49 protein-coding genes are annotated in these 57,671 nt (G+C 61.0%); 29 read left to right on the forward strand and 20 right to left on the reverse strand.

Annotated features, from left to right (window positions below; all coding sequences use genetic code 11):
* Positions 1–47: 47 nt before the first annotated feature.
* The 6 genes from OC71_RS01575 to OC71_RS01600 form a co-directional block, all read right to left on the reverse strand.
* Positions 48–818 carry an electron transfer flavoprotein subunit beta gene (locus OC71_RS01575; protein WP_041063331.1) on the reverse strand — a complete coding sequence of 257 codons (771 nt, stop codon included), beginning with the start codon at positions 816–818 and terminating at the stop codon, positions 48–50.
* Between the two features lie 15 nt (positions 819–833).
* Complete coding sequence (locus OC71_RS01580) at positions 834–2,054, reverse strand: electron transfer flavoprotein subunit alpha/FixB family protein (RefSeq protein ID WP_041063334.1); 1,221 nt, start codon at positions 2,052–2,054, stop codon at positions 834–836.
* On the reverse strand, positions 2,054–4,003 hold the full coding sequence (dgcB, locus tag OC71_RS01585; protein ID WP_041063336.1) for a dimethylglycine demethylation protein DgcB: 1,950 nt from the start codon (positions 4,001–4,003) through the stop codon (positions 2,054–2,056). Before dgcB ends, OC71_RS01580 begins: the two co-directional genes overlap by 1 nt.
* Positions 4,004–4,164: 161 nt before the next feature.
* The gene (gene dgcA / locus OC71_RS01590; RefSeq protein WP_041063338.1) at positions 4,165–6,225 is read right to left on the reverse strand and encodes a dimethylglycine demethylation protein DgcA; all 2,061 of its coding nucleotides are present in this window, start codon (positions 6,223–6,225) and stop codon (positions 4,165–4,167) included.
* 15 nt (positions 6,226–6,240) lie between these two features.
* The gene (locus OC71_RS01595) at positions 6,241–6,771 is read right to left on the reverse strand and encodes a DUF5943 domain-containing protein (protein ID WP_041063340.1); all 531 of its coding nucleotides are present in this window, start codon (positions 6,769–6,771) and stop codon (positions 6,241–6,243) included.
* A 78-nt stretch (positions 6,772–6,849) separates the two neighbouring features.
* Entirely contained in the window at positions 6,850–7,827 is a 978-nt protein-coding gene (locus tag OC71_RS01600; protein WP_007962626.1) for a dipeptidase, read from the reverse strand.
* A 234-nt stretch (positions 7,828–8,061) separates the two neighbouring features.
* On the opposite strand from OC71_RS01600, the gene OC71_RS01605 reads away from it, so the two are divergent.
* The 4 genes from OC71_RS01605 to OC71_RS01620 all read left to right on the forward strand — a co-directional run bounded on the left by OC71_RS01605 (position 8,062) and on the right by OC71_RS01620 (position 9,683).
* Positions 8,062–8,463 (forward strand): lysozyme inhibitor LprI family protein, encoded by a 402-nt coding sequence (locus OC71_RS01605; protein WP_041063344.1) that lies wholly within the window; start codon positions 8,062–8,064, stop codon positions 8,461–8,463.
* 213 nt (positions 8,464–8,676) lie between these two features.
* Entirely contained in the window at positions 8,677–8,931 is a 255-nt protein-coding gene (locus OC71_RS01610) for a type II toxin-antitoxin system RelE/ParE family toxin (RefSeq protein ID WP_041063346.1), read from the forward strand.
* Positions 8,915–9,238, forward strand: coding sequence for a helix-turn-helix domain-containing protein (locus OC71_RS01615; RefSeq protein WP_041063348.1), 324 nt, complete (start codon positions 8,915–8,917; stop codon positions 9,236–9,238). Before OC71_RS01610 ends, OC71_RS01615 begins: the two co-directional genes overlap by 17 nt.
* Positions 9,239–9,266: 28 nt before the next feature.
* Positions 9,267–9,683, forward strand: coding sequence for a DUF3010 family protein (locus OC71_RS01620; protein ID WP_041063350.1), 417 nt, complete (start codon positions 9,267–9,269; stop codon positions 9,681–9,683).
* Between the two features lie 84 nt (positions 9,684–9,767).
* Here OC71_RS01620 and OC71_RS01625 read toward each other — a convergent pair whose 3' ends face one another.
* Positions 9,768–10,712 (reverse strand): GlxA family transcriptional regulator, encoded by a 945-nt coding sequence (locus OC71_RS01625; protein WP_041063352.1) that lies wholly within the window; start codon positions 10,710–10,712, stop codon positions 9,768–9,770.
* A gap of 193 nt (positions 10,713–10,905) precedes the next feature.
* On the opposite strand from OC71_RS01625, the gene OC71_RS01630 reads away from it, so the two are divergent.
* From OC71_RS01630 to OC71_RS01655, 6 genes are all read left to right on the forward strand, one after another.
* Entirely contained in the window at positions 10,906–11,850 is a 945-nt protein-coding gene (locus tag OC71_RS01630; RefSeq protein ID WP_041063355.1) for a choline ABC transporter substrate-binding protein, read from the forward strand.
* Positions 11,851–11,925: 75 nt separating this feature from the next.
* A complete protein-coding gene (locus OC71_RS01635; RefSeq protein WP_007962632.1) occupies positions 11,926–12,813 on the forward strand; it encodes a 3-keto-5-aminohexanoate cleavage protein in 888 nt (295 codons plus the stop codon).
* A gap of 156 nt (positions 12,814–12,969) precedes the next feature.
* Positions 12,970–13,935: an L-carnitine dehydrogenase gene (locus OC71_RS01640; protein ID WP_041063358.1), complete on the forward strand. Its 966-nt coding sequence runs from the start codon at positions 12,970–12,972 to the stop codon at positions 13,933–13,935.
* Positions 13,936–14,115: 180 nt separating this feature from the next.
* Positions 14,116–14,592: a thioesterase family protein gene (locus tag OC71_RS01645; RefSeq protein WP_041063360.1), complete on the forward strand. Its 477-nt coding sequence runs from the start codon at positions 14,116–14,118 to the stop codon at positions 14,590–14,592.
* 22 nt (positions 14,593–14,614) lie between these two features.
* The gene (locus OC71_RS01650) at positions 14,615–15,778 is read left to right on the forward strand and encodes a gamma-butyrobetaine dioxygenase (protein WP_041063362.1); all 1,164 of its coding nucleotides are present in this window, start codon (positions 14,615–14,617) and stop codon (positions 15,776–15,778) included.
* A 352-nt stretch (positions 15,779–16,130) separates the two neighbouring features.
* Entirely contained in the window at positions 16,131–16,394 is a 264-nt protein-coding gene (locus OC71_RS01655) for a hypothetical protein (protein WP_041063364.1), read from the forward strand.
* A 153-nt stretch (positions 16,395–16,547) separates the two neighbouring features.
* On the opposite strand, the gene OC71_RS01660 is transcribed toward OC71_RS01655, so the two are convergent.
* Positions 16,548–17,651 carry a GlxA family transcriptional regulator gene (locus OC71_RS01660; protein ID WP_007949927.1) on the reverse strand — a complete coding sequence of 368 codons (1,104 nt, stop codon included), beginning with the start codon at positions 17,649–17,651 and terminating at the stop codon, positions 16,548–16,550.
* A gap of 541 nt (positions 17,652–18,192) precedes the next feature.
* Positions 18,193–19,569, reverse strand: coding sequence for an L-serine ammonia-lyase (locus OC71_RS01665; RefSeq protein WP_041063379.1), 1,377 nt, complete (start codon positions 19,567–19,569; stop codon positions 18,193–18,195).
* Positions 19,570–20,005: 436 nt separating this feature from the next.
* Here OC71_RS01665 and OC71_RS01670 point away from each other — a divergent pair, with 436 nt between their 5' ends.
* The 3 genes from OC71_RS01670 to choV all read left to right on the forward strand — a co-directional run bounded on the left by OC71_RS01670 (position 20,006) and on the right by choV (position 23,040).
* Positions 20,006–20,953 (forward strand): choline ABC transporter substrate-binding protein, encoded by a 948-nt coding sequence (locus tag OC71_RS01670; protein WP_041063381.1) that lies wholly within the window; start codon positions 20,006–20,008, stop codon positions 20,951–20,953.
* 66 nt (positions 20,954–21,019) lie between these two features.
* Complete coding sequence (gene choW, locus OC71_RS01675; RefSeq protein WP_041063383.1) at positions 21,020–21,865, forward strand: choline ABC transporter permease subunit; 846 nt, start codon at positions 21,020–21,022, stop codon at positions 21,863–21,865.
* Positions 21,862–23,040 carry a choline ABC transporter ATP-binding protein gene (gene choV / locus OC71_RS01680; protein ID WP_041063385.1) on the forward strand — a complete coding sequence of 393 codons (1,179 nt, stop codon included), beginning with the start codon at positions 21,862–21,864 and terminating at the stop codon, positions 23,038–23,040. Before choW ends, choV begins: the two co-directional genes overlap by 4 nt.
* Before the next feature lie 196 nt (positions 23,041–23,236).
* Here the strand turns inward: choV and betT are convergent, their stop codons facing one another.
* Positions 23,237–25,234 carry a choline BCCT transporter BetT gene (gene betT, locus OC71_RS01685; RefSeq protein WP_041063387.1) on the reverse strand — a complete coding sequence of 666 codons (1,998 nt, stop codon included), beginning with the start codon at positions 25,232–25,234 and terminating at the stop codon, positions 23,237–23,239.
* Between the two features lie 428 nt (positions 25,235–25,662).
* On the opposite strand from betT, the gene betI reads away from it, so the two are divergent.
* From betI to yccS, 9 genes are all read left to right on the forward strand, one after another.
* The gene (gene betI / locus OC71_RS01690) at positions 25,663–26,283 is read left to right on the forward strand and encodes a transcriptional regulator BetI (protein ID WP_041063389.1); all 621 of its coding nucleotides are present in this window, start codon (positions 25,663–25,665) and stop codon (positions 26,281–26,283) included.
* Positions 26,284–26,345: 62 nt separating this feature from the next.
* Complete coding sequence (gene betB, locus OC71_RS01695; RefSeq protein ID WP_041063391.1) at positions 26,346–27,818, forward strand: betaine-aldehyde dehydrogenase; 1,473 nt, start codon at positions 26,346–26,348, stop codon at positions 27,816–27,818.
* 179 nt (positions 27,819–27,997) lie between these two features.
* Positions 27,998–29,701, forward strand: coding sequence for a choline dehydrogenase (gene betA / locus OC71_RS01700; protein WP_041063393.1), 1,704 nt, complete (start codon positions 27,998–28,000; stop codon positions 29,699–29,701).
* A 283-nt stretch (positions 29,702–29,984) separates the two neighbouring features.
* Entirely contained in the window at positions 29,985–31,427 is a 1,443-nt protein-coding gene (locus tag OC71_RS01705) for a TldD/PmbA family protein (protein ID WP_041063395.1), read from the forward strand.
* Positions 31,427–32,764 carry a TldD/PmbA family protein gene (locus OC71_RS01710; protein ID WP_041063397.1) on the forward strand — a complete coding sequence of 446 codons (1,338 nt, stop codon included), beginning with the start codon at positions 31,427–31,429 and terminating at the stop codon, positions 32,762–32,764. The genes OC71_RS01705 and OC71_RS01710 overlap by 1 nt, the downstream gene beginning before the upstream one ends.
* A 140-nt stretch (positions 32,765–32,904) precedes the next feature.
* Positions 32,905–34,344, forward strand: coding sequence for a multidrug transporter subunit MdtD (mdtD, locus tag OC71_RS01715; RefSeq protein WP_041063399.1), 1,440 nt, complete (start codon positions 32,905–32,907; stop codon positions 34,342–34,344).
* Positions 34,345–34,623: 279 nt separating this feature from the next.
* Complete coding sequence (gene dbpA / locus OC71_RS01720; RefSeq protein ID WP_236645185.1) at positions 34,624–35,961, forward strand: ATP-dependent RNA helicase DbpA; 1,338 nt, start codon at positions 34,624–34,626, stop codon at positions 35,959–35,961.
* A 146-nt stretch (positions 35,962–36,107) separates the two neighbouring features.
* A complete protein-coding gene (locus OC71_RS01725) occupies positions 36,108–37,286 on the forward strand; it encodes an NAD(P)/FAD-dependent oxidoreductase (protein WP_041063403.1) in 1,179 nt (392 codons plus the stop codon).
* A gap of 209 nt (positions 37,287–37,495) precedes the next feature.
* Positions 37,496–39,679: a YccS family putative transporter gene (yccS, locus tag OC71_RS01730; protein ID WP_041063405.1), complete on the forward strand. Its 2,184-nt coding sequence runs from the start codon at positions 37,496–37,498 to the stop codon at positions 39,677–39,679.
* Positions 39,680–39,806: 127 nt separating this feature from the next.
* Here the strand turns inward: yccS and OC71_RS01735 are convergent, their stop codons facing one another.
* Positions 39,807–40,544, reverse strand: coding sequence for an ABC transporter substrate-binding protein (locus OC71_RS01735; RefSeq protein ID WP_041063408.1), 738 nt, complete (start codon positions 40,542–40,544; stop codon positions 39,807–39,809).
* A gap of 257 nt (positions 40,545–40,801) precedes the next feature.
* Between OC71_RS01735 and OC71_RS01740 the strand changes: the two genes are divergently transcribed.
* Positions 40,802–41,254, forward strand: coding sequence for a GNAT family N-acetyltransferase (locus OC71_RS01740; protein WP_041063410.1), 453 nt, complete (start codon positions 40,802–40,804; stop codon positions 41,252–41,254).
* Positions 41,255–41,377: 123 nt separating this feature from the next.
* On the opposite strand, the gene OC71_RS01745 is transcribed toward OC71_RS01740, so the two are convergent.
* From OC71_RS01745 to OC71_RS01755, 3 genes are all read right to left on the reverse strand, one after another.
* Positions 41,378–41,674, reverse strand: a complete 297-nt coding sequence (locus OC71_RS01745) for a helix-turn-helix domain-containing protein (RefSeq protein ID WP_007913779.1) — start codon at positions 41,672–41,674, stop codon at positions 41,378–41,380.
* 71 nt (positions 41,675–41,745) lie between these two features.
* On the reverse strand, positions 41,746–42,237 hold the full coding sequence (locus OC71_RS01750; protein WP_003229006.1) for a M48 family metallopeptidase: 492 nt from the start codon (positions 42,235–42,237) through the stop codon (positions 41,746–41,748).
* 43 nt (positions 42,238–42,280) lie between these two features.
* Complete coding sequence (locus OC71_RS01755) at positions 42,281–44,404, reverse strand: bifunctional diguanylate cyclase/phosphodiesterase (RefSeq protein WP_041063414.1); 2,124 nt, start codon at positions 44,402–44,404, stop codon at positions 42,281–42,283.
* Positions 44,405–44,738: 334 nt separating this feature from the next.
* Here OC71_RS01755 and OC71_RS01760 point away from each other — a divergent pair, with 334 nt between their 5' ends.
* From OC71_RS01760 to OC71_RS01770, 3 genes are all read left to right on the forward strand, one after another.
* Positions 44,739–45,407, forward strand: coding sequence for a polysaccharide lyase family 7 protein (locus OC71_RS01760; protein WP_041063417.1), 669 nt, complete (start codon positions 44,739–44,741; stop codon positions 45,405–45,407).
* A 487-nt stretch (positions 45,408–45,894) separates the two neighbouring features.
* Positions 45,895–46,257: a DUF6124 family protein gene (locus tag OC71_RS01765; RefSeq protein ID WP_041063419.1), complete on the forward strand. Its 363-nt coding sequence runs from the start codon at positions 45,895–45,897 to the stop codon at positions 46,255–46,257.
* 219 nt (positions 46,258–46,476) lie between these two features.
* Entirely contained in the window at positions 46,477–46,728 is a 252-nt protein-coding gene (locus OC71_RS01770; protein WP_041063421.1) for a helix-turn-helix domain-containing protein, read from the forward strand.
* A 62-nt stretch (positions 46,729–46,790) separates the two neighbouring features.
* On the opposite strand, the gene fba is transcribed toward OC71_RS01770, so the two are convergent.
* The 6 genes from fba to tkt form a co-directional block, all read right to left on the reverse strand.
* Entirely contained in the window at positions 46,791–47,855 is a 1,065-nt protein-coding gene (gene fba / locus OC71_RS01775) for a class II fructose-bisphosphate aldolase (protein WP_041063423.1), read from the reverse strand.
* A gap of 270 nt (positions 47,856–48,125) precedes the next feature.
* Complete coding sequence (locus OC71_RS01780) at positions 48,126–48,458, reverse strand: MliC family protein (protein WP_041063425.1); 333 nt, start codon at positions 48,456–48,458, stop codon at positions 48,126–48,128.
* Between the two features lie 57 nt (positions 48,459–48,515).
* Complete coding sequence (locus tag OC71_RS01785) at positions 48,516–48,737, reverse strand: hypothetical protein (protein WP_007961876.1); 222 nt, start codon at positions 48,735–48,737, stop codon at positions 48,516–48,518.
* Between the two features lie 34 nt (positions 48,738–48,771).
* The gene (locus OC71_RS01790; protein WP_041063429.1) at positions 48,772–49,935 is read right to left on the reverse strand and encodes a phosphoglycerate kinase; all 1,164 of its coding nucleotides are present in this window, start codon (positions 49,933–49,935) and stop codon (positions 48,772–48,774) included.
* A 26-nt stretch (positions 49,936–49,961) separates the two neighbouring features.
* The gene (epd, locus tag OC71_RS01795) at positions 49,962–51,020 is read right to left on the reverse strand and encodes an erythrose-4-phosphate dehydrogenase (RefSeq protein WP_041063431.1); all 1,059 of its coding nucleotides are present in this window, start codon (positions 51,018–51,020) and stop codon (positions 49,962–49,964) included.
* A gap of 180 nt (positions 51,021–51,200) precedes the next feature.
* Complete coding sequence (gene tkt / locus OC71_RS01800) at positions 51,201–53,198, reverse strand: transketolase (RefSeq protein ID WP_041063434.1); 1,998 nt, start codon at positions 53,196–53,198, stop codon at positions 51,201–51,203.
* 258 nt (positions 53,199–53,456) lie between these two features.
* Here tkt and OC71_RS01805 point away from each other — a divergent pair, with 258 nt between their 5' ends.
* The 3 genes from OC71_RS01805 to ligB all read left to right on the forward strand — a co-directional run bounded on the left by OC71_RS01805 (position 53,457) and on the right by ligB (position 57,581).
* Positions 53,457–54,452 (forward strand): metalloregulator ArsR/SmtB family transcription factor, encoded by a 996-nt coding sequence (locus OC71_RS01805; RefSeq protein WP_041063436.1) that lies wholly within the window; start codon positions 53,457–53,459, stop codon positions 54,450–54,452.
* Positions 54,453–54,470: 18 nt separating this feature from the next.
* Complete coding sequence (metK, locus tag OC71_RS01810) at positions 54,471–55,661, forward strand: methionine adenosyltransferase (RefSeq protein WP_027610621.1); 1,191 nt, start codon at positions 54,471–54,473, stop codon at positions 55,659–55,661.
* A 243-nt stretch (positions 55,662–55,904) separates the two neighbouring features.
* Positions 55,905–57,581, forward strand: coding sequence for an NAD-dependent DNA ligase LigB (gene ligB, locus OC71_RS01815; protein WP_041063440.1), 1,677 nt, complete (start codon positions 55,905–55,907; stop codon positions 57,579–57,581).
* Positions 57,582–57,671: the final 90 nt, after the last annotated feature.

A 57,671-nucleotide genomic window follows, 5' to 3' on the forward strand; every position in this document is an offset into this window, starting at 1 on the left:
CGGTCGGTCCCCTCTCCCTCCGGGAGAGGGCTAGGGTGAGGGGCTTTTCAGCGAACAACCCCTTCTTCGATCAGTAGTTTGAGGATCGCTTCAGCGCCGGCCTGCGCGGTGACACCCTTGAGCACTTGTCCACCGCCGCCACTGGCTTTGGCGGTGGCAGCTTTCATCCGGTCCGCGCCGCTTTTGGCCTTGATCACCTTCAAACGTTTCGGCCGTGGCTTGGCCGGTTGCAACGTAGCAACCGCCAGCAGTTCATCGTCCAGCACTTCCACGTCTTCGGCATTGAGCACACCGCGCCGCGCCGGGCCGTAGGCGCTCTGCCGTGGCTTGGGTGCGGCGTTATCCACAGTCGCCAGAAACGGCAGCTTCACTTTGAGACGCCGCCGCTGCCCACGGGGCAAGGCTTGCAGCACCAGCGCCGAGCCGTCGCTGATCGATTCGACCTGCGCCAGTCCTACCACCAGCGGCCAGCCCAGTCCTTCGGCGAGCAGGAACGGCAACATGCCCGAGCCTTCGCCGGTTTCCGCCTGCGTGCCGGTCAGCACCACCTGGGCGCCGGCATCGCGCAGGTACGCGGTCAGCGCCGGCAACGCGTCGGCGCCAGCGGGTTGCTCCAGCACGTGCATCTGCGCGAGTCCCATGCCCAGATAGGCGCGCAGCGCCGGTTCGGCAACGTCCCCGGCGTGCAGCACTTGCAGGTTATCCCCAGCCAGTTGCAGGCCCAGTTCCACGGCGCGCGCGTCCTGTTCGGCACGGCGTGGCCGGCCCGAGGTCGGGTGGGCGCCGATGGAGACCAGGCTGATGACATTGGTGTTCATAACTGTGTCCTTCCCTTAAGCCGCATCGCGCTTGGCGTCGTTGCGGTAAGCCGCTACCGCCGCGATCAAGGCTTGAAGAATCTCCGCGCTCTCGCCGATCACCGACAGGTCGGCGCGTTTGATCATGTCGCATCCCGGGTCGAGGTTGATCGCCACCACCTTGTCGCAGGCACCGATGCCCTGCAGGTGCTGGATCGCCCCGGAGATACCCACAGCCACATAAACCCGTGCGGTGACCCAGGTACCGGACGCGCCGACCTGCCGGTCGCGGGTCATGAAGCCGTCGTCCACGGCCACCCGCGAGGCGCCTTCGGTGGCGCCGAGCGCCGCAGCGGTCTGGTGGAACAGCGCCCAGTCCTTGACCCCGTTGCCGCCGGAGAAAATGAACTCGGCTTCGGCCATCGGAATCGCCGCCGGGTCCACCGCCACCGCGCCCAGATCTTCGATCCGCGACAGGCTGCGCGCCACAGGTGTGGATAACTCCACCGGCAGCGCTTCGTGACGGGTTTCGCTGACCGGTTCGGCGCATTCGGCCGAGGCCAGAATCAGCCGTGCGACCGGACGGGCAAGATCCTGCAAGCCGGCACCGGCGCGGCCGATGCACTCCTGTTTCTTGACTTGCCAAACCCGTGTGGCTGGGCGTTCGCCCAGCGCAGCAGCAAAGCGCCGACCCAGTTCGCCGCCACCGCTGCGGCTGTCCGGCAGCAGCCAGTGGCGCGGGTTGAACTGGTTATCCACAGCCCGCAGGCCCTGGATTCGTTGCTCCGGTGCATAACCGCTGAACTCTTCGCCTTCCAGCACCAGCAAGCGGTCAACGCCCGCCGTGGCGAAAGCGTTTTCCTTGTGCTCTGCGAATACCACCGCCAGCACCGCGCCGTCGCTGCCGGCCAGTTGATGCGCCAGGCCCAGCAAGTCGCGGTCGTGGCTGCTCAGACGCCCACCGACCATGTCCGGCACCACGCTGATGTAGAACGCCGGGGCCGGTACCTGATGCAGCGGCAGTTGCACTTCAACCGTGGCCGAGCGTTTCACCGCCCCGCCCTGTTGCGCGCCGCTGCGGTCGATACGCTTGATGCCGTTGGGGCCGATGAAACCGATGCCGTGCAGGTTCTTGCGGATAATCCCGTTGGGGCCCATCCAGCTGTGTTGCGCCGGTTGCATGGCCGCGTGCAGCGGATGCAAACGGTTACGCGCAATCCATTCGGCGCGTGGGTCGCGGCGGATAATGTCGCTCATCAGTGGGCCTCCGCAGGTTCACGTTTGGCCGGTGTGGCAGGCTTGTCTGGCGCGGCATCTTCAAGCAGCGCGTCGGCCACCAGTTCGGCGATGTCCTTGATCAGCGGACGCGGTTCGACCACGCCTTCGAGCATCGCCGTGCACTGTGGACAACCCACGGCCACCAGCTCGGCGCCGGTCTCGCGGATGTCTTCCATGCGCATGTCGGGAATCCGCTGCTTGCCCGGAATGTCAGTGATCGGCGCACCGCCACCACCGCCGCAGCAGCGCGAGCGGAAGCCGGAACGTTGCATCTCTTTGACTTCGATGCCGAGGGCGCGCAGCACTTCACGCGGCGCCTCGTATTCGCCGTTGTAGCGACCGAGGTAGCACGGGTCGTGGTAGGTCACGCTGTTGCCTTTGTGCTGACCGAGGTTCAGCGCACCGGCCTGAATGATTTCTGCCATGTAGGTGCTGTGGTGCTGCACCAGGTAGTTGCCGTCGAACGCGCCGTACTCGTTTTTCAGCACATGGAAACTGTGCGGATCGCAGGTGACGATGCGGTTGAAGCGGTATTTGGCCAGGGTCTGGATATTGCGTTTGGCGAGCAACTGGAACGTCGCTTCGTCACCTAGACGTCGGGCCACGTCTCCGCTGTCGCGCTCTTCGAGGCCGAGCACTGCGAAGTCGATTTTCGCGGCTTTCAGCACTTTGACAAACGCGCGCAAGGTGCGCTGGTTGCGCATGTCGAAGGCACCGTCGCCGACCCAGAACAGCACGTCGGTGGATTTCTTCTCGCTGAGCAGATTGAGGTTCAGATCCGCCGCCCAGTTCATCCGCCCGCCCGGGGCGAAACCGCCGGGGTTGTCGGTGGCGATCAGGTTTTCCAGGACTTCGGCGCCCTTGTTCGGGGTCGCGCCTTTTTCCAGCGTCAGGTGGCGGCGCATGTCGACGATGGCGTCGACGTGCTCGATCATCATCGGGCACTCCTCGACGCAGGCGCGGCAGGTGGTGCAAGACCACAAGGTTTCGGCATCGACCAGACCGTTGACGATCGGTTGATGCGGATTGCCGCTGTGTTCACCGATTGGCTTGCCCGGATAAGGGCTACCGGCAAACTTCGCGTCAGTGCCGCCAGCCAGGCCGACGACCATATCCTGAATCAGCTTCTTCGGGTTCAGCGGCTGGCCCGCAGCAAAGGCCGGGCACGCGGCTTCGCACTTGCCGCACTGCACGCAGGCGTCAAAACCGAGCAACTGGTTCCAGGTGAAATCCTTGGGTTTTTCCACGCCGAGCGGCGCGCTGGGATCATTCAGATCCAGCGGTTTCAAACCAGTGGAACGACCGCCGCCAAAGCGTTCGGCGCGGCGGTGCCAGGCCAGGTGCAGGGCGCCGGCGAAGGCGTGCTTCATCGGCCCGCCCCAAGTCATGCCGAAGAACAGTTCCGACACGCCCCACAAAACGCCGAGCCCGAGAATCGCCGCCAGCAGCCAGCCGCCGAAGTTCTCCGGGAGGATCCCGGCCACCGGCAAGGTCACCAGAAAGAACGACGCCGAGAACGCCAGCAGACTCTTCGGCAACCGCATCCACGGGCCTTTCGACAGCCGCGACGGCGGGTTGAGCCGACGCCGATAAACGAAGATTGCCCCGACGAACATCACTGCCGTCATCAGCAGCAACGCATAGCCGAGGATGCGGTTATGCAGGCCGAAACCATGCACCAGAATCGCCAGCACGATCGACGCCACCGCACCACCGGCCGTGGCGACGTGGGTGTTGGCGATGTATTTGTCCCGCGCCACCACGTGGTGCAGGTCGACCATGTAACGCTTGGGCATGGCGAACAGGCCGCCGATCAGATCGACCTTCGAGGCCCGGCCCCGACGCCACATGGCCACCCGCCGCAACACGCCCAGCACCGCAAGGGCCAGGGCTGCGAACAACAGGATTGGAAGAAGGGTGTTCAACATGGTGAAGCTCCCAAAGACCGCAGAGTCTTGCAGGTCGAGTTGCCTTACTCGGTCACTGTGGGAGCGGGCTTGCCCGCGAATGCATTCTGTCAGTCACATTTTTATCGACTGACCCACCGCTATCGCGGGCAAGCCCGCTCCCACAGGTCGTGTGCAAGCTTTTAAAAATCCTTGCAGAGCCGCAACGCGTCATAGATCGCAGCATGGGTATTACGCTGCGCCACGCAGTCGCCGATGCGGAACAGCAAGTAGCCGTCACCGGTGCTGCTCAGTGAAGGTTGTGGCTGGATCGCGAACAGCGCTTCGACGTCGATCTGGCCCTTGTTGCGCGAACCATCTTTAAGCGCGTAGTAGATTTCCTCGTCCGGACGCACGCCGTTCTCCACCACCACCTGATCGACCACCCGCTCCTCTTTGGCGCCGGTGTATTCGTTCTCCAGCACCGCGACGAGTTTGTCGCCTTCGCGGTAGACCTTCTCCAGCATCATGTCGCCGGTCATGATCACTTCTTTCGGGTACATGCTGCGGTAGTAGGTCGGGAACGATGTACCGCCGATGGCCACGCCCGGTTTGATGTCGTCGGTGACGATCTCGACCTGGCTGCCCTTGTCGGCGAGGAAGTCGGCGACCGACATGCCGGTAAACTCGCAAATGGTGTCGTAGACCAGTACGTTCTTGCCCGGCGCGACCTTGCCGTCGAGCACGTCCCAGCTGCTGACGACCAGCCCTTCAGCGGCGCCCCAGTGTTCGTTCTGTTCCAGGTACGGGTGACCGCCGACCGCCAGCACCACGATGTCCGGACGCAGGTCCATGATGGTGTCGGCATCCGCCGCCGTGCCCAGACGCAGGTCGACTTTCAATCGCGCCAGTTCCAGTTGGAACCAGCGGGTGATCCCGGCGATCTGGTCACGCTGCGGCGCTTTCGACGCCGTGGTGATCTGCCCGCCGATGAATTCTTTCTTCTCGAACAGGGTCACGTCGTGGCCACGTTCGGCCGCCACACGCGCAGCTTCCATCCCGGCTGGGCCGGCACCGACGATCACCACCTTGCGTTTCGGCCCGGTGGACTTCTCGATGATGTGCGGCACGCCCATGTATTCACGGGACGTCGCGGCGTTCTGGATGCACAGCACGTCCAGACCTTGGTACTGACGGTCGATGCAGTAGTTGGCGCCGACACACTGTTTGATCTGGTCGACCTGGCCCATCTTGATCTTGGCGATCAGGTGCGGGTCGGCGATGTGCGCGCGGGTCATGCCGACCATGTCGACGTAACCGCCTTCAAGGATGCGTGTGGCCTGGTTCGGGTCCTTGATGTTCTGCGCATGCAGCACTGGAACCTTGACCACTTCCTTGATTCCGGCCGCCAGGTGCAGGAACGGCTCCGGCGGATAGCTCATGTTCGGAATCACGTTGGCCAGGGTGTTGTGGGTGTCGCAACCCGAGCCGACGACGCCGATGAAATCGAGCATGCCGGTGTCGTCGTAATACTTGGCGATCTGCTTCATGTCTTCGTGGGACAGACCGTCCGGGTGGAACTCGTCACCACAGATGCGCATGCCGACGCAGAAATCGTCACCGACCTCGGCGCGCACGGCTTTCAGCACTTCCAGGCCGAATTTCATCCGGCCTTCGAAGCTGCCACCCCATTCGTCGGTACGCTTGTTGACGCGCGGGCTCCAGAACTGGTCGATCATGTGCTGGTGCACGGCCGACAGCTCGACGCCGTCCAGGCCACCGGCCTTGGCGCGGCGCGCGGCTTGCGCGTAGTTGCCGATCACCCGCCAGATTTCTTCCGGCTCAATGGTCTTGCAGGTCGCACGGTGCACCGGTTCACGGATGCCCGACGGCGACATCAGGGTCGGCCAGTGAAAACCGTCCCAACGTGAGCGTCGGCCCATGTGGGTAATCTGGATCATGATCTTGGCGCCGTGCTTGTGCATGGCGTCGGCCAGATTCTGGAAGTGCGGAATGATCCGGTCGGTGGACAGGTTCACCGAACTCCACCATTGCTGCGGGCTGTCGATGGCGACCACCGACGAACCGCCGCAGATCGCCAGGCCAATGCCGCCCTTGGCTTTCTCTTCGTAGTATTTGACGTAGCGCTCGGTGGTCATGCCACCGTCAGTCGCGTAGACCTCGGCGTGCGCGGTGCTGAGCACGCGGTTGCGGATGGTCAGTTTGCCAATTTGAATTGGCTGGAACATTGCTTCGAAAGCCATGGCGGGTTCCTCGACTTACAACGGCTTGACGGTGAACAGGCCGTCGTCGTGGCCTTCTTCGGAGCCACCGTAGACTTGCTTGGCAACCGTACGAATCTTGCTGCCGCGAGCGGCGAGAATCTGATCCATGGCGCCGGCAAACCAGCCGGTGAACATGTAGTCAACCTTGCGCCCGACCTTGCCGTAGACGTAGACGAACGCCGAGTGTTCGAGCTTGACGCTGGCGGTGCCTTTGTCGAGGTCGATGTCCTGAATCTTGAACAGGCCCCAGCCGCGTTGCGACAGGCGCTTCATGTAGTGCTCGAACACCGCGACGCCTTCCAGGCCGTGGCATTCAGCTTCTTTTTCGCACCAGTGCCAGGCGGACTTGTAGCCGGCCTTGTAGAGGATCTCGGCATAGGCGTCGGCGCCCAGCACTTCCTCGATGCCCATGTGGTTATTGACGAAAAAGTGGCGTGGCACGTAGAGCATCGGCAGGGCGTCGGAGGTCCAGACACCGGTTTCACTGTCGACTTCGATTGGCAATTGCGGGGCGATCTTGGCCATGGAAACTTAACTCCAGAAAATTCGGTTTGTTGCCCCCGGCGCGGACGGTCGGGGGAAAGGATTCAGAAGTGCGGCGGCTTATTCGCCCCAGACATCCTTGAGAACGTTGACCCAGTTCTCGCCCATGATCTTGCGCACCACGCGCTCGGAGTGGCCGCGCTTGAGCAGGGTTTCGGTCAGGTTCGGGAACTCGCCGACAGTGCGGATGCCCAGCGGGTTGATGATCTTGCCGAAGCTGGTCAGACGACGGGCGTAGCCCTTGTCGTGGGTCAGGTATTCGAAGAAGTCCTGGCCGTGACCCTGGGTGAAGTCGGTGCCGATGCCGATGGCGTCTTCGCCGACGATGTTCATGGTGTATTCGATGGCCTCGGCGTAATCGTCGATGGTCGAATCGATGCCCTTGGCGAGGAACGGCGCAAACATGGTCACGCCGACAAAACCGCCGTGGTCAGCGATGAACTTCAGTTCAGCATCGGACTTGTTGCGCGGGTGCTCTTTCAGACCCGACGGCAGGCAGTGGGAATAGCAGACCGGTTTTTTCGATTCGAGGATGACTTCCTCGGACGTCTTGGAACCGACGTGGGACAGGTCGCACATGACGCCGACGCGGTTCATCTCGGCGACGATTTCGCGGCCGAAGCCCGACAGGCCGCCGTCACGCTCGTAGCAACCGGTGCCGACCAGGTTCTGGGTGTTGTAGCACATCTGCACGATGCCGACGCCGAGTTGCTTGAACACCTCGACATAGCCAATCTGGTCTTCGAACGCGTGGGCATTCTGGAAGCCGAAGAGGATGCCGGTCTTGCCCTGCTCCTTGGCGCGACGGATGTCGGCGGTGGTGCGCACCGGCATTACCAGATCGCTGTTTTCGCGGATCAGCTTCTGGCTGGCGGCAATATTGTTCACGGTCGCCTGAAAGCCTTCCCACACCGACACGGTGCAGTTGGCCGCCGTCAGACCGCCCTTGCGCATGTCTTCGAACAGCTCGCGGTTCCATTTGGCAATGATCAGACCGTCGATAACGATGCTGTCGGCGTGTAATTCGGCTGGGCTCATCAGGCGTCCCCTTATTGGCGATTCATGCGCCGAATCGTCTGCCGGCGCTTTGGGGCCAGCATATGCCTCGGTGCCGGGGCGACCGGGTGCAAAAACGACAGGGGAATTGCCGAAAGCGTCAATCCGCGACAAAGGGTCGCCAGGCGCTCCGATCAGCTACCTGTTCAAGCCCGCCAGCTTGAGCCAGAATCTGGCGCATCTTGGATACACCACTGGATTAGAGCGGCGACAACCATGAAATCGATCTTCCTGGCCTTGGCACTGATTGCGACCGGCGTACACGCCGCCGAAGAGACCGACAACAACCCGTGCGACGCGGTGGAAAACGACGTCCAGACCCTGGAATGCTCGACCTACAGCCGCAGCACCGCCGAAGACCTGCTCAAGGACAACTGCGCCAGCCTCAACGAACGCATGCAGGCCACCTACGGCAAAAACGCCGCGCAACTGGCCGACATCACCGCCAAACTGAAAACCGCCCAGCAACAATGGCTGAAAACCCGCGACGCCGATTGCGCCGTGGAAGCCTTCCCCGCCACCGAAGGCAGCAAGGCATTCAAGATTGCGCAGAATGACTGTGTGGCGCGGATGAGTGACGAAAGGTCGGAGTTTTTGGAGTCGATTGGGCAGGAGTGATCCTGAATGTTCCGCTGAAAGCTGGAACTGCCTCCGGCTTTCAACCCCACACCTCCTCTCTTCCTACAAGGCACTTCGACATCGCCTACACAAATTGCTTGAATGCCTGCAACCAAGGGCCTTTTACGCAACATGCGGTCAACGGTTGTTGATTGGCCATCGGAAAAATATAAGTAAAGATTCGCGAATCTTATAAAAGACTTATATTCTTCCATGAACAGCATCCACTGGACACGAAAGGCCGTTAAGCAACTCTTGAAATTGCACACCGCACATCAGGGGCAGGTTCGCGATGCCGTTACGGCACTTTCCGAAATGCCTGACGTTGGCAATGTCAAAGCACTAATTGGCCATGACTACGCCTACCGCCTGCGCGTCGGCAATTATCGGGTCATGTTCGACTGGGATGGCGCAATCAAAGTGGTCAGTATTCAAGAGGTCAAAAAACGCGATGAACGCACCTACTGACATCCAAATCATCAACGATGCCGAGGGCAACCCGGCCTTTGTAGTCATTCCCTACGCTCAATACGTCGCGCAGAAAATGCAGCCCGATCTGATCCCGCATGAGGTGGTCAGTCGAATGGTCGACGGGGCGACACCGATCCGTGCCTGGCGCGAACACCTGAACCTGACTCAGGAAGAAGTGGCGAAACGTCTGGGAATTTCCCAGCCGGCGTTCGCTCAACAGGAAACGGTAGCGAAGCCACGCAAGGCTACCCGCGAGAAAATTGCAGCGGCGTTCGGCATCACGGCCAATCAGCTTGAGTTGTAGGCTGCCCTCTTTATTCAAAGGAAATCCCATGAACATCTGCGACATCGAAATCAAAGGCAGCGAAGCGATCATCGCCGTGGCCTCCCTTGACGGGGCAACGCTGAGCCACGTGGCGCTCAACACCAAGAAAATCGCCCTCGACGATGATGACGAGGCGGCCAACGTCAAACGCTTCGCGGCGCAGGTTGCCTCGTTTGTGCGCGAACACTCGATTGAACGGATTGCGATCAAGAAGCGCAGCAAGAAAGGTGAATTTGCCGGTGGGCCGACCACGTTCAAGATCGAAGGTGTGTTTCAGTTGCTCGATGGGTGTGAGGTGACGCTTTTGTCGCCGCAGACGATCAATGCGCAAGCCAAGAAGCATAATTTCGAGCTGCCGGGGACGTTGAACAAGTATCAGCATGAGGCTTATAAAGCGGCGTGTTCGGCGTTGGTGAAGAAGTAAGATCAAAGGATCGCAGCCTTCGGCAGCTCCTACAGGGAAATGAATTCCAATGTAGGAGCTGCCGAAGGCTGCGATCTTTTGATTTCAGGCCTGAGCGGTACGCCGGTCTTCTCGGGGGCAACGGGCGAAGCGTGCGCGGTAGCTGCGGGTGAAATACGACGGTGATTCGAAGCCGCAGGCGATGCTGACTTCGAGCACGCTCATATCAGTCTGGCGCAATAACTGCCGGGCCTTTTCCAGGCGCAACCGCAGATAGAAATTGCTAGGCGTGTCGTTCAGGTGCAGCCGAAACAGGCGCTCCAATTGCCGCCGCGTCACCTTGATCGATTCCGCCAGTTGCAGTGTGGTCAGCGGTGGTTCGCTGTGTTGTTCCATCTCGCCAATCACCTGCACCAGCTTCTTGTTGCTGATGCCGTAACGCGTGGCGACTTCCATGCGCTGGTGGTCCTTGCGTGGGCGGATCCGCCCCAGCACGAACTGCTCGCTGACCTGGATTGCCAGTTGCGGGCCGTGGGCCTGGGCGATCAAGTCGAGCATCAAGTCGATAGACGCGGTGCCGCCCGCGGAGGTGATGCGCCGCCGGTCGATCTCGAACAGCTCCTGGGTCACGCTGAGCTGTGGATAAGATTCCTTGAACGCATCGATGGCTTCCCAGTGCAGGGTCAAGCGATTGCCGTCGAGCAGGCCGGCTTCAGCGAGAACGAAACTGCCGGTATCGATGGCGCCGAGGGTCACGCCTTCGTTGTCCAGCCGGCGCAGCCAGTGTTCAAGAGTCGGCGTGGCGAACTTCAGCGGTTCGAACCCGGCCACCACCAGCAGCGTCGCACCTTTCTTCAACGGTTCCAGCGCCGCGTCGGCGTTGACCGACATGCCATTGCTCGCCAGCACCGCCCCGCCATCGGCGCTGAGCACGTGCCAGCGGTACAACTCGCCGCGAAAGCGGTTGGCCACCCGCAGCGGTTCGATCGCCGAGATGAAACCGATGGCGGAAAAACCCGGCATCAACAGAAAGTAGAAATCCTGGGACATGGTGCGCACTCGGTTAGCGGGTAGCGTGGATCGTTGATACGCCGATTGTCGTCAGCGTTCAAGCGCACAGGTCGCTACAGTGCAAGAGCCAGTCGCCGCAGTGCGTTTTTACGGGGGCATTGCTGCGTAACTTGGCATCACCGGCGCATCAGACGCCGGGAACCACAATAAACGACCTGCCGAGGAACCCGACATGAAACGACTGATCAGCAGCTGTGTTCTTGCACTCAGCGGTACCGCTTTCTTGAGCGCCAGCGTCATGGCGGCCGAACCTGCGTCGTGCCAGAACGTGCGCATGGGCGTCGTGAACTGGACTGACGTGATCGCCACCAGTGCCATGACCCAAGTGCTGCTCGACGGCCTCGGCTACAGCACCAAACAAACCAGCGCGTCCCAGCAGATCATCTTCGCCGGGATTCGCGATCAGCGGCTGGATCTGTTCCTCGGCTACTGGAACCCGCTGATGACCCAGACCATCACCCCGTTCGTCGATGCCAACCAGGTCAAAGTCCTTGAAGCACCGAGCCTGAAGGACGCCCGCGCCACCCTCGCCGTGCCAACCTATCTGGCGGACAAGGGCCTGAAAACCTTCGCCGACATCGCCAAATTCGAGAAGGAACTGGGCGGCAAAATCTACGGCATTGAACCGGGCTCGGGCGCCAATACGCAGATCAAGGCGATGATCGCCAAGAACCAGTTCGGCCTCGGCAAATTCCAGCTGGTCGAGTCCAGCGAAGCCGGGATGCTCGCCGCCGTGGACCGCGCCGTACGCCGCAAGGAAGCCGTGGTGTTCTTCGGCTGGGCGCCGCACCCGATGAACGTGAACGTCAAGATGACTTACCTGACCGGCAGCGAGGACGCCCTCGGTCCGAACGAAGGCATGGCCACGGTGTGGACTGTCACCGCGCCGAAATACGCCGAGCAGTGCCCGAACGTCGGTCGCCTGCTGAGCAACCTGACATTCACCGCCGAAGACGAGAGCCGGATGATGCAGCCGCTGCTCGATCACAAGGACGCGTTCGAATCGGCCAGGCAATGGCTCAAGGATCACCCCGAAGACAAGCAGCGCTGGCTGGAAGGTGTAACCACCTTCGATGGCAAACCGGCCGCTGAAAACCTGCAACTGACCAGCAAATAAATCACCGGAAATCAACGCTTCGCAGCCCCGAACAGGGCTGCGAACAGACCCATCACGCCTGAAGGAAACCGCACCATGAACCACGACGTCATCATCACCTGCGCACTCACCGGTGCTGGCGACACGACCGCCAAGAGCCCGCACGTGCCGGTCACCCCGAAACAGATCGCCGCGGCTGCCGTGGAAGCCGCCAAGGCCGGCGCCACCGTTGTGCATTGCCATGTGCGCGACCCACAGACCGGCAAGTTCAGCCGTGACGTGGCGCTGTACCGCGAAGTGATGGAGCGCATCCGCGAGGCTGACGTCGACATCATCGTCAACCTCACCGCCGGCATGGGCGGTGACCTCGAAATCGGTGCTGGCGAGCACCCGATGGAGTTCGGCCCGAACACCGATCTGGTCGGCCCGCTGACCCGTCTGGCCCACGTTGAAGAACTGCTGCCGGAAATCTGCACCCTCGATTGCGGCACGCTGAACTTCGGCGACGGCGACACCATTTACGTCTCGACTCCGGCGCAACTGCGCGCCGGCGCCAAGCGCATCACCGAGCTGGGAGTGAAGGCCGAACTGGAAATTTTCGACACCGGCCACCTGTGGTTCGCCAAGCAGATGATCAAGGAAGGCCTGCTCGACAACCCGCTGTTCCAGCTGTGCCTGGGCATCCCGTGGGGCGCGCCGGCCGACACCACCACCATGAAAGCCATGGTCGACAACCTGCCCGCCGACGCGGTGTGGGCCGGGTTCGGCATCGGCCGCATGCAGATGCCGATGGCCGCACAAGCGGTGTTGCTCGGCGGCAACGTGCGGGTCGGCCTGGAAGACAACCTGTGGCTGGACAAAGGTGTGCTGGCCACCAACGGCCAACTGGTCGAACGCGCCACCGAGATCCTCAGCCGCCTCGGCGCCCGGGTGCTGACCCCGGCTGAGGGGCGCAAGAAGATGGGCCTGACCCAGCGCGGCTAAATCTCAGCCCCAAAAATGGGGCCCCGACTGCACCCCAATTTCACCTGTAGGAGCTGCCGCAGGCTGCGATCTTTTGATCTTGCTTCAAACAATCAAAATCAAAAGATCGCAGCCTGCGGCAGCTCCTACAGGAAACACCTTTTTCCGGGAGTTCCTATGAGTTTTATCACCAACATCAAAATCTTTGCCGCCCTCGGTAGCGGCGTCATCGGCAGCGGCTGGGTCGCCCGCGCCCTCGCCCACGGCCTTGACGTGGTGGCCTGGGACCCGGCGCCTGGCGCCGAAGCCGCACTGCGCAAACGCGTGGCCAACGCCTGGGGCGCGTTGGAGAAAAACGGTCTGGCGCCGGGTGCGTCGCAGGATCGTCTGCGTTTTGTCGCAACCATCGAGGAGTGCGTACGCGATGCCGATTTCATTCAGGAAAGTGCCCCGGAACGCCTCGAGCTGAAACTCGATCTGCACAGCAAAATCAGCGCAGCGGCCAAGCCCAATGCCTTGATCGGATCGAGCACTTCCGGCCTGTTGCCGAGCGAGTTCTACGAGAGTTCGACCCACCCTGAACGCTGCGTGGTCGGTCACCCGTTCAATCCGGTTTACCTGCTGCCGCTGGTGGAAGTGGTCGGTGGCAAGCACACCGCGCCGGAAGCGGTGCAAGCGGCGATGAAAGTCTACGAATCCCTCGGCATGCGCCCGCTGCATGTGCGCAAGGAAGTGCCGGGATTCATCGCTGACCGTTTGCTCGAAGCACTGTGGCGCGAGGCGCTGCACCTGGTCAACGACGGCGTGGCGACCACTGGCGAGATCGACGACGCGATCCGTTTTGGCGCCGGGCTGCGCTGGTCGTTCATGGGCACGTTCCTGACCTATACGCTGGCCGGTGGCGACGCGGGGATGCGCCACTTCATGTCGCAGTTCGGCCCGGCGTTGCAGTTGCCGTGGACGTATCTGCCGGCACCGGAGCTGACTGACAAGCTGATTGACGATGTGGTCGATGGCACCAGCGATCAGCTCGGCCGCCACAGCATTTCGGCGCTGGAGCGCTATCGTGATGACTGCCTGCTGGCGGTGCTGGAGGCGGTGAAGACCACCAAGGAAAAGCACGGGATGAGTTTCAGCGAGTAATCGCCTTCCCCTGTGGCGAGGGAGCTTGCTCCCGCTCGGCCGCGAAGCGGTCGTAAAACCAGCGAATGCTGTCTGACCGACGCACCGCGATCAGAGGTTTTGGGGCTGCTGCGCAGCCCAGCGGGAGCAAGCTCCCTCGCCACAAGTGTGCATTACGCCAGCGATCTATGGAGTTCAACCATGCCCAGCCTCACCACCTACCAAACCACCATCATCCCCGACTGGGTCGACTACAACGGCCATCTGCGCGACGCCTTCTACTTGCTGATCTTCAGCTACGCCACGGACGCCCTGATGGACCGTCTCGGCATGGACAGCAACAACCGCGAAGCCAGCGGCCACTCGCTGTTCACCCTCGAACTGCACCTGAATTATCTGCATGAAGTGAAGCTCAACACCGAGGTCGAAGTGCGCACGCAGATCATCGGTCACGACAGCAAACGCCTGCACCTCTATCACAGCCTGCACCTGGCCGACGACGACAAGGAACTGGCCGGCAATGAGCAGATGCTGCTGCACGTCGACCTCGCCGGCCCGCGCTCGGCACCGTTCACCGCCGATACCCTGAGCCGTCTGCAAGCCATCGTCGCCGAGCAAGTCGATCTGCCCGCCCCGGCTTACATCGGCCGCGTCATCGCCCTGCCACCCGCCCGGTAATCCGCCCACGCTAGGAGCCAACATGAACACCGCTGCCGCTGTTGCCGATTTCCGTACTTATCCGTTGATCAGCGCGCTGAGCGGCGTGCAGAACCTGACGGATCGCGTTTCGCTGGCCTGGGCTGATGGCCGTGTCAGCCCGTTTCACCATGTCTGGTTGCGGGACAATTGCCCGTGCGAACAGTGCGTCTACACCGTCACCCGCGAGCAGGTATTCGAGATCGTCGATGCCGCGCCGGATCTGGCTCCCGTCAACGCGCACATCGACAGCGACGGCTGTCTGCAGATCGACTGGCAGGACGGCCATCACAGTCGCTTCGATCCGGGCTGGCTGCGCGCCCACGCCTATGACGACGAATCCCGCGCCGAACGCCTGGCAGCCAAACCCCAGCCCTATCTGTGGCGCAGCAATTTGCAGCTACCGGCATTCGACTATTCAGCGCTGATGAACGATAACGGTGCGCTGCTGCAATGGTTGATCGCGGTGCGCGACATCGGCCTGACTCAGGTGCGCGGCGTGCCCACCGAACCGGGTTCGCTGAAGCTGATCGCCCAGCGCATTTCGTTCATCCGCGAGAGCAATTTCGGCGTGCTGTTCAACGTGCAATCGAAGGCCGATGCCGACAGCAACGCCTACACCGGTTTCAACCTGCCATTGCACACCGATTTGCCGACTCGCGAGCTGCAACCAGGGCTGCAATTTCTGCATTGCCTGGTGAATGACGCCGAGGGTGGCGAGAGTATTTTTGTCGATGGTTTTGCGATTGCCGACGCGTTGCGTCAGGAAGCACCGGAGCTGTTTCAGGCACTGTGCGAAATCCCCGTGGAGTTTCGCAACAAGGACCGCCACAGCGACTATCGTTGCCTGGCGCCGATCATTGCGCTGGATGCGCTGGGCCGGGTTGCGGAGGTGCGCATGGCGAACTTTCTGCGCGGTGCATTCGATACGTCGGTGGAGCAGATGCCGCTGCTGTATCGCGCCTATCGACGCTTGATTGCGATGACCCGTGAGCCACGTTTTCGCCTGATGCAGCGACTCAATCCGGGTGAACTGTGGTGCTTCGATAATCGCCGCACGCTGCATGCGCGCAATGCGTTTGACCCGGCCACCGGGGCGCGGCATTTCCAGGGCTGCTACATCGATCGGGATGAGTTGTTGTCGCGGATTCTGGTGTTGCAACGCTAGACCGCTAAAAGCAAAAGATCGCAGCCTCCGGCAGCTCCTACAGGGGATCGCATTTCAACTGTAGGAGCTGCCGGAGGCTGCGATCTTTTGACTTTCATAAAATTAAAAAAAGCCCCGATACAAGCCGTGACAGGATCGGGGCAGAGGGTACTGTTGAGGAGCTGCCAGTCGAGGGTGACCAAACCGTCTGTAGCGAGCTGAGGCCAGTGTGCCCACTCCCCTTTGCACTGAGTTAGCCGAAAACGACCTGTTCATAGCCGTCGCGGCCACTGCGACAAATCACCCTTGCCGTGCCTGCGCATGCCCACCAGAATCGAGCCACGACCTCCATTGCCGAAGAAGGAAGCGCGCCATGATGTATGCCGATTTGATCGATCAGGAAGACTTGTTGGGCCAGCTCAAGGCATTGGGATTTCAGGTGCCGAGCGGCTCCACAGCGGAGCAGGCCTGCGAGTGTGCGGTGCGTGGTCTGGACAATGTTCGCGCGTTTGAATTGCGCAAGATGGTCAAGGACATGTACACCAGCGGCGCCAGTATCCAGCCTGCGGTGCGCCAGGCGATCGACAAACAGTTGTTGCCGGCATTGGCGCAGTTCCAACAGACCCACAGCGCCTGACGAGCAACTGTGGCGAGGGAGCTTGCTCCCGCTGGGCCGCGAAGCGGCCCCAAACCGGCAGATGCTCTATTCCAGATAAATCGCATTCGCAGGTTTAACGAGCGCTACGCGCCCGAGCGGGAGCAAGCTCCCTCGCCACAAAAACTTTCCGGTCTACAGCCTTACGCTGGCAAACGTCGACTCATTACGCGCCTGACTCAATGCCGACATCGGCCCCGACAGCGGCGACATCACGATGGCCTGCGGCAGCGGCAGCATCGCCACTTGCTGCGTGGTGTTGGAGCCTACGCGTTCGTCACGCGGCGGAATGCCGAAGTATTCGCGGTAGCACTTGGAGAAGTGCGGCGTCGAGACGAAACCACACACCGAGGCCACTTCGATGATCGACATCGGCGTTTGCTTGAGCAGTTGCCGCGCGCGGATCAGGCGCAGCTTGAGGTAGTAACGCGACGGCGAGCAGTGCAGGTATTTCTGGAACAGCCGCTCCAGCTGTCGACGCGACACGGCGACGTACACCGCCAGTTCGTCGAGGTCGATCGGCTCTTCCAGATTGGCTTCCATCAGCGCGACGATTTCCTGCAGCTTCGGCTGGTTGGTGCCGAGCATGTGCTTGAGCGGCACGCGCTGGTGATCCTGCTCGTTGCGGATGCGCTCGTAGACGAACATTTCCGAGATCGCAGCAGACAGCTCGCGACCGTGATCGCGGCTGATCAGGTGCAGCATCATGTCCAGTGGCGCGGTACCACCGGAACTGGTGAAACGGTTACGGTCGAGGGTGAACAAGCGAGTGCTCATGGCCACACGCGGGAAGGCTTCCTGCATCGCCGCCAGACATTCCCAGTGCACGCTGCAATCGAAACCGTCGAGCAGCCCGGCGCAAGCCAAAGCCCAGCTGCCGGTGCACACCGCGCCCAGCCGCTTGGACTGACGCGCCTGACTCTGCAGCCATGACACGTGCTCGCGGGTCACGGTACGTTGAATGCCGATCCCGCCGCAGACGATCACGGTGTCCAGGGGCGGGGCTTTGTGCATGGAGGCATCGGGGGTGATTTGCAGACCGTCACTGGCCCACACCTGTCCGCCATCGACGGTCAGCGTGCTCCAGCGATACAGCTCACGACCGGACAATTGGTTGGCCATGCGCAGGGGTTCGACTGCGGAGGCCAGAGAAATCAGCGTGAAATTGTCCAGCAGCAGAAAGCCGATGGATTGAGGCGCACGGTTCTGGGGTTGGGCCCCGGAGTTGAACGACGTCATCGCGGTATCTCCTCACACAAAGCGGGTGATGGCCTCAGGCGGAGGCTCTTGTTATTGCCGGCGTTCTCACGTGGGAGACGGGCTTTGTTATGACAGAGCAAATGCCATGCCTAAAATTGAATGGCCGTTCAATAACTCCTGAAAACGACGTCGCGACGTGTCTATTCAAGACGTCGGCCAACAGCTGTTTCGAAGTGCCATCAGCGGCGGTGAGGGCCCTGCCCCGCTGCCTGTGAGCAGATCGGTAGCACTTGTGGGAACTGGCCTGCGCGCAGTTTGTGGGGAGTGTCACCGCAGGCACGGGTGACGGACGGTCGGTGGTGCGAATGGCCCATGGCGGCTGGGAAAGACTCTTATCTGATTGCGACGCGCTAAAAGGTGGCGCCTGCGGTTGTGTGTGTTCCGTTAGCGAGCAGTTTTGACTGGTCTGGCCTCATCGCTGGCAAGCCAGCTCCCACAGATTCTGTGGTGATACAGAAATCGTTATCACACTGAAAATCCCTGTGGGAGCTGGCTTGCCAGCGATGGGAGCAATACGGTCTCAGCACTCAACCGCGCTAACGGCCAAACCACCACGCGAGGTCTCTTTATATTTGTCATGCATATCCGCGCCGGTATCGCGCATGGTGCGGATCACCCGGTCCAGCGAGATGAAGTGCTGACCATCGCCGCGCAAGGCCATCTGCGCCGCGTTGATCGCTTTCACCGCCGCAATCGCATTGCGCTCGATGCACGGCACCTGCACCAGGCCGCCGACCGGATCGCAGGTCAGGCCGAGGTTATGTTCCAGACCGATTTCCGCCGCGTTGCACAGTTGCTCCGGTGTCGCGCCCAAAATCTCTGCCAGACCCGCTGCCGCCATCGCGCAGGCCGAACCCACTTCACCCTGGCAGCCGACTTCGGCACCGGAGATCGAGGCGTTCTTCTTGCACAGAATCCCCACCGCCGCCGCACCCAGAAAGTAGTCGACGACGTTGGCGTCGGTGACCGCTTCGCTGAACTTCATAAAGTAGTGCAACACCGCCGGAATGATCCCCGCCGCGCCATTGGTCGGCGCCGTGACCATACGCCCGCCCGCCGCGTTTTCTTCGTTGACCGCCAGGGCGAACAGGTTGACCCATTCCATCGCGCTCAACGTCGAACCGATCACGTTGGGCTTGTTCAATTCCTGCAGGTTGCGATGCAACTTCGCCGCACGCCGACGCACATTCAAACCACCGGGGAGGATGCCTTCGTGCTTGAGGCCCTGCTCGACGCAATCCTGCATCGCCCGCCACAGTTTCATCAGCCCGGCGCGGATTTCTTCTTCGCTGCGCCAGACCTTTTCGTTGGCCATCATCAATTCGGCGACGCGCAGATTGTTCTTTTGGCACAGCTGCAGCAGTTCCACCGCGCTGGAAAAGTCATAGGGCAATTCAGTGCGATCCAGATCGACCACACCGCTGGATGCCTGCGCCTGATCCACCACGAATCCGCCGCCGACCGAATAGTAGGTGTCGCGATGAATCTCGCCGTGATCGCCTTCGGCAATCAGGGTCATGGCGTTGGGGTGGAACGGCAGGTTCTCGTCGATCAGGCGCATGTCGCGCGCCCAGACAAACGGCACCGACAAACGGCCGTCCAGAAGAAGCGTGTGGGTTTCACGCAGGGCCTGGATTCGCGGGCCAATCTGCGACGGGTCGATTGCGTCCGGCCACTCGCCCATCAGGCCCATGATCACTGCGTTGTCGCTGCCGTGGCCGATACCGGTGGCCGACAGCGAACCGAACAGTTGCACTTCTATACGCCGCACCTGTTCGAGCAGGTGCCGGTCGCGCAGCGATTCGACAAACAGGGCCGCGGCGCGCATCGGGCCGACGGTGTGGGAACTGGACGGGCCGATGCCGATTTTGAACAGGTCGAAAACGCTGATAGCCATTGCTGCAGAGCTCCTGAGGATGCCGTTCCCGGGCGTTAAGCGCCCGCTGGCGGAGCTGCTACGCTCAAGCTGCGATCCGCCGGAATGCCCGCATCATCAGGCTTTTGTCAGGTCGCCCGGCGTCTGACACCGACGCACTCATGCCCACCAACGCCGTGCCGGTTTCCTCCCCTGTTTTCGCCGTTTTTATGCGGTTCAGATGGCCAAACGGGGCAGAAAAAAGCTGTAAACGACGTCACTGACACTGGATGCGACCATCCCTGTACTGGATACGACCCACCCTGTAGGCGTCAGATTTTCACTGGTACATGATCGTTATGACTCGATTGCAAGGCGCCGTGGTAGAGCTGTCTCCAGAACGCCATCCAACCGCAACCTATAAGTGCGGTGGTCCACAGTCGGAACACTGCCAAAAAAAACACCAAGGAGTCCATCCATGAAAGGTTCCCCGTCGTTGTTGTTGGCCGCCATGCTGAGTCTGCCGTTACTGGCTCACGCTGCAGAACCCGCTCAGTGCAGTACCGTGAACTTCTCCGATGTCGGCTGGACCGACATCACCGCCACCACCGCCACCACCTCGGTGGTGCTCGACGCCCTCGGCTACAAGACCAAGACCACCATGATCTCCGTGCCCGTGACCTACAAGTCGCTGGCCGACGGCAAGAACATGGACGTGTTCCTCGGTAACTGGATGCCGACCATGGAAAACGACATCAAGGCCTACCGCGATGCCGGCACCGTCGAAGTGGTGCGCACCAACCTCAAGGGTGCCAAGTACACCCTCGCCGTACCGCAAGCCCTGTACGACAAGGGTCTGCATGACTTCGCCGATATCGCCAAATTCAAGAAAGAGCTCGACGGCAAGATCTACGGCATCGAGCCCGGCAATGACGGTAACCGCCTGATCCAGAGCATGATCGACAAGAACGCTTTCGGCCTGAAGGACGCCGGTTTCAAAGTCGTCGAATCCTCCGAAGCGGGCATGCTCTCGCAGGTTGACCGCGCACAGAAACGCGACACCGCCGTGGTCTTCCTCGGCTGGGCGCCGCACCCGATGAACAAGCGCTTCAAGATTCAATACCTGACCGGCGGCGATGACTTCTTCGGCCCCGATTTCGGTGCTGCGACCGTGGCGACCAACACCCGCAAGGGTTACACCACTGAATGCAGCAACGTCGGTCAGTTGCTGAAGAACCTGGAGTTCACCGTCGACATGGAAAGTACCCTGATGGGCAACATCCTCGACGACAAGATGAAGCCTGAAGCGGCCGCCAAGGCCTGGCTGAAAAAGAACCCACAGGTGCTCGATACCTGGCTCGCTGGCGTGACCACCATTGACGGTAAACCTGGCCTGGAAGCCGTGAAAGCCAAGCTCGCACAGTAATTGCCTTACGCCGGGCGAGTTCGCTCGCCCGGGCTGTTTATTCCTTGCATGCGGACGTTCACTACCATGCTGATTGATCAGAAAATCCCTTTAGGCCAGTACATCGCGGGCTTCGTTGAATGGTTGACGCAGCACGGCGCCAGCACCTTCGACGCAATCGCCGTGACCCTGGAAACGATGATCCACGGCGTGACGTTTGCGCTGACCTGGTTCAACCCGCTGGTGCTGATCGGCCTCATCGCCCTGCTGGCCCACTTCATCCAGCGCAAATGGGGGCTGACGGTGTTCGTCATCGCCTCGTTCCTGCTGATCCTCAATCTGGGTTACTGGCAGGAAACCATGGAAACCCTCGCCCAGGTCATGTTCGCGACCCTGGTCTGCGTGGTCATCGGCGTGCCGCTGGGCATCGTCGCCGCGCACAAGCCGATGTTCTACACTTTAATGCGTCCGGTACTCGATCTGATGCAGACCGTACCAACCTTCGTTTACCTCATTCCTACCCTGACCCTCTTCGGGCTGGGTGTGGTACCGGGCCTGATCTCCACGGTGGTGTTCGCCATCGCTGCGCCGATCCGCCTGACCTACCTGGGCATCCGCGATGTCCCGCAAGAACTGATGGATGCCGGCAAGGCCTTCGGCTGCTCGCGTCGCCAATTGCTTTCACGGATCGAACTGCCTCACGCCATGCCGAGCATCGCGGCCGGCATCACCCAGTGCATCATGCTGTCGCTGTCGATGGTGGTGATCGCGGCACTGGTGGGCGCCGATGGACTCGGCAAACCGGTGGTCAACGCACTGAACACTGCTGATATCGCCCTGGGCTTCGAAGCGGGCCTGGCGATCGTACTGCTGGCGATCATGCTCGACCGTATCTGCAAACAACCCGACGCCAAAGCAGGGGGTGACGCATGAGCATAATTCGCTTCGATAACGTTGACGTGATCTTCACCAAGGATCCGCGCGAAGCACTGAAACTGCTCGATCAAGGTTTGACCCGCAGTGAGATCCTGAAAAAGACCGGGCAGATCGTTGGCGTGGAAAAGGCCAGCCTGGACATCAACAAAGGCGAGATCTGCGTGCTGATGGGCCTGTCCGGCTCCGGCAAGTCGAGCCTGCTGCGCTGCATCAACGGCCTCAACACCGTCAGTCGCGGCAAGCTGTTCGTCGAGCACGAAGGCAAGCAGATCGACATTGCTTCCTGCACCCCGGCCGAGCTGAAAATGATGCGCACCAAACGCATCGCCATGGTGTTCCAGAAGTTCGCCCTGATGCCGTGGCTGACGGTGCGCGAGAACATCAGCTTCGGTCTGGAAATGCAGGGCCGGCCGGAAAAGGAACGGCGCAAGCTGGTCGACGACAAGCTCGAACTGGTGGGCCTGACCCAATGGCGCAACAAGAAGCCCGATGAACTCTCCGGCGGCATGCAACAGCGGGTCGGACTGGCCCGGGCGCTGGCGATGGACGCCGACATTCTGCTGATGGACGAACCGTTCTCGGCCCTCGACCCGCTGATCCGTCAGGGTCTGCAGGACGAACTGCTGGAACTGCAACGCAAGCTGAGCAAGACCATCGTGTTTGTCAGTCACGACCTCGACGAGGCACTGAAACTGGGGAGCCGCATCGCGATCATGAAGGACGGCCGAATCATCCAGTACAGCGTGCCGGAAGAGATCGTGCTGAACCCGGCGGACGACTATGTGCGCACCTTCGTGGCCCACACCAATCCGCTCAACGTGCTCTGCGGTCGCAGCCTGATGCGCACGCTGGACAACTGCAAACGCATCAACGGTTCGGTGTGCCTCGACCCGGGCGGCGACTCGTGGCTGGACCTGGCCGAAGGCAACACGATCAAGGGTGCGCGGCAGAACGGTTCGGTGCTGAACCTGCAGAACTGGGCACCGGGCCAGGCCGTGGAAGGTCTGGAGCGCAAACCGACGCTGGTGGACTCGAACATCGGCATGCGCGACGCGTTGCAGATTCGCTACCAGACCGGCAACAAACTGGTGCTGCACGACAATAACCATGTGGTGGGGATTCTTGGCGACAGTGAGCTGTATCACGCGTTGCTGGGCAAGAACCTGGGGTAAGAACCCCGGACACAAAAACGCCGCGAGAGGATCGCGGCGTTTTTGTTGGTACAGAAATTGACTTGATACATGGACAACTGTGGCGAGGGAGCTTGCTCCCGCTTGAGTGCGCAGCACTCACAAATTCTTGGGGTCGCTTCGCAACCCAGCGGGAGCAAGCTCCCTCGCCACAACAGCTGCACCATTAACTAAAGGTTTAGCTGTACACCCGGCCAAGGAGCTGCCGATGGCTTTCAAACTGATCGAGCACATCGCGTGTGATCTGATCCTGCGTGAAGCCCATCAGGTCGTAGTCCTGGCTGCCGTTGTGCAAATACACCTCGGCGCGGTAGTAACGCTGGCGCGCTTCATCGGACTGGGCCGATTCGGTCGGGGTCGCCAGATAGCCGTCCAGGCTCACTTCGTAGACGAAAGGGTTACCCTCTTCCATCTCGACGCGCACGCCCATGCAGCGCTTGGATTTGCCCAGCAGCGTCTGCACTTCCAGACCCTGCGCACGCATTTGTGCGGCAGCGTCTTCCAGCGCCGGGCTGACCTGCTTGTCCATGAAACGCTGCACCACCGATTGGCTCGGTTGCAGATCCAGCTGCGTCAGGCGCTCGCTGAAACCACGACGACCGCGTTCAGCCAATTGCGCCTGCTCCTGTTCGATCTGCACGTCCTGACGCATCGCCTTGTGCAGGCCGAACATGAAGAACACCAGCACCACCGAGAACGGCAGACCGGCCAGCACCACCATGGTTTGCATGGCTTCGAAGTTACCGGCGAACAGCAGACCGATAGTCACCAGCGTGATCACCACCGACCAGAAGATCCGCAGCCAGTGCGGCGCATCTTCATCGACATTGCCGCCCTTGCAGGACAGATTCGCCATCATCACCGCGCCGGAGTCGGCCGGGGTCAGGAACAGCACGAAGCCAACAAAGATCGACACACCGATGACGACTTTCGACGCCGGGTAGTGTTCCAGCAACTGGTAGATCGCCATCGACGGCTGTTCCAGCGCCGTCTTGCCGAGTTCCACCGCGCCCTGGTTCATCACCAGATCCAGTGCCGAGTTACCGAAGATCGACAGCCACGCCAGGGTGAAACCCAGCGGAATCAGCAGTACACCAGCGACCAGCTCACGCACGGTACGACCACGGGAAATACGCGCGATGAACATGCCGACGAATGGCGCCCAGGAAATCCACCACGCCCAGTAGAACAGGGTCCACAGGCCCAGCCAACGGTCGGACTTGGCGCTGTCGCCTTCATAGACGTACAGGTCGAAGGTCTTCAGCACCACGCCGTTGAGGTAATCGCCGATGTTCTGCACGAAGCCGTTGAGCAGGTGCAGGGTCGGGCCGAACAACAGGACGAAAATCAGCAGACCGCTGAACAGCACGATGTTCAGGTTGGACAGACGACGGATGCCGTTTTCCACACCGGACACGGCAGCGATGGTCGCCACGGTGCTCATCACGATGATCACGATCAGCAGGTTGGTGTTGCTGTGCTCCATGCCGAACAGGTTTTCCAGGCCGGAGGACACTTGCAGCGAGCCGATCCCCAGGTTGGTCACCAGACCCAGCAGGGTCACGAACATGCCGAAGCCGTCCACTGCGTGACCGGCCGCGCCTTTGACCCAACGCTCGCCCACCAGCGGATACAGCGCCGAACGCAGGGCCAGCGGCTGGTTATGACGGTAAGCAAAGTACGCCACGGCCAGACCGACCAGTGCGTAGATCGCCCAGCCGTGCAGGCCCCAGTGCAGGAAAGTCAGTTGTACCGCCTGACGCGCGGCCAGGTTGGTGGCCGCTGCGCCTTCCGGCGGATTGAAGTAATGGTCCAGCGGCTCGGAGGCGCCGAAATACAGCAGCGAAATACCGATACCCGACGAGAACAGCATCCCCGCCCAGGCACCGTAACTGAAATCCGGGGTATCGTCCTTGCTGCCCAGTTTGAGTTTGCCGTAGGAGGAAAACGCCAGGCCCACCACAAACACCAGGTAGGCGGCGATCACCACCATGTAGTACCAGCCGAAGCTGCGCGACAACCAGGCCTGAGCCATACCCAACATTCTGCCGGCCTCTTGCGGGGCGATGATCAGAATGGCGGTCAACAACAGAATCAGCGCGGTCGAGGTGTAAAACACCCAACCGTTGACCGTCACCTTCTCGGGCGGGGTCTTTATTAGCGAGGCAGAACTCATGGCACAAATGCTCCAGGCAGTGCGAGAGAAGAACACAAGGCAACACGGAACCCGACCAATCGGTTAGTTGGCAGCCGACCGGCGGGTGATATAAAGACACCCCGAAAAAAGCCCGAACCTGCCGAAATGGCGTTGCAAATCGCTTTCGTGGCCGAAGCTGTGCGGACGTTCATCCGAAACCTGGCCCCGAGCGTCTTGCCCATTCAACACGTCCATCGAATAGCGAACCGCGCCATGCCCCACGCAGGTTTCAAGGATTTTCGGAGGTCGTTTTATCGCCATTTACAAGCAGAAAAAATCTGTAGGCAGCGACGATTTGTCGCAGATCTTATTCTTTGTTGATTGAACGTTCAATCAAAACAAAATAGACTGGCCCTCAATCCGATCGGCGTTTATCGCCCGTCGGAAGGCCTAAGGAGATGTGCAAGATGCCCAAGGTCGGTATGCAACCCATCCGCCGCCAACAACTGATCGAAGCCACGTTGCAGGCGGTCGATCAGGTCGGTATGGGGGACGCCAGCATTGCGCTGATCGCCCGTTTGGCCGGTGTCTCGAATGGCATCATCAGTCACTATTTTCAGGACAAGAACGGCCTGATTGCCGCCACGATGCGGTATCTGATGAATGTCCTCAGCGAGAACGTCACCGCGCGCCGTCAGGCGCTGGCAGACAGCAGCCCACGGGCGCATCTGCAGGTGATCATCGAAGGCAACTTCGACGCCAGCCAGGTCAATGGCCCGGCAATGAAAACCTGGCTGGCCTTCTGGGCCACCAGCATGCACCAGCCGTCTTTGCACAGGTTGCAGCGGATCAACGATCACCGTCTGTATTCCAACCTGTGCTGCGAGTTCCGCCGTGTGTTGCCGCTCGAAGATGCGCGCAGCGCCGCGCGTGGACTGGCAGCGTTGATCGACGGTTTGTGGTTGCGCGGCGCGCTGTCGGGAGACGCTTTCGACACCGCGCAGGCGCAACAGATCGCTTACGAATACATGGATTTCCAATTGGCCAAGCAGGTGAGCCAGAGCACACAGAAAACGCTCGGTACCTGAACCGCCACCGCAGTTTCAGCGCGGTGGTCGACGCCAACCACTAATGCACTTGCGAGGACACTATGGCCCGTTTCGAACTGCAAAAACTCTACATCGATGGCGCGTACTCCGACGCTGGCAGCGATGCCACTTTCGAAGCCATCAACCCGGCGAACGGTGAAGTCCTCGCCAAAGTGCAGCGTGCGACCAAGGAAGACGTCGAGCGTGCCGTGGTCAGCGCTGAAAAGGGCCAGAAAATCTGGGCCGCGATGACCGCCATGGAGCGTTCGCGCATCCTGCGTCGCGCCGTCGACATCCTGCGCGAGCGCAACGATGAACTGGCTGCTCTGGAAACCCTGGACACCGGCAAAGCCTTCTCCGAAACCAAGTACGTCGACATCGTCACCGGTGCTGACGTGCTGGAATACTACGCAGGCCTGGTGCCGGCGATCGAAGGCGAGCAGATCCCGCTGCGCGACACTTCCTTTGTCTACACCCGTCGCGAACCGCTGGGCGTGGTCGCCGGTATCGGCGCGTGGAACTACCCGATCCAGATCGCGCTGTGGAAATCCGCACCCGCCCTGGCCGCTGGTAACGCGATGATCTTCAAGCCAAGCGAAGTCACCTCGCTGACCACCTTGAAACTGGCCGAGATCTACACCGAAGCCGGCCTGCCAAACGGCGTGTTCAACGTCCTGACCGGCAGCGGCCGTGAAGTCGGCACCTGGCTGACCGAGCACCCGCGCATAGAGAAAGTTTCCTTCACCGGCGGCACCGACACCGGCAAGAAAGTCATGGCCAGCGCTTCGGCTTCGTCGCTCAAAGACGTGACCATGGAACTGGGCGGCAAGTCGCCGCTGATCATCTGCGACGACGCCGACCTGGATCGCGCCGCCGACACCGCGATGATGGCCAACTTCTACAGCTCCGGTCAGGTCTGCACCAACGGTACTCGCGTGTTCGTACCGAGCCACCTGAAAGCGGCTTTCGAAGCCAAGATCGTCGAGCGCGTCGCGCGCATCCGCATCGGCAACCCGGAAGACGAAAACACCAACTTCGGCCCACTGGTCAGCTTCGCCCACATGGAAAGCGTGCTGGGTTACATCACCAAGGGTAAAGAAGAAGGTGCCCGCGTGCTGTGCGGCGGCGAGCGTCTGACCGACGGTGAATTCGCCAAAGGCGCTTTCGTCGCACCGACCGTGTTCACCGATTGCACCGACGAGATGACCATCGTCCGTGAAGAAATCTTTGGCCCGGTGATGGCGATCCTCTCCTACGAAACCGAAGAAGAAGTGATCCGCCGCGCCAACGACACCGACTTCGGCCTGGCCGCCGGTATCGTCACCAAAGACCTGAACCGCGCACACCGCGTGATTCATCAACTGGAAGCCGGTATCTGCTGGATCAACGCCTGGGGCGAGTCCGACGCAAAAATGCCGGTGGGCGGTTACAAGCAGTCTGGCGTGGGCCGTGAAAACGGCATCAGCTCGCTGACCAACTACACACGCATCAAATCGGTACAGGTCGAGCTGGGCGATTACGTCTCGGTGTTCTAAGCCCGAGTCTTGTATTGCCTGCGAAGGCCTCTTCGCGGGCAAGCCCGCTCCCACAGGTTTGGAGTCGTCCCTCAAATCTGTGGCAGCTCCCAATCCTTGTGGGAGCTGGCTTGCCAGCGATTCGAGTGCGCAGCACTCGCTGAGGTCCTGCCTGACCACATCTAAAGAGGGTGCATTCAATGTCCCAAGAATTCGATTACATCATCATCGGTGCCGGCTCGGCCGGTAACACCCTGGCGACCCGTCTGACTGAAGACGAAGGCGTCACCGTGCTGCTGCTCGAAGCAGGCGGCCCGGACTATCGTTTCGACTTCCGCACGCAAATGCCGGCCGCGCTGGCATTCCCGCTGCAGGGTCGTCGCTACAACTGGGCCTACGAAACCGATCCGGAGCCACACATGGACGGTCGCCGGATGGAATGCGGTCGCGGCAAAGGCCTCGGCGGCTCCTCGCTGATCAACGGCATGTGCTACATCCGTGGCAACGCGATGGACTACGACGGCTGGGCGAAGTTGCCAGGCCTGGAAGACTGGACCTACCTCGACTGCCTGCCGTACTTCCGTAAAGCGGAAACCCGTGACATCGGCCCGAACGATTACCACGGTGGCGACGGCCCGGTCAGCGTGACCACGCCGAAAGCCGGCAACAACCCGCTGTTCCACGCCATGGTTGAAGCCGGCGTGCAAGCCGGTTACCCGCGCACCGAAGACTTGAACGGCTACCAGCAGGAAGGCTTCGGTCCGATGGACCGCACCGTGACGCCGAACGGTCGTCGTGCTTCCACGGCCCGTGGCTACCTCGACGTCGCGAAAAAGCGCTCGACCCTGACCATCGTCACCCACGCCCTGACCGACAAGATTCTGTTCGAAGGCAAGCGTGCGGTCGGCGTGCGTTATCTGGTCGGCTCGGCGGAAGAGCGCGTTGAAGCCAAAGCACGCAAAGAAGTTCTGCTGTGCTCCGGCGCCATCGCTTCGCCGCAGATTCTGCAGCGCTCCGGTGTCGGCCCGGCAAAACTGCTGGAAAGCCTCGACATCCCGGTCGTCCATGATCTGCCGGGCGTCGGTGAAAACCTGCAGGATCACCTTGAGCTGTACCTGCAATACGCTTGCACCCAACCGGTCTCGCTGTACCCGTCGCTGCTCTGGTACAACCAGCCAGCCATCGGTGCCGAGTGGCTGTTCAACGGCACCGGCATCGGCGCCAGCAATCAGTTCGAAGCCGGCGGTTTCATCCGTACGCGCGAAGAATTCGAATGGCCGAACATCCAGTACCACTTCCTGCCGGTAGCGATTAACTACAACGGCAGCAACGGTGTGAAAGAGCACGGCTTCCAGGCACACATGGGTTCCATGCGTTCGCCGAGCCGTGGCCGCATCCAGGTCAAATCCAAGGATCCGCGTCAGCACCCGAGCATCCTGTTCAACTACATGGCCACCGAGCAGGACTGGCAGGAGTTCCGTGACGGCATCCGCCTGACCCGCGAAATCATGCAACAGCCTGCGCTGGACGCTTTCCGTGGCCGCGAAATCAGCCCGGGCATCGAAGTGCAAACCGATGAGCAGCTGGACAAGTTCATCCGCGAGCACGCCGAAACCGCGTTCCACCCGTCCTGCTCGTGCAAGATGGGCACCGACGAGATGGCGGTTGTGGATGGCGAAGGCCGCGTGCACGGCATGCAGAGCCTGCGAGTGGTCGATGCTTCGATCATGCCGATCATCACCACCGGTAACCTGAACGCGCCGACGATCATGATGGCCGAGAAAATCGCCGACAAGATCCGTGGCCGCAAACCGCTGCCGCGTAGCAATGCTGCCTACTACGTGGCTGGCGGTGCGCCGGTGAAGGGCAAGCCGATGCGTGATATCACGCCTGTTGCCCAGTAAGACTTGATACCGCGTCACGGCTAATCGCTGGCAAGCCAGCTCCCACAGGGTTTTGCGTCGTTCACAGATATTGTGGTCACCGAGAAACCTGTGGGAGTCTGGCTTGCCAGCGATGAGGCCCTGCAAATCAGCATCCATCTCCCTGCTGCACAGTAAATCCTCCTACACCCCCTCTTCACTTGATCCTACCCCCACGCAGGCCTACTCTAGACCTCGCGCAATCGTTTCACCCCTCCCCGCCGAATCGCTACGCCCCGCAACTCCATAACAAGGAGGTTCCCGAATGTTCGATTTCCACCCCCAGCTCAAGCAGCGCTTCGCTGCCTTGCGCACGGGCGCCGAGTTTTTTTCCCTGCGGTATGTACGCGAGTCCGGCCAATACCTGTCGGTGCGCAAGAACGTTGCCGAACCGCCCAGCCTGAGCCGTGACGAGGGTGCGATGCTCACGGTGCGGGTCAACGGCGTCGAGGCTTATGCAGCGACCAACGACCTGTCGCAGCAAGGCCTGCAAGCCGCCCTTGAGCGCGCCGAACAGCAGGCCCGGCGACTGAAGCCCCACGCCTTGCTCGACCTGCGCGATCAGCCGGTATCCAGTGACCGCGCTGATTACTTTTCGCCCAATCTCGATCAACCCTTCCCGTCCCTGAGCGAATGTTTCGAACTGCTCGGCGCGGAATCCGCCTCGGTGCCAAAGGATGAGCGCCTGGTGCATTGGCAAGCGAGCATCGGCATCACCCACGTCGAACAGATTTACCTGAGCAGCGCCGGCGCCGAATTGCGCCAGGCCCAGCGCTTCGTTTATCCAAGTCTCGATGTCACCGCCTACGACGGCAACGACAGCCAGACCCGCTCCCTGGGCCGCGAGAACTTCGGTCAGCAGGGTGGCGCCGACGTGATCAGCCGTTGCGGTCTGGTCGGCGCCGGCCCGCAAGTGGCCGATCAGGCCCTGCAACTGCTGCTCGCGCCAAATACCCCGCAAGGCCCGCGCGATCTGTTGCTGATGCCCGATCAGATGATGCTGCAGATTCACGAGTCGATCGGTCACCCGCTGGAGCTGGACCGGATCCTCGGTGACGAGCGCAATTACGCCGGCACCAGCTTCGTCAAAACCAGCGACTTCGGCAGCCTGCAATACGGTTCGAAGCTGCTCAACGTGACCTTCGACCCGGACATTCCCGAAGAGCTGGCCAGTTACGGCCACGATGACGACGGCAGCAAGGCCAGCAAACAATTCCTGATTCGCCAAGGCTTGTTGTTGCGGCCATTGGGCGGCGCACTGTCGCAGTTCCGCGCCGGCCTCGACGGCGTTGCCAACAGCCGCGCCTGCGGCTGGAACCGGCCGCCGATCGACCGCATGGCCAACCTCAACATCGAGCCGGGCGATCAGTCGCTGACGCAACTGATCAGCGGTATCGAGCACGGCATTCTGATGAGCACCAACCGTTCATGGTCGATTGACGATGCGCGCAACAAATTCCAGTTCGGATGCGAGTGGGGGCAGTTGATCGAGAACGGTGAACTCAAGGGTGTGGTGAAAAATCCGAATTACCGAGGTATTTCCGCGCAGTTCTGGAAGAGTCTGCGCGCTGTCGGCGATGCCGGCACCCGTAAGGTGCTGGGCACGCCAAACTGCGGCAAGGGCGAGCCGAACCAGGTGATCCGCGTCGGCCACGCTTCGCCGGCCTGCGTATTCAGCAACGTTGATGTATTTGGGGGAGACGCCTGATGAGCATTTCGAAGAGTCAGTCCGACGCCTTCAAGATCATGGTCAATTGGCTGCGCGACAGCGTGCGCGAGCCGGAACAATTCACCCTCAGCTATGCCGCCGAATCCTCGGCGTTCGTGCGTTTCAACCACGCCAAGGTGCGTCAGGCCGGTCAGGTGCAGCAGGCCGGTGTCGGGTTGAAGCTGATCAATGACGGCCGCCACGCTGACCTGCACATCACCCTGTCCGGTGATCAGGAAGCCGATCTGCAACGCCTCGCCGAAGGCCTGCAACAACTGCGCGAAACCCTGCCGCTGCTGCCACAGGATCCGTACCTGCTGCTCAACCACAACGGCTGGCAGAGCAACAACGTGCAGCAACATCCGCTGCCGGACACCGAGCAGGTAGTCGAGGAAATCTGCACCGCAGCTGAAGGTCTGGATCTGGTCGGCTTCTATGCTGCCGGCCCGATCAGCCGTGGTTTCGCCAGCTCCTCGGGAGCGTTTGGCTGGCATCAGGCCAACAGCTTCAACTTCGACTTCAGCCTGTTCCACGAAAACGGCGAAGCGGTCAAGGCCAGCTACGCCGGGCACGAATGGAGCAGCGAAGGCTTCGCCCGGCGCTTCCAGCAGGCGCGCGAGCAACTGGCGTTTCTCGGTCGACCGTTGCGCACCCTCGCACCGGGGCAATACCGGGCATATCTGGCGCCGGCCGCGCTGGAAGAAATCATGGGCATGCTCAGCTGGGGCGGTTTTTCCGCACAGTCGATCGCCAGCAAAAGCAGTCCGCTGCAGAAGCTGTATGTCGGTGATCAGGCGTTCAGCTCGCTGGTGTCGCTGGATGAAAAAGTCAGCGGCTCGTTGAGCCCAGCGTTCTCCGGCGAAGGCTATCCGCGCAGCGATCTGCGGCTGGTCATCGAAGGCAAGGCCGGTGATCAACTGGTCGGCTCGCGCAGTGCCGCCGAATACGGCCTGACCGCCAACGGCGCCAGCGGCGGTGAAATGCCGAGTGCACTGAACATGGCGGCCGGTGATCTGTCACAGGCAGAAATTCTCAAGCAGTTGGGCACCGGGCTGTACATCAGCAACTTGTGGTACCTGAACTACTCCGATCAACCGGCGGCGCGCCTGACCGGCATGACCCGCTTCGCGACCTTCTGGGTCGAGAACGGCGAGATTCAGGCGCCGGTCAGCACCATGCGTTTCGACGACAGCGCCTACAGCCTGCTGGGTTCGCAGCTGGAAGCACTGACGGCCGAGCGTGAGTTGCTGCTGTCGGCGAGCACGTATAGCCAGCGCAATACCTCGTCGGCGTTGCTGCCGGGGGCGTTGGTGAGCCGACTCACGCTAACCCTGTAACACCGCAAAAACCTGTGGGAGCTGGCTTGCCAGCGATGAGGACATCAGATTCAACATAACTTTGTCTGAAAGCCCGTCATCGCTGGCAAGCCAGCTCCCACAAGGTAGTGTTCCGCCTGACCCACACTCTAAGAGGTTCCATGCCCACTCGCCCGCCTCTCGACGCCATCACCGCCCGCTGGTTGCCGTGGGTCGTCGCCATTGCGTTCTTCATGCAGTCCCTCGACGGGACCATCCTCAACACCGCCCTGCCGGCCATGGCCCGGGATCTGGCCGAAGACCCGTTGCGCATGCAAGGCGTGGTCATCGCCTACATGCTCACCGTGGCCTTGCTGATTCCGGCCTCGGGCTGGATCGCCGACCGCTTCGGCACCAAGAAAATCTTCTTCGGCGCGATCCTGCTGTTCAGCATTGGCTCGCTGCTCTGTGCGTTATCGAGCACTCTGACCATGCTGGTTGGCGCGCGGGTAATCCAGGGCCTGGGCGGCGCATTGATGTTGCCGGTCGGACGGCTGGTGGTGCTGCGCGCCTATCCGCGTTCGGAACTGGTGCGGATCATGGGTTTCATCACTATTCCCGGCCTGCTCGGCCCGTTGATCGGTCCGACCATGGGCGGCTGGATGGTGCAATACCTGACGTGGCACTGGATCTTCCTGATCAACCTGCCGGTCGGTGTTCTCGGCTGCTACGCGGTGTGGAAGTTCATTCCCGACCTGCGCGGCAGCGAACGCACGCGCTTCGACAGCCTCGGTTTCCTGCTGTTCGGCGCCGCAATGATCCTGATCACCATCGCCATGGAAGGTCTGGGCGAACTGCACTTGCCGCACCTGCGGGTGATGTTGCTGCTGTTCGGCGGGCTGGCCTGCCTGGCGGCGTACTGGTTGCGCGCCGGGCGTGTGGAAAATCCGCTGTTCGCCCCTTCGCTGTTCAAGACCCGAACCTTCGCGGTTGGAATCATCGGCAACTTGTTCGCCCGCCTGGGCAGCGGCGCCCTGCCGTTTCTGGTGCCGTTGCTGCTGCAAGTGGCGCTGGGTTATTCGCCGTCGCAGGCGGGGATGAGCATGCTGCCGCTGGCCGCTGCGGCGATGTTTGCCAAGTGGATGGCGCGACCAATGATCGAACGCCTCGGCTATCGCATCGTGCTCACCGGCAACACCCTCGCGCTGGGGATCATGCTGGCGAGCATGGGTCTGGTCAGCGAGCAGACGCCTTATTGGCTGCTGCTGTGCCTGCTGGCGGTTCTCGGCGCGATCAACTCGCTGCAATTCACCGCGATGAACACCGTGACGCTGATCGACCTCGACGACGCCAGCGCCAGCAGCGGCAACAGCTTGCTGTCGGTGGTGGCGCAGTTGTCGCTGAGCCTGGGCGTGGCCTGTGCCGGCGCCTTGCTCGGCGGCTTCACGGCGGAAATCGGCAACGACGGCGTCGAGACCGTGCTGGGGGCGTTCCAGCTGACGTTTGTGACCGTCGGAGTGATGGCAATGCTGGCGGCGACGATCTTCTCGCAACTGTCGAAAGAGGACGGTCGCCGGGTCAAACGCCCTGATGAACATCCGGATGAACACATCGAACACTGAACAAACAGTGAATGCTTTTGTGGCGAGGGAGCTTGCTCCCGCTGGACTGCGCAGCAGTCCCCCGCTTTATGAGCTGAAGAGCGGGGCCGCTTCGCGCCCCAGCGGGAGCAAGCTCCCTCGCCACAGTGGAATCTCTTCCCATGGGTTTTAGACACTGTTCGTCCAGAACTTTCGAGGAAAGTGGCACGGGGCTGCTACACTGCGCGACATTTTGTTTTGCAGGCCAGTCCCGTGACCACCATCGCCACCGCTTTTAATACTCTGCCGCTGTCCGCCGCCATGCTGGCTAACCTCGAATCCCTCGGTTATGCCCAGATGACGCCGATCCAGGCGCAGAGCTTGCCGGTGATCCTCAAGGGGATGGACCTGATCGCCCAGGCCAAGACCGGCAGCGGCAAGACCGCCGCGTTCGGCATCGGCCTGCTCAACCCGATCAACCCGCGCTACTTCGGTTGCCAGGCGCTGGTGATCTGCCCGACCCGTGAGCTGGCCGACCAGGTCGCCAAGGAAGTCCGGCGCCTGGCCCGTGCCGAAGACAACATCAAGGTCCTGACCCTGTGCGGCGGCGTGTCGTTTGGCCCGCAGATCGCTTCGCTGGAGCACGGCGCACACATCATCGTCGGCACCCCGGGGCGTATCCAGCAACACCTGCGCAAGGGTTCGCTGGTCCTCGACGGCTTGAACACGCTGATCCTCGACGAAGCCGACCGCATGCTCGACATGGGCTTTTACGACGCCATCGAAGACATCATCGAAAAGACCCCGGCACGCCGTCAGACCCTGCTGTTCTCCGCCACGTACCCGGTGGGCATCAAGCAACTGGCGTCGAAATTCATGCGCGATCCGCAAACGGTGAAAGCCGAAGCGTTCCACGACGACACGCAGATCGAGCAGCGCTTCTACGAGATTTCCCCGGAAGAGCGCATGAGCGCAGTGACCAAAGTCCTGCACCACTTCCGCCCGGCCTCCTGCGTGGCGTTCTGCTTCACCAAGCAGCAAGTGCAGGAAACCGTCGACCACCTGACCGCCAAAGGCATTTCTGCCGTTGGCCTGCACGGCGACCTGGAACAGCGTGACCGCGATCAGGTGCTGGCAATGTTTGCCAACCGCAGTACGTCGGTTCTGGTCGCCACCGACGTGGCCGCCCGTGGTCTGGACATCGATGCGCTGGACATGGTGATCAACGTCGAGCTGGCCCGAGACTCGGAAATCCACATTCACCGCGTTGGCCGTACCGGTCGCGCTGGCGAAAAAGGCATCGCGGTCAGCCTCGTCGCACCGTCCGAAGCGCATCGTGCGCAAGCCATCGAACAACTGCAGAAAGCCCCGCTGAATTGGGATCAGGTCGATAACCTCAAGTCCCAGGGCGGCGCCCCGCTACAGCCACCGATGAGCACGCTGTGCATCGCCGGCGGGCGCAAGGACAAGGTACGTCCGGGCGACATCCTCGGCGCCCTGACCGGTGACGCCGGCATCCCGGGTGCCCAGGTCGGCAAGATCGCGATCTTTGACTTCCAGTCGTATGTGGCGGTTGAGCGCACCGTGGTCATGCAGGCGCTGCAGCGCTTGAACAACGGCAAGATCAAGGGCCGTTCGCTGCGCGTACGGGTCTTGTAAGAACAACGCCTCCCCTGTAGGAGCTGCCGCAGGCTGCGATCTTTTGACTTTGCTTTTAAAGAGCAAGATCAAAAGATCGCAGCCTCGTTTCACTCGACAGCTCCTACAACAGTTGGTTTTGTGGTGATATTTCAGAGGACACCGTTTTGCGCTCTACCGAAGTCGTGATCATTGGCGCTGGCGCCGCAGGGTTGATGTGTGCACTGACCGCCGCCGGGCGTGGGCGTCAGGTGCTGCTGCTCGACCATGCGAACAAGGCCGGCAAGAAAATCCTGATGTCCGGTGGTGGCCGCTGCAATTTCACCAATATGTACACCGAGCCGGGCAATTTCCTCTCGGGTAACCCGCATTTCTGCAAATCGGCACTGGCGCGCTACACCCAGTGGGATTTCATCGGCATGGTCGCCAAGCATGGCGTGCCCTACCACGAGAAAAAACTCGGCCAGCTGTTCTGCGATAACAAATCCAGCGACATCCTCGGCATGCTGCTCGACGAGTGCGATCAGGTCGGCGTCGAGCTGCACCTGGACACCTCGATCCAGACCATCGAAAAGGTCGAAAGCGGTTACCTGCTCGACACCACCCTCGGCCAGGTTCAGTGCCAATCGCTGGTGATCGCCACCGGCGGGCTGTCGATCCCGACGCTGGGCGCTACCGGTTTCGGTTATCAGGTCGCCAGGCAGTTTGGCCACGAACTGCTGCCAACCCGTGCCGGCCTGGTGCCGTTCACCATCACCGATCAGCTCAAGGAACTGTGCACCGAGTTGTCCGGTACCTCGGTGGATTGTCTGGTCAGCTGCAACGAGCAGAGCTTTCGCGAGAATATCCTGTTCACTCACCGCGGCCTCAGTGGCCCGGCGATTCTGCAGATCTCGTCGTTCTGGGAGCCGGGCGACACCGTGGAGATCAACCTGCTGCCGGATCACGACACCGCCGCATGGCTGCAACAGCAAGTGGCCGAACGCCCGAACAGCGAACTGAAAACCCTGCTCGGGGAAATCTTCACCAAGAAGATGGCCAACCTGTTGGCGGACAACTGGTTCGTGTCCAAACCGATGAAGCAATACACCCACGCCGAACTGGCGCAGATTGCCGACAAGCTCGGCAGCTGGAAAGTTGTCCCGGCCGGCACCGAAGGCTACCGCACCGCCGAGGTCACGCTGGGCGGCGTCGATACCCGCGAAGTGTCGTCCAAGACCATGGAATCGCTGAAAAGCCCAGGGCTGTATTTCGTTGGCGAGGTTCTCGACGTCACCGGGCATCTGGGCGGTTTCAACTTCCAGTGGGCATGGGCCTCGGGTTACGCGGCTGCGCAATACGTCTGACTGAAACAACACTCCCCTGTAGGAGCTGCCGAAGGCTGCGATCTTTTGATCTTAAAAACAGGATCAAAAGATCGCAGCCTTCGGCAGCTCCTACAGGGGGAGCGGGCAATCAAGGAACACTTTTTGCTGTCAGATGTGATCGGCGCCATTGCGTCGGCGTCATTACTGGCTCAATTTAGCGGCATCGCCTCGGAAGGCCTTCGCACTTCATGTCCTCGACCTCGTTTCGTCAGTCTTTGCGGCGCCTGTGGGCGCTGGATAAATTCAGCTACAGCGTGCGGGTGTTCATCGCCCTGACCGGCAGCATGGCGCTGTGTTGGTATCAGGATGAAATGGGCCTGCTGATCCCGTTGTTTCTCGGAATCATCGCCAGCGCCCTGGCCGAGACCGACGACAGTTGGCAGGGTCGCCTCAACGCCCTCGCCGTGACACTGGTGTGTTTCAGCATCGCCGCGCTGTCGGTGGAACTGCTCTTCCCCTACCCCATCGTCTTTGCCATCGCCCTGGCCCTGGCCAGCTTCGCCCTGACCATGCTCGGTGCGCTCGGCGAGCGTTATGGCGCGATTGCTTCGGCAACGTTGATCCTGTCGGTCTACACCATGATCGGCGTGGATCAGCGCGGCGGCGCGGTCACCGATTTCTGGCACGAACCCATGCTGCTGGTGGCCGGCGCGGCGTGGTACGGCCTGCTCTCGGTGCTGTGGCAGGCGCTGTTTTCCAACCAGCCGGTGCAGCAGAGTCTGGCGCGGCTGTTCCGTGAACTGGGCTTCTATCTGAAGCTGAAAGCCTCGCTGTTCGAGCCGATCCGTCAGCTGGACGTCGAAGCACGACGGCTGGAACTGGCGCAGCAGAACGGTCGGGTGGTGGCGGCGCTGAACAGTGCCAAGGAAATCATCCTGCACCGGGTCGGCAACGGTCGCCCGGGCTCGAAAGTCAGCCGTTATCTGAAGCTGTACTTCCTCGCCCAGGATATTCACGAACGCGCCAGCTCTTCGCACTATCCTTACAACGCGCTGGCCGAGGCGTTCTTCCACAGCGACGTGCTGTTCCGCTGCCAGCGCTTGCTGCGCCAGCAGGGCAAGGCCTGTCGCGCGTTGGCCGAATCGATCCAGATGCGCCAGCCGTTCGTCTACGACGCCAGTTTTGCCGAAGCGCTGACTGACCTCGACGCGTCCCTTGAACACCTGCGCATCCAGAGCAATCCGGCATGGCGCGGCCTCCTGCGCTCGCTGCGCGCACTGGCAGCCAACCTCAGCACCCTCGACCGCTTGCTCAGCGACGCGAGCAACCCCGACGCGCTGGCGGACGCCACCGACAGCAGCCTGCTCGACCGCTCGCCGCGCAACCTCAAGGACGTGTGGATTCGTCTGCGCACGCAGCTGACACCGACCTCCTTGCTGTTCCGCCACGCCCTGCGTCTGCCGCTGGCATTGAGTATCGGCTACGGCATGGTGCACCTGATCCACCCCTCGCAGGGCTATTGGATCATCCTCACCACACTGTTCGTCTGCCAGCCGAACTACGGCGCAACGCGGCGCAAACTCGGGCAGCGGATTCTCGGCACCGCCATCGGTCTGACCGTGGCCTGGGCGCTGTTCGATCTGTTCCCCAGCCCGCTGGTGCAGTCGTGCTTCGCCATTGCCGCCGGGGTGGTGTTCTTTACCAACCGCACCACGCGTTACACCGTGGCGACGGCGGCGATCACGATCATGGTGCTGTTCTGCTTCAACCAGATCGGTGATGGCTACGGGCTGTTCCTGCCGCGCCTGTTCGATACCCTGCTTGGCAGCCTGATCGCCGGCCTGACGGTGTTCCTGTTCCTGCCGGACTGGCAGGGTCGACGCCTGAACAAAGTGCTGGCCAACACCCTGACCTGCAACAGCATCTACCTGCGCCAGATCATGCAGCAATACGCCGCCGGCAAGAGCGATGACCTCGCCTATCGCCTGGCCCGACGTAACGCGCACAACGCCGACGCGGCACTGTCGACGACGCTGGCGAACATGCTGATGGAGCCGGGGCATTTCCGGAAGGAAGCGGATGTCGGTTTCCGCTTTCTGGTGCTGTCGCACACCCTGCTCAGCTACCTGTCCGGGTTGGGCGCGCATCGCGAAACGCAACTACCGGCGGAAGTCCGCGAACACCTGATCGACGGTGCTGGAGTGAAACTGGCCGCGAGCATCGATGAAATCGCCCAGGGCCTGGCGAACAAGCAGCCAGTGGCGATCCAGAGCGACGACGAGGAAGCGCTGGCCAATGAGCTGGAGCAGATGCCCGACGAGATCGATGAAGGGCAGCGGCTGGTGCAGACGCAACTGGCATTGATCTGCCGGCAGCTGGGGCCGTTGCGCACGTTGGCGGCGCATTTGATCAAAGACACCAGCGAGGCTTAAGGTGACCGGACTGGCCCCATCGCTGGCAAGCCAGCTCCTACATGATTTGTGTACACCGCAATACCTGTGGGAGCTGGCTTGCCAGCGATGAGGGCATCAGCAACAACGCAACTCCGGGATCAGATGCTCACATCCCATGCTGCCTCAGCAACTTGTCATAACTGCCATCCGCCTTCATCGCCGCAATCGCCTTGTCGAACCCGGCCACAATCTGCTCATGCTCGGGGTTCTTCAGGCTCACCAGAATATGCAGGCTGTTCTCGCTCAACGGCTTGGGCAGGAACTCCACGGCGTTGCGTACCTTGGGTGATTCGCGCGCCAGGTAATAGCGTGCGACATACTCATCTTCCAGCGTCAGCTTGACCCGATCCGCCGCCAGCATGCGCACCGCCATTGCAAAGTTGTGCACCGGTACTTTCTGCAACGCCGTGTCGGCATCGAACGCCTGCGAGTAGGCATAACCGCGCACCACCGCCACCGGGTAGGTGTGCAGTTGCTCCAGGCTGTTGTATTCGAGCGGAGTGTCCTTGCGCTTGAGAAAGCGGATGCGGTTGAGCAGGTATTCGCCAGAGAACTGGCCGATTTTGGTCCGTTCGTCGTTGTACCAGGCGTTGACCAGCACGTCGTATCGTCCTTCGCCCACACCCAGCAGTGCCCTCGCCCAAGGTACCTGTTCATAGTCGCTGGCATAACCGGCCCGCGCCAGCGCGGTGCTGACGATGTCGGTGGCCAGGCCACCGTTGACCAGGGTGTCGTCGGTAAAGGGTGGCCAGATATCAAACACCAGTCGCAGCTTGTCCGCAGCGGCGGGTTGGGCCAGCAAGAGCAGTCCGATCAAGGCAAAGGCTCGATGCAGTCGCGGCATGCTTGAAAATCCTTAGCGGGCGGTTGGCCCGGCGTGTTTTCCAGTCAAAACCCCAAGGCCCCGTACCGGCGAAACCCAGGCCCTAACAGTAGCTCATTGAAGCCAGTGCACAGCGCTTTCCAGCAGATTACACAAAGCGGCCGCCACCGCGAGAAAGGAATGATGGCATTTTGACCTTTGTCACAGACTCTTCCGCCATACAGACATTCAGCGCCTGTGCACTTAGTATCGGGCGACGGAGTTCAAGGAGTCGGAAAATGACAATCGAGTGGATCTGCAAGCATCACAGCGATCTGGGCAAAGAGCAGTTATACGCACTGCTGAAACTGCGCTCGGACGTATTTGTGGTCGAACAGCAATGCGCCTACCCAGACCTCGACGGCCAGGATCTGGACGGCGATACCCACCATTTGATGGGCTGGGAAGACGATCAGTTGATGGCCTATCTGCGCCTGCTCGATCCAGAATCCCAGGGCGGTGACGTGGTGATCGGCCGCGTGATCATTGCGCCACAGGGCCGCGGCAAGGGGCTGGGGCACGAGATGATGGAGCAGGCGCTGAAACAGGCCGAGAAGCATTGGCCGCAGGTGCCGATCTACCTGTCGGCGCAGGCGCATTTGCAGGGGTATTACGGCAGGTACGGGTTTGTGGTGGTGGGTGAGGAGTATCTGGAGGATGACATTCCGCACATAGGCATGCGTCGTCCCTGAGGCCCTCATCGCTGGCAAGCCAGCTCCCACAGGTTCATCCGTTGCTCACAACAACCGTGTTGACTGGAGACCCTTGTGGGAGCTGGCTTGCCAGCGATTGCGTCAGCTCAAACACTGCAAAACTCAGGGATACTCCAGCACAGCTTTGATCTGCCGCAGATTGCGCTCGATCCACCCGCGATCAATCGCCCCCCACTCGCGAATCCGATAGCGCCCGGCATGGTTGCGCGCGCCCTCTTCCTGCTCGAACTCACAGACGATATCCAGATCCGCCAGCGCGGCGATCGTGTCCTGCGCCGTGCGCCGGGGCATGCCGGTCACTTCGGTCAGCGTCGGGACGCTCGGGGCCAGGCCGCTGTCGATCAGGTAGGCCACGTACAGGCGCCGGTAAAAGCTGCTTTTGGTCTTGCTTACGTCCATCTAAACACTCCCAACGTTAAAAGATCGCAGCCTGCGGCAGCTCCTACAGTTGGAATGCGATCTTTTGATCTTCATTGCAAATCCCGCCACGTCAGGTACACCCTCAAGTCGAACTCGACCTGGTGATACCCCGGCAGCATGTGTTCGCACAATTTGTAGAAAGCCTTGTTGTGGTCCGATTCCTTGAAGTGCGCCAGTTCATGCACGACGATCATCTTCAGGAACTCCGGCGCCGCCTCCTTGAACAACGAGGCGATGCGAATCTCTTTCTTGGCTTTGAGCTTGCCGCCCTGCACCCTTGAGACCGTGGTGTGCAGGCCCAGCGCGCGATGCGTCAGGTCGAGGCGGTTGTCGAACAGCACTTTGTCGATGGCCGGCGCGTTACGCAGGTATTCCTGCTTCAGGTCCAGCGCGTAGCTGTACAGCGCCTTGTCGCTCTGCACATCGTGACGTCCGGGATAGCGTTGGCTCAGGTAGTCACCCAGACGCTGTTCGGCGATCAGTTGGCGCACCTGATCCTGCAGTTGCGCGGGATAGGCCTGGAGGTATTTCAACGCAGTCATGGACACGGCAGCACGGTTCGAAAAGAGCGCCAGTGTAGCGAATTCAAACCGGCAGCGCGCTCCAGTCAAAGGGTTTGGCAAAGCTGACGGCGTCCTCGGAGGTCAGCGGACGCGCCACCAGGAAACCCTGCACGTATTCGCAGCCATGCGCCTGCAGCCATTGATACTGTTCAACGGTTTCCACGCCTTCGGCGATCACCAGCAAACCGTACTGTTTGCACAGATTGATCACGTTGCTGACCAGCGCCGCGTCGCGCGTCGAGTCCGGCAGCCGCGCAATCAGGTGTCGATCCAGCTTGAGCGTATCCAGCTCCAGATCACGCAGATACGCCAGCGAACACGGGCCCGAACCAAAGTCATCCAGCGCCACCCGCACCCCGAGATTACGCAGCAGGCGCAACTGTTTGCGGGTCTCGTCGGGGTTGTGCATCAGCGCGTCTTCGGTGACTTCCACCTCCAGTTGCCGCGGCTGCAGCGAATGCCGCTCCAGCACCTGACGCAATTCGGTGACCAGATTCGGCAGGCCGAACTGGGTGTTGCTCAAACTCACGCCGAGCACCAGATCCTCGGCGAACAGGGTTTCCCAGGCTTTGCGCTGACCGGCGCCACGGTGATAGATCCAGCTGCCGAGCCGACTGATCAGCCGTGCTTCCTCCAGCAATGGCAGGAACAACCCCGGCGGCACATCGCCGACGCTCGGGTGCTGCCAGCGCAGCAACGCCTCGAAACCGCGGATCTGCCCGCTGTCGATCGCCACTTGCGGCTGATACACCAGATTGAAATCCCGGTTCTCGATGGCGTTGCGCACGCTCTCTTCGAGCATCAGTCGCGAGCGGGCGCGGCCGTTCATTTCGTGATCATAAAAACGATATTGCTGACGCCCGGCGCGCTTGGCTTCATACATGGCGATGTCGGAGGCGCGCAGCAAACCGTCGAGGTTCGCGCCGCAGTCCGGGTAAGTGGCGATGCCGATACTCGCGCCAAGAGCGATGTCCAGTCCTTCGATCTGCTGACAGATCGACACCCGTTCGATGAGCTTCTCGGCAATTTTTGCGGCCTGCTCGGGAAACTCCAGATCGAGCAACGCGGTGAACTCGTCACCGCCCATGCGCGCGAGAATGTCGAACGGTCGCAGACAGGCTTTCAACTGCTCGGAGACCCAGCGCAGCACCCGGTCGCCGGCATCGTGGCCAAGGGAATCGTTGACCCGTTTGAAGCCATCCAGATCCAGATACAGCAGCACCCAACTGCTGTCGCTGCGTTCACCGCGCAGCAGCAGGTTTTCCACCGTCTGATAAAAGCCCCGGCGATTGAGCAGACCGGTCAGCGGATCGGTGACCGCTTGAAATTCCAGCTGCTGATGCAGGTGACGTACCACCGACATGTCCAGCACCGTCACCACCATCGCCCGCTGCTCGGCGGGCAACGGCGCACAGGACAACGCCACCGGCACCTGCTGCCCCGGTGCCGTGCGCAACAACGCATCGTGCAGACGCAAGGTCTCACCGCGTTTATAGCCGGCCAGCAACTCGGAACCGGCCCATAGCGGGATATGCGGTTTCTGCAGAAAATCGAGAAATTCCTTGCCCTCCAGCTCTTTCACCGGCGCATTCAGCAATCGCGAAATCGCTGGGTTGGCGAAGCGGATCAGGCCGTCCTCGCCGAGCACCAGAATGCCTTCCGCCGCGTTGTCCAGCACCGAGGCATTGAAGGCCCGCGCGAGTTCCAGATCATGACTCAGACGCTGCAAGGCGCGGCGGTTGCGCTGGTGTTCGAGCAATGCCTGGACTTTCGGCTTGAGGATCTGCGGATCGAACGGCTTGAACAGGTAATCCACCGCGCCACTGGCGTAACCCTTGATCACGGCGTCCTGTGATTGCTCGTTGGCGGTAAGGAAAATGATCGGCGTGAGACGCGTGCGCTGGCTGCCGCGCATCAGCCGCGCGACTTCGAAGCCGTCCATGCCCGGCATCTGCACGTCCAGCAGCACCAGATCGACGTCGTGTTCGAGCAGCAGATTGAGCGCCTCGAAACCGGAGGCGGCGGTCATGACGTGCCAATCCTGACGCTGCAGCAACGCGCGCATGCTGATCAGGTTTTCAGGGTAGTCATCAACGATCAAAAGGACAGAGCTGCCTTCACCTGGCTGGGGTTGCGCGCATTCCATGCTGCTTCTCTTGTCGGGACATCTCTTGTCGGACTATCGGCCGGTTTTTTGTGAAAACCGTACAGTTACTGAGCCATCACTCTAGTCCCGGATCTGTGAAAGCAGAAGCTGCCACGCCGCCATCATTTAGCCAAAGCTGTAATTTACCGACTAACGGTCACCCCTGCAGCCCCCGAAAACCGGCACAGATGGCATTTCGACAGGATGTTGACGCCAATCATCTGCCAAACGGGCGTTAACAAAAAACACCTCTACGCTTATAACTGCCGCCCGAAAAAGCGCGGGCTAGAGCTTCTGGCACTCGCGTACAGGAAAATTGAGTGGAAGAACCGACATGATCGATCTCGCAACCTGGAACCTCAGCGTTCCCGTCGGCAGTCCGCCGTACACCGTCGAAACCTCCAAACTGGTGAATGGCTTCAAGGATCAGTACTTCCATTCCGACACCGGCACCTTGTTCTTCTGGTCGCCGGTGACCGGGTCAAAAACCGAAAACGCCATTTACCCGCGCACCGAACTGCGCGAAACCTTCAGCAACGGCTCCCTGCGCAACTGGTACTACCCCGACGCCGACAACACCCTGCGCGCGACCCTCGCCGTGAACAAAGTGCCCAGCTCCGGCAAGATCGTCATCGGCCAGATCCACGCTTATGAAAGCCAGCGCCCGATGGTCAAGCTCGAATACCAGTACAAGGAAAAAACCCAGAACGGCAACCTGGTGATCAAGGTCCGCATGCACCCCGACGACAAGGAAAGCCGCGTCATCACCCTCGCCACCGGGATCAAGCTGGATCGCGAATTCAACTACCTGATCCACCTCAGCCCCGGCGGCGCACTCGGCGTGAGCGCGGCGGGTTACCAGTGGGATTCACAGATCAGCGCGACCTGGCGCAACAAGCCGTTGTACTTCAAGGCCGGGGTATATGTGCAGGACAACACCGGCTACACCAGCGAAGGCGGCCAGGTCACCTTCAGCAAACTCGACATCGACCACGACAAATAAGGCTTCATTGGCACAAATCCCTTTGGCGAGGGAGCTTGCTCCCGCTGGGGCGCGCAGCGGCCCTAAAAAAGCGAGGCCTGCTGCGCAGTCCAGCGGGAGCAAGCTCCCTCGCCACAGTGTTATTTATTGCCAGTCGGACATCCTTTAAACGGTGTTGTTTAAATCGCTCGGCGGTTACTTCCCGATGCCTACAACAACTTGCGTGGATACCTACAGCTACGCCAGAATCCGCCGGCTTGTGCGCCTGGAGGGCCATCGGTAACTTGATTCGCGTCACTGATTTCCAGTGATCGGGTTTAGTAGCCCGAGGTTACGCGATGCGCATTGGCACCATTCAGTCGGACATTCATCCGCGCTTGATGGTAGCTGTACGCAGGGCGCCTTCGGGTGCGCCGGTCGCGTCTCCCCGGTCTACTAACCTGCGTTCAGCTGCCACCCCTTCGTTTAGTAGCGATCCGGTGCCGGCTCCATTTACCGGAGACGAGACATGACCAAATCAACGCCTCACCCGCCAGCCACCGACCTGGCCTCCCCCTACGAATCCCTCGACTCAAGAAAGCTCCACGACGCCGCCGAGCGCGCCCTCGACCACTACCTCAACCCGGCCGCACACATCATGACCAGCACCTGCGAACCCGAGTCCATGTACCTCGCCAACCCGAAGTACAACACCGAATCTCTGCTGGCCAACGCCAGCGAAACCCTGGGTTCAGCCAGCGAAATGCTCAACAACTTCGCCGCAACACTCGATACCTCCCACCGCAAGACTGCGCTGGGTATCGCACAGGTGGTCATGCTCGGTGAATTGGCGGTAAATCAGGCACTGGATCACGTTGAACTGAAGGAGTAGTCCCTGATAACGGACTTTTCGTCGAAAAATCTTCCAAACTTCCATTACAGGTGCCATTCACCTAGCTGTGCCTTGTGAAGTGCCACTCTGCAGAAGGCGGCGCAAGCAGCTTGAAACAAAGCCTGGGGATCGAGTAGACGCGGACGCGCGCCGAGCGGACTCATAACGATCAAATGCAGCGTTTACGCCATTTAACTTTGAAAGTTACAGAGACAGTAGATGGATCACGTTCTATTAATGAGCCGCCTCGCCACCCAATTACGCATAAAGCGTAGGGAGCGCGGACTAACGCAAGCGCAACTCGCCGACCTCGCGAGAGTTACGCCATACAAAGTCATCGCTATAGAGAAAGGCACCCTCTCCGTGGGCATGAACGCTTATGCACGTGTTATTGCCGCTCTGGATTGTGAGTTCACCGTCGTTCCGGCAGTGATGCCTACGCTTGAAGAGCTAGCGGAAATATTTGTTTAACTACGCCCACAAAAAACCCGCCTCTCGGCGGGTTTTTCATAAAAGCAGCTCAACACCCAGGCTTAGTTCACCTTAGCGTTCAACTCACCCTTCAGATAACGCTGGAACATCGCTTCCAGCGAGATCGGCTTGATCTTCGAAGCATTACCGGCAGTACCGAACGCTTCATAACGAGCGATGCACACATCACGCATCGCCGTCACGGTTGCGCCGAAGAATTTACGTGGATCGAATTCGCTCGGGTTGGTGGCCATCAGACGACGCATGGCACCGGTGGATGCCAGGCGCAGGTCGGTGTCGATGTTGACCTTGCGCACGCCGTACTTGATGCCTTCGACGATTTCTTCAACCGGTACGCCGTAGGTTTCTTTGATGTCGCCGCCGTACTGGTTGATGATCGCCAGCCACTCTTGTGGCACGGACGAGGAACCGTGCATCACCAGGTGGGTGTTCGGGATGCGCTTGTGGATTTCCTTGATGCGGTCGATCGCCAGCACGTCACCGGTAGGTGGCTTGGTGAACTTGTAGGCGCCGTGGCTGGTGCCGATGGCGATGGCCAGGGCGTCGACCTGAGTCTTCTTGACGAAGTCAGCGGCTTCTTCCGGGTCGGTCAGCATCTGGCTGTGATCCAGAACGCCTTCAGCGCCGATGCCGTCTTCTTCACCGGCCATGCCGGTTTCCAGCGAACCCAGGCAGCCCAGCTCGCCTTCAACCGAAACGCCGCAGGCGTGAGCCATGGCGACGGTTTGTTGGGTCACACGGACGTTGTAGTCGTAGTCGGTCGGGGTCTTGCCGTCTTCGCCGAGGGAGCCGTCCATCATGACCGAGCTGAAGCCCAGTTGAATCGAGCGCTGGCAGACGTCAGGGCTGGTGCCGTGGTCCTGGTGCATGCACACCGGGATGTGCGGGAATTCTTCGATCGCGGCCAGGATCAGGTGACGCAGGAACGGCGCGCCGGCGTATTTGCGAGCGCCGGCCGAAGCCTGGACGATCACCGGGGAGTCAGTCTTGTCAGCGGCTTCCATGATGGCGCGCATCTGCTCAAGGTTGTTGACGTTGAAGGCTGGAACGCCGTAGCCGAACTCGGCTGCGTGGTCCAGCATCTGGCGCATGCTGATAAGTGCCATTGTGTGTGTCTCTCCCGGTTGAGGGTCGTTAATCGTGCCAGCCTGCCGGAGCGGCGGCGGCTATTCAAGTGATTGCAGATCGGGGGTCGAAGCCCGGTCTGGTGATTCGATAAAGCAAATTCTCAAGAACTACGCAGAACTCTGTGGGAGCGAGCTTGCTCGCGAATGCATTCCAACATTCAACACAACTGCAAGCTGAACCAACGCTTTCGCGAGCAAGCTCGTTCCCACATTGGGATCCGCTGCCACATTAGATCTATGGTGTGTCAATTACTGCGCCTTGCAGCCGCGACCGATCAGGTCATTGGTGGCGACCCAGTACACCAGGCCTTCGTCACCCTTGACATGAAATGCCAGCATGCCGTCGCTGTACAGCACGCCCGAGGCGCCCGGCTCTTCTTTCAGGCGATAGACCTGATCACCGCCGCCCAGTCGAACATCGACTTCTTTCTGGCCGGCATCGGCGTAGCGCCACAGCACTTTGGCCTGACTGTCGCAGGTCCAGGTGGTCCAGTTGTCCGCAGGTGCGGACGACTGAAACAGGTTCATCTGCGCGCAACCGCCCAACAATGCCAACGCCGCAATGGCGATCAAGCCTTTCATCCGTGTTCCTCGACTGACAGCCAACGCCGCCAGCCCTGCGTTAAAGAGTCAGACCGGTCAAGGACAACCATGTTCCTTGGCCGGGGTTTGCGTCTCGTATTTGTCCAGACCGTCCGGCCCCGAGCGCTTGTTCAGCACCGGGTTGGTTTCGGCCTGCCAGTCGGCCTGGTAGCAGCCTTTCTGTGCCGCATCCGGCGCAGGTGTCGCCTCGGCCTTCGGGTTACTCCCGCAGGCCGCCAGCGTACCGGTCAGCAACAACAGCGCTAACGACTTGACCATCTGAACACTCCTTTGCCTGGCCAAACGGGCGGCCTCAGGCCTTGGCCCGGCTTTCCAGGACTTCAACGGCCGGCAGCACCTTGCCTTCGACGAATTCGAGGAACGCGCCGCCACCGGTGGAAATGTAGGAGATTTGCTCGGCCACGCCATATTTATCGATGGCCGCCAGGGTGTCGCCACCGCCGGCAATGGAGAACGCGGCGCTGTCAGCGATGGCCTGGGCCAACACCTTGGTGCCGTTGCCGAACTGGTCGAATTCAAACACGCCGACCGGGCCGTTCCACAGAATGGTTTTCGACGATTTCAGCAGTTCGGCGAAGTTGGCCGCGGTTTGCGGGCCGATGTCCAGAATCATGTCGTCAGCGGCAACGTCAGCGATCAGCTTGACGGTGGCTTCGGCGCTTTCGGCGAATTCTTTGGCAACCACCACGTCCACCGGCAGCGGCACGCTGACCTTGGCAGCGATGGTGCGTGCGGTGTCCAGCAGGTCCGGCTCATACAGCGACTTGCCGACCGGGTGACCGGCGGCAGCCAGGAAAGTGTTGGCGATGCCGCCACCGACGATCAGTTGATCGCAGATCTGGCTCAGACTGTTGAGGACGTCGAGTTTGGTCGACACCTTAGAGCCGGCAACGATCGCAGCCATTGGCTTGGCCGGTGCGCCCAGCGCCTTGCCCAGTGCATCCAGCTCAGCGGCCAGCAGCGGGCCAGCAGCCGCGACTTTAGCGAACTTGGCAACACCATGCGTCGAACCTTCAGCGCGGTGCGCTGTGCCGAAGGCGTCCATCACGAACACGTCGCACAGGGCGGCGTATTGCTGGGCCAGGTCGTCGGCGTTCTTTTTCTCGCCCTTGTTGAAGCGCACGTTTTCGAACAGCACGATGTCGCCGGCCTTGACGTCAACGCCGCCCAGGTAATCGGCCACCAGCGGCACTTCGCGGCCCAGAGCCTTGCTCAGGTAGTCAGCGACTGGCTTGAGGCTGTTCTCGGCGGAGAACTCGCCTTCGGTCGGACGGCCCAGGTGCGAACACACCATCACTGCCGCACCTTTTTCCAGGGCCAGCTTGATGGTCGGCAGCGAAGCCAGGATACGCGCATCGCTGGTGACAACACCGTCCTTGACTGGGACGTTGAGGTCTTCGCGGATCAATACGCGCTTACCTTGCAGATCGAGGTCGGACATCTTCAACACGGTCATGGGTCGCACTTCCTGAGTAGCTGTTCTTAGAGAGCAGGTTTTTTTGAAATCGCTGTTTGCAGATAGTGGTCTGCAACGTCCAGCATTCGGTTGGCAAAACCCCATTCGTTGTCGAACCAGGCCAGGATGTTCACCAGCTTAGGGCCGGAAACACGGGTCTGACTGGCATCGACGATGGCCGAATGTGGGTCATGGTTGAAATCACAGCTGGCGTGCGGCAACTCGGTGTAGGCCAGCAGTCCCTTGAGCGGGCCGCTGGTGGCGGCTTCACGCAGGATCCGGTTGACCTCGCCCGCATCGGTCGCGGTGGCGGTCTGCATCGTGATGTCGAGGCAAGACACGTTGACCGTCGGCACGCGTACGGCTTTGGCCTGAATTCGCCCGGCAAGTTCCGGCAGCAGGCGCTCGATGCCACGCGCCAGACCAGTGGACACCGGGATCACCGACTGGAACGCCGAACGGGTGCGGCGCAGGTCTTCGTGGTGATAGGCGTCGATCACCGGCTGATCGTTCATCGCCGAGTGAATCGTGGTGATCGACACGTAATCCAGGCCGATCGCCTTGTCCAGCAGACGCAACAGCGGCACACCGCAGTTGGTGGTGCAGGAGGCGTTGGACACCAGCAGTTCATCGCCGGTCAGGCAATCCTGATTGACACCGTAGACGATGGTGGCGTCGACATCCGCCTCGCTGGCCATCGGTTGCGAGAACAGCACGCGGGGCGCGCCGGCGTCGAGGAAGCGCTGGCCGTCTTCGCGGGTGTGGTAGGCGCCGGAGCATTCGAGCACCAGGTCGACGCCCAGCGCCGCCCAGTCAATGCCTTCGGGGGTGGCGCTGCGCAGGACCTTCACGCAGTCGCCATTAATATGCAGACAATCGCCTTCTACTCGCACTTCGCCGGGAAAGCGGCCGTGGGTGGAGTCGAAGCGTGTCAGGTATTCGATGCTGGCCATGTCCGCCAGATCATTGATCGCGACAATTTCAAACCCGGCCTTCTCGCCACGCTCGAACAACGCACGCAAGACGCAACGACCAATCCGGCCGTAGCCGTTGAGTGCAACTTTGTAGGGACGCGGTTGAGGCATGGGGTTCTCGATAGTACGCGGGCAGACACAATGCTTATTTGCGACACATCCCGTGTGGGAGCTGGCTTGCCAGCGATAGGGCCATCCGCTTCAACATAAACGCTGACTGACAGGACGCTATCGCTGGCAAGCCAGCTCCCACAGGGAATTGCGGTGACCGCTCGATCACCGCGTTGCGGCTCAGTCTTCCAGCAACTCTTCAGCCTGACCCAGGATGTTGTCCAGGGTGAAACCGAATTCTTCGAACAGTGCCGAAGCCGGCGCCGATTCGCCGTAGGTGGTCATGCCGATCACGCGACCTTCCAGACCCACGTACTTGAACCAGAAGTCGGCGTGAGCCGCTTCGATTGCGATACGTGCGCTGACCTGCAGCGGCAGAACCGATTGCTTGTAGCCGGCGTCCTGCGCATCGAACACGCTGGTGCACGGCATGGAAACCACGCGCACCTTGCGGCCTTGCCCGGTCAGCTTGTCGTAGGCCTGAACGGCCAGACCGACTTCCGAACCGGTGGCGATCAGGATCAGCTCAGGCTCGCCTGCGCAGTCCTTCAACACGTAGCCACCGCGGCTGATGTCGGCGATCTGGCCGGCATCGCGTTCCTGGTGCTGCAGGTTCTGACGCGAGAAGATCAGCGCCGATGGACCGTCCTTGCGCTCCAGCGCGTTTTTCCAGGCCACCGCCGATTCAACGGCATCGGCTGGACGCCAGGTGTCGAGGTTCGGTGTGCTGCGCAGGCTGGTCAGTTGCTCGATCGGCTGGTGCGTCGGGCCGTCTTCGCCCAGACCGATGGAGTCGTGGGTGTAGACGTGGATCACACGCTTCTTCATCAGCGCCGACATGCGCACCGCGTTGCGCGCATATTCCATGAACATTAGGAAGGTTGCGCCGTAAGGCACCAGGCCGCCGTGCAGGGACACGCCGTTCATGATCGCGGTCATGCCGAATTCGCGCACGCCGTAGTACATGTAGTTGCCGCTGGCGTCTTCAGCGCTGACGCCTTTGCAACCTTTCCACAGGGTCAGGTTGGAACCGGCCAGGTCAGCCGAACCGCCGAGCAGTTCCGGCAGCAGCGGGCCGAACGCGTTCAGGGTGTTCTGGCTGGCTTTACGGCTGGCGATGGTTTCGCCTTTGGCCGCCACTTCAGCGATGTAGGCCGAGGCTTTTTCCGCGAAGTCAGCCGGCAGTTCGCCGCTCAGACGACGGATCAGCTCGTTGGCTTCGGTCGGGAACGCCGCGGAGTAGGCAGCGAAACGCTGATCCCACTCGGCTTCGGCAGCGCGACCTTTTTCCTTGGCATCCCACTCGGCATAAATGTCTGCAGGGATTTCGAACGGGCCGTGGTTCCAGTTCAGCGCCTGACGGGTCAGAGCGATTTCCGCGTCACCCAGTGGGGCGCCGTGGCAGTCTTCCTTGCCCTGCTTGTTCGGCGAACCGAAACCGATGGTGGTCTTGCAGCAGATCAGGGTCGGCAGCGGGCTCTTGCGCGCGGTTTCGATGGCAGTCTTGATCTCTTCCGGATCGTGACCGTCGACGTTGCGGATCACCTGCCAGTTGTAGGATTCGAAACGCTTCGGGGTGTCATCGGTGAACCAGCCTTCGACTTCACCGTCGATGGAGATGCCGTTGTCATCGTAGAAGGCGATCAGCTTGCCCAGGCCCAGCGTACCGGCCAGGGAAGCGACTTCGTGGGAAATGCCTTCCATCATGCAGCCATCACCGAGGAACACGTAGGTGTGGTGATCAACGATGTTGTGGCCAGGACGGTTGAACTGCGCACCCAGTACTTTTTCCGCCAGGGCGAAACCGACGGCGTTGGCCAGACCCTGACCCAGCGGGCCGGTGGTGGTTTCGACGCCCGGGGTGTAGCCGAATTCCGGGTGACCCGGGGTGCGGCTGTGCAGTTGACGGAACTGCTTGAGGTCATCAATCGACAGGTCGTAACCGGTCAGGTGCAGCAGCGAGTAGATCAACATCGAGCCGTGGCCGTTGGACAGCACGAAGCGGTCACGGTCGGCGAACGACGGGTTGCTCGGGTTGTGCTTGAGGTAGTCGCGCCAAAGTACTTCGGCGATATCTGCCATACCCATAGGGGCACCGGGATGGCCGCTGTTGGCTTTTTGCACGGCATCCATGCTGAGGGCACGAATGGCGTTGGCACGCTCACGACGGCTAGGCATCGCTGATCTCCTGGGTGTGAATAGATTGGAACGGAAAAAAGGAGGGCATTTTCCCTCACCGGAGCGCCTCGGGGCAATGACAGATAGTCATCCGAAGGCGTTTTTCCCGTGCTGGACGGCGGTTTCGTCTGGTGAAACCTTTCCGCTGTTCGTTTGTAGAGTTAACCAGCCAGTGAGAAGTGCCATCTATCGAGCAATATCAAAACTTTTTGATATTGCCCTTGCAGCGATTTCCCACCGTCACTAGACTGCTGCCCCATGAACTTACGCGTGCCTTCCATTCGCCATGACGATTGCGACGAGCTGGCGGCCCTGTGCAAGGCCGGTGGCGACCCGCTGCGCCTGAATGTATTGCGCGCGCTGGCCAACGATTCGTTCGGTGTACTGGAGCTGGCGCAGATTTTCGGCATTGGTCAGTCAGGCATGAGCCACCACCTCAAGGTGCTGGCCCAGGCCGATCTGGTAGCGACGCGTCGCGAGGGCAACGCGATTTTCTATCGCCGCGCCCTGCCCCACACTGAATTGCTGGGCGGCAAGTTGCATGCAGCACTGTTAGAAGAAGTCGACAATCTGGCGCTGCCGGAGGACGTGCAGGCACGGATCGCTCAGGTCCACGGACAACGTGAAGCCGCCAGCCAGGATTTTTTCGCCCGGGTCGCAGAGAAATTCCGCGCCCAGCAAGACTTGATCGCAGGCCTGCCGCAGTACCGCGACAGCGTGCTGGCCCTGCTCGACAAACTGAACTTCAATGGTGCTGCCACGGCCATTGAAGTCGGCCCCGGCGATGGTGCTTTTCTGCCGGAACTGGCCCGCCGCTTCGGCACCGTAACCGCGCTGGACAACAGCCCGGCGATGCTCGAACTGGCGCGTCAGGTATGTGAACGTGAACGGCTGGCTAACGTCAGCCTGCAATTGGCCGATGCATTGAATGGCACAAGCCTGACGGCCGATTGCGTGGTACTGAACATGGTGTTGCACCATTTCGCCGCGCCGGCCGAAGCGCTCAAGCACATGGCCGGCCTGCTGCAACCGGGCGGTAGCCTGCTCGTGACAGAGTTATGTAGCCACAACCAGAGTTGGGCCAGGGAGGCCTGCGGTGATCTGTGGTTGGGGTTTGAACAGGACGATTTGGCCCGTTGGGCCACCGCTGCGGGACTCGTTCCCGGGGACAGCCTCTATGTAGGCTTACGTAATGGTTTCCAGATCCAGGTTCGCCACTTTCAGCGACCGGCTGGCGACACTCACCATCGGTAAATTCAGGAAAACATCGAGATGAGCGAATACTCCCTCTTCACCTCCGAGTCCGTGTCTGAAGGACATCCGGACAAAATCGCCGACCAGATTTCCGATGCGGTGCTGGACGCCATTATTGCCCAGGACAAACACGCACGCGTTGCCGTGGAAACCCTGGTCAAGACCGGCGTTGCCATCGTGGCCGGTGAAGTGACCACCAGCGCCTGGGTCGACCTGGAGCAGATCGTTCGTGACGTGATCTGCGACATCGGCTACACCAGCTCCGAAGTCGGCTTCGACGGCGCGACCTGCGGCGTGATGAACATCATCGGCAAGCAGTCCCCTGACATCAACCAGGGTGTTGACCGCGCCAAGCCTGAAGATCAGGGTGCCGGCGACCAGGGCCTGATGTTCGGCTACGCCAGCAACGAAACCGACGTGCTGATGCCAGCGCCGATCACCTTCTCGCACCAGCTGGTGCAGCGTCAGGCCGAAGCCCGCAAATCGGGTCTGCTGCCGTGGCTGCGTCCAGACGCCAAGTCGCAAGTGACATGCCGTTACGAAGGCGGCAAGGTGGTCGGTATCGACGCCGTTGTACTGTCGACCCAGCACAACCCTGAAGTGTCGTACAAAGACCTGCGCGAAGGCGTGATGGAGCTGATCGTCAAGCACGTGCTGCCTGCCGAACTGCTGAGCAAAGACACCCAGTTCCACATCAACCCGACCGGCCAGTTCATCATTGGCGGCCCGGTAGGTGACTGCGGTCTGACCGGTCGCAAGATCATCGTCGACAGCTACGGCGGCATGGCCCGTCACGGCGGTGGCGCGTTCTCCGGTAAAGATCCATCGAAGGTTGACCGTTCGGCGGCCTACGCTGGCCGTTACGTGGCCAAGAACATCGTCGCTGCCGGCCTGGCCGAGCGTTGCGAGATCCAGGTGTCCTACGCCATCGGTGTCGCTCAGCCGACTTCGATCTCGCTGAACACCTTCGGTACCGGCAAGATCAGCGATGACAAGATCATCAAACTGGTGCGTGAAGTGTTCGACCTGCGTCCATACGCAATCACCACCATGCTCGATCTGCTGCACCCGATGTACCAGGAAACTGCAGCCTACGGCCACTTCGGTCGTGCTCCGCAGACCAAGACGGTTGGCGAAGACACCTTCTCCACCTTCACCTGGGAAAAAACCGACCGCGCCGACGCTCTGCGTTCCGCCGCAGGTCTGTAAGCCCTTCCCGGCTGCAAAAAAAGCCCCGCACGGTTCGCGCCGTGCGGGGCTTTTTCATGCTTGCCAGGATTAAAAGATCGCAGCCTTCGGCAGCTCCTACACAACGCATCCCCCTGTAGGAGCTGCCGAAGGCTGCGATCTTTTGACTTTAACGCTGCGCAACACCCCGCAAAACACCCAGGCTACCCGACCCGCAATCCTCGCCTAGCCTTCAAACATTCCCCCTGAGCAAGGACGCTCAAAATGCTTGCCACGCTGCGCCTGTTTTCCGCTGTTCTGCTGAGCTTCATCCCTCTGATCGCTTACTCAGCCTGCCCCGACTGGTCTACCAGCAGGGCAAAAACTGAAATCTCGGCCCTGCAACTGCAGATCGATCAATGGGACAACGCCTACCACCGCCAAGGTCGCTCGCTGATTGCCGACGAGCTCTACGATCAATCGCGCCTGCGGCTCAACCAATGGCGCCAGTGCTTCCAGCAGCCCGCAGCGCCCGAACCGTTGCGCAGCGTGTCTGGCTCCGTCGCGCATCCGGTCGCCCACACCGGTCTGGACAAGCTTCACGAAGCTGCTGCCGTTCAAGCGTGGTTGAAGAATCGGCAGGATGTCTGGGTACAACCCAAGGTCGATGGTGTGGCCGTCACGCTGATTTACCGTCGCGGCCTGTTACAGCAAGCGATCAGTCGCGGTGACGGCATCAGCGGTCAGGACTGGACAGCATCGGCGCAAAAGATCGGCGCCATTCCGCAACATCTGACTCAACCGCTGGACTTGCTGGTGCAAGGCGAACTCTATTGGCGCCTGCAGCAACATGTGCAAGCCAGCGCCGGCAGCGTCAATGCCCGCGCCACCGTTGCCGGGCTGATGAACCGCAAAACCTTGAATGCCGAACAGGCGGCCGGAATCGGCCTGTTTGTCTGGGACTGGCCACAAGGGCCGGCGAGGCTGCCGGAAAGAATATCGACGCTGGCAACCTTGGGATTCGCCGCAACGGCGCCATTCAGCCAGGCCATCGCCAACTTTGCCGATGCACAAAAATGGCGCGAGCATTGGTATCGATCACCTCTGCCCTTCGCCACCGACGGCATTGTCCTGCGCCAGAGCCAGCGCCCGCCGGCCGAGCGCTGGCAGGCAAGCGCGCCCTACTGGGCCGTCGCCTGGAAATACCCGTTTACCCGAGCGCTGGCCGAGGTGCGCAAAGTGAATTTCAAGGTCGGCCGCAGTGGACGCATCACCCCGGTATTGGAGTTGTCGCCGGTGATGCTCGATGACCGCGAGATCAAACGCGTCAGCGCCGGTTCACTCAAGCGCTGGCAGGCGCTGGATATCCGCCCCGGCGATCAAGTAGCAATCAGCCTGGCCGGGTTGACCATCCCGCGACTCGACAGTGTGGTGCTGCGCACTACCGAACGAGCCGCCCTCGACATTCCCGACACGCGCGACTTCCACGCCTTGAGTTGCTGGCAACCGACACCCGGTTGTGAAAGCCAGTTTCTCGCGCGCCTGACCTGGCTCAGTGGCAAACAAGGCCTCGCGCTGCAGAATGTCGGGCGCGGCACCTGGGAGAAACTTCTGGAAACAGGCCGCCTGAACAACCTGCTGGATTGGTTGACCCTCGACGAGCCAGAGCTTGCTAACATTGCCGGCTTCGGCGAGCGCAGCAGCGCACGTCTGATCAACAGTTTTCACAGCGCCCGCCAACGACCGTTCACGCAGTGGCTCAAAGCATTGGGTTTACCGCCCACCGGTCAGGCACAACTGGCCGACTCGTGGCAGGCGCTGGCACAACGCAACACCGAACAATGGCAGGCAGAAGCCGGAATCGGCCCGGGCCGCGCGGCGCAATTGAGCGCATTCTTCCGCGACCCGCAGGTGCTGGCCTTGAGTGACACATTACGCGCCGCCGGAATCGACGGCTTCTGATCACGCAATTCCGGCAGCCGGGAACCGAAGGAACGTCAGACGCTCAAACAGCGCAGTGCCACCGACCCGATTGCCTTCGCACATGGAGCT

Origin of the sequence: Pseudomonas sp. W15Feb9B (genome assembly GCF_000828175.1) — a bacterium.
Lineage (GTDB): Bacteria > Pseudomonadota > Gammaproteobacteria > Pseudomonadales > Pseudomonadaceae > Aquipseudomonas > Aquipseudomonas parakoreensis.

Excerpts from the sequence above, each read along its gene's own strand:
- OC71_RS01575 (WP_041063331.1), bottom strand. The coding sequence starts at position 818 with ATGAACACCAATGTCATCAGCCTGGTCTCCATCGGCGCCCACCCGACC.
- OC71_RS01580 (WP_041063334.1), bottom strand. The coding sequence starts at position 2,054 with ATGAGCGACATTATCCGCCGCGACCCACGCGCCGAATGGATTGCGCGT.
- dgcB (WP_041063336.1), bottom strand. The coding sequence starts at position 4,003 with ATGTTGAACACCCTTCTTCCAATCCTGTTGTTCGCAGCCCTGGCCCTT.
- dgcA (WP_041063338.1), bottom strand. The coding sequence starts at position 6,225 with ATGGCTTTCGAAGCAATGTTCCAGCCAATTCAAATTGGCAAACTGACC.
- OC71_RS01595 (WP_041063340.1), bottom strand. The coding sequence starts at position 6,771 with ATGGCCAAGATCGCCCCGCAATTGCCAATCGAAGTCGACAGTGAAACC.
- OC71_RS01600 (WP_007962626.1), bottom strand. The coding sequence starts at position 7,827 with ATGAGCCCAGCCGAATTACACGCCGACAGCATCGTTATCGACGGTCTG.
- OC71_RS01605 (WP_041063344.1), top strand. The coding sequence starts at position 8,062 with ATGAAATCGATCTTCCTGGCCTTGGCACTGATTGCGACCGGCGTACAC.
- OC71_RS01610 (WP_041063346.1), top strand. The coding sequence starts at position 8,677 with ATGAACAGCATCCACTGGACACGAAAGGCCGTTAAGCAACTCTTGAAA.
- OC71_RS01615 (WP_041063348.1), top strand. The coding sequence starts at position 8,915 with ATGAACGCACCTACTGACATCCAAATCATCAACGATGCCGAGGGCAAC.
- OC71_RS01620 (WP_041063350.1), top strand. The coding sequence starts at position 9,267 with ATGAACATCTGCGACATCGAAATCAAAGGCAGCGAAGCGATCATCGCC.
- OC71_RS01625 (WP_041063352.1), bottom strand. The coding sequence starts at position 10,712 with ATGTCCCAGGATTTCTACTTTCTGTTGATGCCGGGTTTTTCCGCCATC.
- OC71_RS01630 (WP_041063355.1), top strand. The coding sequence starts at position 10,906 with ATGAAACGACTGATCAGCAGCTGTGTTCTTGCACTCAGCGGTACCGCT.
- OC71_RS01635 (WP_007962632.1), top strand. The coding sequence starts at position 11,926 with ATGAACCACGACGTCATCATCACCTGCGCACTCACCGGTGCTGGCGAC.
- OC71_RS01640 (WP_041063358.1), top strand. The coding sequence starts at position 12,970 with ATGAGTTTTATCACCAACATCAAAATCTTTGCCGCCCTCGGTAGCGGC.
- OC71_RS01645 (WP_041063360.1), top strand. The coding sequence starts at position 14,116 with ATGCCCAGCCTCACCACCTACCAAACCACCATCATCCCCGACTGGGTC.
- OC71_RS01650 (WP_041063362.1), top strand. The coding sequence starts at position 14,615 with ATGAACACCGCTGCCGCTGTTGCCGATTTCCGTACTTATCCGTTGATC.
- OC71_RS01655 (WP_041063364.1), top strand. The coding sequence starts at position 16,131 with ATGATGTATGCCGATTTGATCGATCAGGAAGACTTGTTGGGCCAGCTC.
- OC71_RS01660 (WP_007949927.1), bottom strand. The coding sequence starts at position 17,651 with ATGACGTCGTTCAACTCCGGGGCCCAACCCCAGAACCGTGCGCCTCAA.
- OC71_RS01665 (WP_041063379.1), bottom strand. The coding sequence starts at position 19,569 with ATGGCTATCAGCGTTTTCGACCTGTTCAAAATCGGCATCGGCCCGTCC.
- OC71_RS01670 (WP_041063381.1), top strand. The coding sequence starts at position 20,006 with ATGAAAGGTTCCCCGTCGTTGTTGTTGGCCGCCATGCTGAGTCTGCCG.
- choW (WP_041063383.1), top strand. The coding sequence starts at position 21,020 with ATGCTGATTGATCAGAAAATCCCTTTAGGCCAGTACATCGCGGGCTTC.
- choV (WP_041063385.1), top strand. The coding sequence starts at position 21,862 with ATGAGCATAATTCGCTTCGATAACGTTGACGTGATCTTCACCAAGGAT.
- betT (WP_041063387.1), bottom strand. The coding sequence starts at position 25,234 with ATGAGTTCTGCCTCGCTAATAAAGACCCCGCCCGAGAAGGTGACGGTC.
- betI (WP_041063389.1), top strand. The coding sequence starts at position 25,663 with ATGCCCAAGGTCGGTATGCAACCCATCCGCCGCCAACAACTGATCGAA.
- betB (WP_041063391.1), top strand. The coding sequence starts at position 26,346 with ATGGCCCGTTTCGAACTGCAAAAACTCTACATCGATGGCGCGTACTCC.
- betA (WP_041063393.1), top strand. The coding sequence starts at position 27,998 with ATGTCCCAAGAATTCGATTACATCATCATCGGTGCCGGCTCGGCCGGT.
- OC71_RS01705 (WP_041063395.1), top strand. The coding sequence starts at position 29,985 with ATGTTCGATTTCCACCCCCAGCTCAAGCAGCGCTTCGCTGCCTTGCGC.
- OC71_RS01710 (WP_041063397.1), top strand. The coding sequence starts at position 31,427 with ATGAGCATTTCGAAGAGTCAGTCCGACGCCTTCAAGATCATGGTCAAT.
- mdtD (WP_041063399.1), top strand. The coding sequence starts at position 32,905 with ATGCCCACTCGCCCGCCTCTCGACGCCATCACCGCCCGCTGGTTGCCG.
- dbpA (WP_236645185.1), top strand. The coding sequence starts at position 34,624 with ATGCTGGCTAACCTCGAATCCCTCGGTTATGCCCAGATGACGCCGATC.
- yccS (WP_041063405.1), top strand. The coding sequence starts at position 37,496 with ATGTCCTCGACCTCGTTTCGTCAGTCTTTGCGGCGCCTGTGGGCGCTG.
- OC71_RS01735 (WP_041063408.1), bottom strand. The coding sequence starts at position 40,544 with ATGCCGCGACTGCATCGAGCCTTTGCCTTGATCGGACTGCTCTTGCTG.
- OC71_RS01740 (WP_041063410.1), top strand. The coding sequence starts at position 40,802 with ATGACAATCGAGTGGATCTGCAAGCATCACAGCGATCTGGGCAAAGAG.
- OC71_RS01745 (WP_007913779.1), bottom strand. The coding sequence starts at position 41,674 with ATGGACGTAAGCAAGACCAAAAGCAGCTTTTACCGGCGCCTGTACGTG.
- OC71_RS01750 (WP_003229006.1), bottom strand. The coding sequence starts at position 42,237 with ATGACTGCGTTGAAATACCTCCAGGCCTATCCCGCGCAACTGCAGGAT.
- OC71_RS01755 (WP_041063414.1), bottom strand. The coding sequence starts at position 44,404 with ATGGAATGCGCGCAACCCCAGCCAGGTGAAGGCAGCTCTGTCCTTTTG.
- OC71_RS01760 (WP_041063417.1), top strand. The coding sequence starts at position 44,739 with ATGATCGATCTCGCAACCTGGAACCTCAGCGTTCCCGTCGGCAGTCCG.
- OC71_RS01765 (WP_041063419.1), top strand. The coding sequence starts at position 45,895 with ATGACCAAATCAACGCCTCACCCGCCAGCCACCGACCTGGCCTCCCCC.
- OC71_RS01770 (WP_041063421.1), top strand. The coding sequence starts at position 46,477 with ATGGATCACGTTCTATTAATGAGCCGCCTCGCCACCCAATTACGCATA.
- fba (WP_041063423.1), bottom strand. The coding sequence starts at position 47,855 with ATGGCACTTATCAGCATGCGCCAGATGCTGGACCACGCAGCCGAGTTC.
- OC71_RS01780 (WP_041063425.1), bottom strand. The coding sequence starts at position 48,458 with ATGAAAGGCTTGATCGCCATTGCGGCGTTGGCATTGTTGGGCGGTTGC.
- OC71_RS01785 (WP_007961876.1), bottom strand. The coding sequence starts at position 48,737 with ATGGTCAAGTCGTTAGCGCTGTTGTTGCTGACCGGTACGCTGGCGGCC.
- OC71_RS01790 (WP_041063429.1), bottom strand. The coding sequence starts at position 49,935 with ATGACCGTGTTGAAGATGTCCGACCTCGATCTGCAAGGTAAGCGCGTA.
- epd (WP_041063431.1), bottom strand. The coding sequence starts at position 51,020 with ATGCCTCAACCGCGTCCCTACAAAGTTGCACTCAACGGCTACGGCCGG.
- tkt (WP_041063434.1), bottom strand. The coding sequence starts at position 53,198 with ATGCCTAGCCGTCGTGAGCGTGCCAACGCCATTCGTGCCCTCAGCATG.
- OC71_RS01805 (WP_041063436.1), top strand. The coding sequence starts at position 53,457 with ATGAACTTACGCGTGCCTTCCATTCGCCATGACGATTGCGACGAGCTG.
- metK (WP_027610621.1), top strand. The coding sequence starts at position 54,471 with ATGAGCGAATACTCCCTCTTCACCTCCGAGTCCGTGTCTGAAGGACAT.
- ligB (WP_041063440.1), top strand. The coding sequence starts at position 55,905 with ATGCTTGCCACGCTGCGCCTGTTTTCCGCTGTTCTGCTGAGCTTCATC.